Genomic DNA, 47,805 nt, shown 5'->3' on the forward strand with positions numbered 1-47,805 from the left:
TTCCATCTATAATACAATTGGCTTCATTGACACCTTGAAGTGTGAGTGTCTTATCTATTACCACTCTTTCATTATAGGTATATTCTGCACATTCTATCACATCATTGGCATTGGCAGCAGTAACCGCAGCCTGAATACTCAGGTAATAAGTATTCTGGGTTAGGTTATGAACCGGATAGAAAGTGGTGATAAACCCAAGGCATGAAGCATCCGGCGTATGGAAGAGCCCATTCTCCAGTGCTGTGCGTTGAGAGAAATTCATTGCTGATGGAAGCTGAAGGCCTGAACCAACGTCGAATTCGTTGTATTCAGCGTTGATATTGTTTGCCCAGCACACCATTGAAGTAGCGTTCGGATTGGCAGTACCAACACTGTTATCCAGGTGGATAAAAGTTCCTATACCAGTGTTGAAGATATTTTCATTCCCGGCTGAACCAAGGGTAAACGGACCAATTACAGGACTATCGTTATCCCAGTTATAGAATCCAATGGCCATGCCTCCGGGAGTTCCTGAACCGTTAAATGTATTATTAGTAATAACAGCATTGATCACAGGGTTATAATAACCGCTGGAAGAGCTGAAGTCTTTTGTATTGACAGTTATATGACGGTATGCAGCAGAACCAGCCAAAGGAGTAAAAGTGTTATTATCAACCGTGATGGCCTGATAATTCTCAAGACTTAAAGTTCCTCCTGCTCCGGCAATATTACCTACAAAACCGGTAAATGTATTTCCACTTACAACCGTTGTTCTTGCAGTGTAGTTATTCTTTAGTCTTAACGCATTAGAGTATGTATTGGCAAAAGTACCATCGAAGAAGTTTCCAGTGATACTGAGGGTACCGGTTCCGGCATTAAAATCCGCAAACTCCATACCTGCTCCATTTACATAGTTCCCACTAACAATTACATTTCCACTGGCTGCAAAACGGACGAGAATGTCAGAACTGATGGTTTTTAATATATTGCCACTAAAAGTTCCCTCACCTTCGTCAACTGAAACACCAGAGCGGAACATAGTTGGATAAGTGCCGGCATTTACAGTATTATCAGTAAAAGAAATATTATCAACACCACCTGTTGCAACACGATATCCAGCATAGTTGATGCTAAACGCATTTCTGTCACCATAAGTACCCGCCGGAGTTCCATATGGGTCAACCAGATTATTTTTGATGGTGATATTGTCAATTCCGGCTGCACTTGCAATAACAGCGCTTCTCAGCTTTGCCAGATCAACGTTGAAATGTATATTCTCTATTGTTACATTATTGGCACTGATATCAAACAAGGTTGGTTTTCCGGTAACAGTTCCGGTAAAGTCGATGGTTGGTTGTCCACCTGTTCCTTTGAGGGTAACTTCTTTGTTAACTAATACCTGTTGATCATAAGCAGCAACACGGTTTTCAATCTCAAGTACATCGCCAATAGCTGTGTTTGATGCATCAATCGCTTGTTGAATTGTGCAATAGCTTCCTTTAGTGCCGGTAATGTCGTGCACATAGCTTTCAATGGTCCATATGTAAACATTTTCAGCAGAGCATCCTCTTCCTTGTGAATCGGCTCTCTTGGCTTTTATCTGGATTGAAGGAATTTGGAAAAGAGTTGATGAAATATTGGAACCAAGTGTATATGCTGACCAAGATAATCCACCATCAACTGAATATTCATAAGAGTCACTACAATTATATCCATCTGTACCTGCAGAATAAAGTGTTGCATAAATATCAGGCCCTGCACAAATAGTACCTGCTGCTTGACTAAGAGTCAATACAGGAGCAACAGGTTGATTTAGAACACAAATATTAAATGATTGAAAGAAATCACCATCACGGTCATCCACAGTCCATATTGAATAAGAATTTTCAGTGGGAGAGACAGGAATATAGGTTATTGTACCACCACCTGAGGTTATTTCCTGAGAAGCAGGTCCACCTGATGGATTAGTTTGACGGAAACGATAGCGATGACCCGAAATAGTATTATTGACTGAAACAGTAACAGTTCCCCCTATACATATTGTAACATCACTACCAATGGGTGCAGGCACTATGGTAAGCGTTTCGTCAGTCATCGGCCCGTCATTCTCCGGGAACAGGTTTCCTTTTTCAGGGCTTTCAAAATTGCCGAAGGCGGCGAGTGACTGAACTTTAAACGAATAGGCCAGTGTATTTTCTCCGGTACCCATTACTGTAAGAATCATGGTCCCGGCAGCATTGACCGGGAAAGAAGGCACATTCAGTGTTCCCCCTGAAGAGGTTACCAGCAGGAAGCTGTTATCCACCGGGAACGTTCGTTGTACCCGAAAGACTTGCCCAGCCTGGGTGTTGGGAATTGAAATGCTGAGTTTTGCCCCTGCATTTATTGTGACTACATTATCAATCATTGCAGGGCTTGTATTGACAAGCGGTGCAAAGGACTGACCATAGGCCACTGTCAGCAATGCGATCATTAGGATCGTCAGTGTCAACTTAAATAACGGCTTCACAATGCGTGTAGCATTGAATGAACAATTGTAGAGATTCTCCATGACTCTGTTGTTTGGGTTTAATAAAAAAATCAAAATGTCAAAATTTTAAAAGCCAAAAATGAAAATAAGTGTACAAGCAGAAAATGTTTCATACGGCTAACCGTTGAACACAGTAAACAGGTATTCCAAACCCCGGGAAATTAAACGAGTAGAGGCAATAGTGTACTAGTTGTTAAAAGTCAATACAAAAAAAAGTGTACAAGCAAAATAGTGAATCAAAAAATCATCAATTATAAACGAGTCATTTAGTAAGTGGGCAATTCGAGTCGATTCTTAACCAAGTGTGTTTGTAATAGTAAGTAAAGTAAGTGGGTAATGGGTTAATGGTACTAATCTAATCATAACATAATCAAATACTTACAATCAGCAATTCTAAAATGGGACTAAAATAGTCTTCTCCTCCATCTTGTCAAAACTCTAAAAAAAACTTTAACATATTGTTATTCAACCTATTGGTTGTAACAATATGAACACTATCTAATAAAAATTGAGTCGTAACAAGTAAATTCCGATTATAATTGCCTCTAAAAAATCAATTAATATGCCATTTTTATTATAGCATTGCATTTCAAGATTATGATAACCTTATTTAGAATGACTATAAACGAAAATCTTCCAAATCAGGAAAAACCATTCCCAAAATCAGAGCGAATTAATATAATAGGATTATTTTTTTGACAATTACTATGCATATTTACATATTATATTGCAACAGAACTAAAAAATCCTAATTCTTATGCTTAATTGTAGTTTAGTTCAACTTTCACTCAAATAAAAAGTATTAACAAATCGTTAAGTGTTTTAAGTTTATCCATCCAACGTTTTATAAAGATACATTTTTATTTGGAAACTATCTTTCAGAAACTTACATGCTTTAATAGAATGCTGAATAACATCATTTTTAATATGTTCAAATAAATAGTGTAACCGATTGACTTTATGAAGAAAAGCATAACACTCAGACGAATTATTTTTTACACATTATCTTTTCTAATCCTGTTATTACTCTTAAGCATCCTGGTACCCAGATCCTACAATGTTCCCAAAGCTGTGCATGATAAAAGGGTTCAATTCTGGGATCTAAAAGGAGGTTCAAGGATTGCATTCATACATGTGAAACCAGAAACTGAAACCCAGCCATCTCCTGTAATCTACCTTCATGGAGGACCAGGTGGTGCGATAAAAGAGCAGAGTATTCAACTTCTTTCGAACCTGGCAAAGGATGGATTTACAGTGTATTTGTATGACCAGGTGGGAGGCGGGTATTCTGAACGGCTGGACGAGATCGGTGAGTATACGGTGGACAGGCACCTCAAGGATCTTGAAGAAATTGTTGATAAAATAGGGGCTGAAAAAGTGATCCTTATTGCACAATCTTGGGGGGCTATTTTAGCTACTCAATTCATTGCCTATCATCCACATAAAGTGGAAAAGCTAATCCTGACGGGACCTGGTCCGATACTTCCGATATCAAAGTCCTATCAGAAATTGAAATCACCCGATAGTCTTAACCTTAAGAAACCAGCGTCCACCAATGCTGACGCTAACCGAAAAGCATCGAACCTCAGGATGAAATTTGTTAAAGCCTGGGCAATAACAACCGGAAAAAAAATTGCTGATGATTCAGAAGTTGATGCCTGGCAGTCAATTCTAGGAGGAGAACTAAATAAGTCTATTGTCTGTGATATTGCAAAGGCGCCTAAAGCCTCAGCGGGAAGTGGATTTTATTGCCAGTTAATGACTATTAAAAGTTTCTCACAGGTCAAAGATCCGCGACCAGAATTGAAGCACTCCACTTGTAATGTTTTAATCATGAAAGGTCAATGTGATAATCAACCATGGGGGTTGCGGCAGAATACATGGATGTTTTTCCTAATCACCAACTGGAAGTAATTCCTGGAGCCGGGCATGCAATAGAAGTTGAGCAGCCTGATGTTTACATAAGATATATACGGGAGTTTCTAAGCGACCAAAGATAGTATGCAGCAAAACAGCATCTTTTTCATTACACCAGATTCCTGATTGGAACCATGCCAGGACCCGCAGATAGTGCACAAGATCGCAGAATTAGTCCGGGATCATGTCAGATTCTATAAAACCGTTGCTAATGTTTACCCTCATTCGGGATTTAAGGTTATAACACTGAAAATTGGGAAGAATTCCTCATTCCTTTAATGGTTGACTCCCTGGGAACTATAGAATGAAGACCGCTAATTTTAAAAAGAAATTAGATGTTTAATGATTAAAATATTAAATAAATCGTTATATTTGCGATTACAATCGTCATATCATGATAAAAAGAGCAATCACAACGAATATTTCAGGTAAACTGAATACAGGAAAAGTGATCCTGCTTTTCGGTCCCCGGCAAACCGGAAAAACAACTTTGCTGCACCAGCTTTTCGACGGGAAACCAGAAATCATGTGGTTCAACGGCGATGAAGCAGATGTGCAACAACTCTTTGAAAAAGGGTCTTCCTCACGATTGAAAGCTGTTTTCAGTGACAATAAAACCATTGTCATTGATGAGGCACAACGTATTCCAAACATAGGGCTTTCCCTAAAACTGATCAATGATGAATTGAAAGAGGTACAGGTGATTGTTACCGGATCCTCAGCGTTTGAACTTACCAACAGAACTCAAGAGCCGCTTACAGGAAGGAAATGGGAATATTTCCTTTATCCTCTCTCTTTCGGAGAAATGGTTGATCATCATGGCCTGCTTGAGGAAAAACGCATGATTTCTCACCGGCTTGTATATGGATGCTATCCTGAGATCATCAATAATCCTGGCAAGGAAAAAGAGATTTTGAAACTCCTCACTGACAGCTTTCTTTACAAAGACATCCTAATGATTGAAGGATTAAAGAAACCGGCAAAGATTGTTTCCCTGTTGCAGGCTCTGGCTTTTCAAACCGGGAATGAGGTATCGTATAGTGAACTAGGCCGGACTTTAGGGATTGATAATCAGACAGTAGAAAAATACATTGACTTATTGGAGAAGGCATTTGTGATCTTCCGTCTCGGTGCACTGAGCAGGAATCTGAGAAAAGAGCTGAAACGAGGACGGAAAATTTATTTTTATGATAATGGCGTAAGAAACGCACTCATTGCCCAGTTTGGCCCGATAGAACTTCGTCCCGACAGGGGTGCCTTATGGGAAAACTACCTGATGGCAGAACGACAAAAGTATATTGCTTACCAGGGTTTATGGGTGAATTCCTATTTTTGGCGTACCCAGGACCAGCAGGAGATCGATTATGTTGAAGAGCAGGATGGCGTTTTTCAGGCCTGGGAATTCAAGTGGAATGCCCGGGAAAAGGCCAGATTCTCAAAAACCTTCGCAAATGCTTACCCTCATTCGGGATTTAAGGTAATAACACCTGAAAATCTGGAAGAATTCCTCCTGCCCTATCTGGCAGCACCACCTGAGGATATAGCGAGAATATCACTGTAAGAGGAAACCGAATATCTAAAGTTTATTTCTAAATCTGGGTTGATTTACGTTATCTGCAGGCAGAAAAAGGTGTCCAGCAGTTTTCGCAGAACAGTTCCTAAATTAATCATGAAAAGTCGATCGACTTGATTAAACAAGACCTGTAGTTATATTTCTAATAGTTGTATTTTTTTTGCAGAAACAGTCTATCGATGCGGAGAAATCTTCAAAAGGTTATTGTTAGTTATCTTTTCAAAAGGAAAGGCTATACTCAATCCTGGGCACGACTAAGAAATATTAAATACTCCGAGTGGCTATCAGGGAATAAAAAAAGAGAGCAGAAAACTGCTCTCTTCTTGTGACCCCGCCAGGATTCAAACCTGGAACCTTCTGATCCGTAGTCAGATACTCTATTCAGTTGAGCTACAGGGCCGGTTTCGAGGGTGCAAATATAGGGATATTTTTTTCTTGTAAAATTGAAAGCCCTATTTTTACAAAAAAAACTACTAAATCACATACCGATGTCAGATTCATTTGACCATCTTGTTCCTGATTGGGCCAGGGAATTTCCTTATGCAATTACTGTTTGTGACACAGAGGCCATCATTCTATATATGAATGACCAATCAAGGCAAACGTTTAAGGATAGTGGTGGTGACAACTTGATTGGCAAAAGTCTATTTGATTGTCACTCAAAAGCATCCAAAGAAATTATACAAGAATTACTACAAACAGGGCGCAGTAATATCTATACGATTGAAAAACTGGGTAGAAAAAAGCTTATTTGTCAATCTCCATGGTACCATCAGGGGAATATTTCCGGATTGGTGGAAATTTCGATCCTTCTACCTGAAAATATGCCCCATTTTATTCGTCAATAATTTGTGAGGAATAATCGGATCCACGTGAATCCTTCTTGATGGAGTTCACCTTCTTTTCAAGGAGCCTTCGTTCTTTGGAACCTGCAGTCGGACGTGTTGCTATTCTCACTGCATCAACCTGGAAAGCCTTTATAATCAATCGTACAAATTTTTCCTGAACCAGTTTCTTATTCCCTAACTGGGTCCTGTCGGTAGAAGCATTTAGTTGTAATAGTCCCTCATTAGAAATCCTTGCCCTTAGTTTTTCCATCATCCAGTTTTTCTGCTCTTCACTAAGAACTTCTGAATTCAGGACATCAAAAACGAGGATAACTTTTGTCGCTACCTTATTTACATTCTGTCCGCCTTTCCCGCCACTTCTCACTGCCTGAAAGCTGCATTCAGCCAGTAATAAAGCAGTATCGGGTGAAGAAATCATGTGGTAAGGGATAAAATGTAATTAAGGGAATCTATGATTCAATAACAGACCGACAAATTAAAGCATTTATTCCTTAACAACCATATTTCCGGGGATGACTCCAGCTTGAATTGAATCAATGAGGGCTCCTGATTCAGCATCATAGCGAATCATCCAACCATTGGACTGAAAATCTTTTGGATCTGAGGTCATGAGATAATTTTTCCCATGGTCGATAGCCAGCGCGTATAGGTTTGAATGGCTAACCTTTGTAGGCACTGCCAGAGCCAAAGCCGTATTGTAACGGTAAATTCCATTGTCGAATAAGAAATAGAGTGTATTCCCGGATTTATTAATAACGAGTTTTTCCGGATGCATTGAAGAGTCATCAAAAGCAATATCTATATCATCTGTTTGAGTTTCCGGATCAATTCTGACAAGGTGGCCTTCAGTATCGTCAGCTGCAGGCCAGCCATTAAATCCTTTACCTGAGCAGAGCACCCAGATCTTACCTGACTCATCCTGAACAATTCCCGTAGGCCTTTTGGCTACCGTAAGGGTTTTTACTACCTGATCAGTACTGGAATTAATGATTGTAATGGTACTGTCGACTGAGAATCCTCCGGCATTCAGAACATACACAAATTCGCCGGCTTTCAGCATCATTTCCGGTCCTGTACCTGCAGGAATGCTACCGGTAACTGAGTTTTCAGTTAAATCAATGATCTGCACCACTCCAGCCCAATCACTTACATAGGCTTTCTTATCATTGATCACCTGCAGATACCGGGGTTGTGACAGACCAGTAATTGTTGCAACCGATTTAAAACTTGTGGCATTTACAACTTCAATTTTAGAAGCATTATTCACCACTATATAGGCGTTGTTGTTATACAATGTCATACTCTGGACAACATTTCCAAGTTCTCTTCCATTTTCCAGATTGAATATGTCCTGGGTAACCTTACCGGTAATTCCATCCACAAAAGTTATGGTTCCGGTACCTGTTTGAAAAGGACCTTCATTTGTGATAAAAATGCCTTTCTGATAATTTCCGGCTTCCTTATTATCATCCTCTTTGGTACATGAAAAAGTGATTACAGCCAGTAAAAAAAGTGAGGCCAGGATAAGTGAACTGATGAATTTCATTTGTTTGATTTTAAATGGTTATGTGAATGTTAGTCATGAAAGAAATACCCGGCTCTGGATAATATTTTACCACCTGGTACTGCGTATTTAACAAATTTCGGATTTCAAATTGCAGGTAAAAATTTGTATGATCAAGGATGATTTTTTTCTGCAGAGTCAGATTTAATAATGCATGAACGGGAAGTTCATCAGAGTTATCCATATTTACATATCGTTTCCCTGTAATGTTCAATGCAATGATTCCTGAATAGGATCTGAATGTGGTATTTGAGAGGAACACCAGGCGATTAACCGGGATATAGATAAGCTGATGGCCGGCATCCAATATGGTTGATGGTGAGTATGTATATGAAACACTTGTCGTGGAGCTGAATTCTTCCCGGCGAAGGAAATAGCTGATTTTTGTTTCAACTCCCCTACTCCACACTTTGTTCACATTTTTTGGTGTCCAAACAGTTGAATTCAAATTCACCCATTGAATAAGGTTGATAATCATCATATTATATGTATTGATTTCAGCCTTAATTACTGAAGTAGAGGAATTTGCAGGGTATAGATATACAAATCCCAGTTCCTGGTTCCAGCTTGATTCAGGGACAAGGTCCGGGTTTCCACCTGGTTCCCAAAACCGGTCATTCATAGTAGGAACCCTGAAATTCCTGGATACATTGAAACTGGCAGTGAGTGTCCTGAAAATTTTCCCCTCAATGCTGAGAGAAGGGCAGACCGGAACCACATAACCTTGTTCTAATTCCTTTCGTAAGTTGACAGCTGCTTTCCAGCCTGCTGTCTTCCAATTATAAAGGCCTGAAATAAACAGACCGGCACCTTTCTGATTTTCATCTTTTTCCTTGTAATAAGGCACAGAAGCCTTTTGAATACGGGTATTGACACCAAGGTTGATCGTTGCATTTCCAAAAATTCTCTTATAATCAGATTCCAGTGAGAAGGTGCGCAACTTGTACAATGCATCAATCAATGCCATTGGACTCATAAAATGAAGTGATTCACCAAAGAAGGCTGAACGAACCTGAAATTGGCTCAATGAAGTTATATAAGAGTATTGTAAAGTGCTTCTTAGTGATTGATCTTCCTGTAACTGGTCATTCGATTGCATCACCAGGGTGGCAGGAATTTCCCTGTTACTGGATTGCAGCCATAACCCGGCAGAGAGGTAGCTTTTAGGTGTCAGCAGAATATCCACCTGGTTGAGTACACCTTTTCCAATGCAAACTGCATGTTGAAGATCTTCGGTGTTCCCTGACAGGTTTTTATACTGAAATTTATTCCTATCGAAATAGCCATTCATGGATGAGGACCAGGATATATTCTTATTTCCTGCTGATACTTTGAAAGATGTATTTGCCTCTCCAAAACTGCCAATTCCCAAACTCAGGGTAGATTTTAATGGTTGATTGAAGGCTTTCGAATTAGATAGCTGAAGATTCCCCCCAATAAGTCCATTGCCTGCTACAGACCCGGATCCACCATATTGCACTTCCACATCATCAAAGCAGGAAACAGGGATCAGGGACAGATCAGCCATTCCCATATTAGGTTGATTGAGGTTGAAACCGTTCCAGAAAACGCCTGATTGCGTTGTTTGGGTTCCTCTCATCGAAAGAGTGGCGAGTCCACCAGTACCATAGGAACGGATCAATGCGCCACTATTTTCGGAAAGCAGAGCCGCAATAGATAAAGATTGTCGCATCTGAATCAGGGAGGAGTCGATCTTTTCAATTTTGAGTCCGGGGAGGAAAATATTGGTGCGGGTGGTCGTGATTTCTATTGCAGGCAGGAAGTGCGTAGAATCCGGACGATGGGATTGTCCGAATGCTATGGAAGCAATAAGAATAAGCAGACCTATAAACAGACCACGCATTGTGAATTGATTTAGCCAATATAAGCCCTGGAAAGGATGGAATATACCCTGTTATAGCAGTTCCATTCTCAGCCTTTAACCCGAAAGCTTTGAATAATATAGCAGTGGCAGGTCTTCTGACTTACTTCCCTTTCGGACGCCTTCCCACCCCGAATGCTCGGGACAGTGGCCATGAGGTTTTATCCTTAGGTTGATGCCGAAAAAATGGGATATTTCTATCCTTCTTTTACCGGCAGCACAATACCTGTTTTGATCAGATATTGTTTGAAGCTTACAGCAGCGGGACTGTCCGGGATTTTCACCCGATTCCCTTTTCAAGCATTTCCGGAGGCCCCGGTATGCTCACCATTGCGAAACAAAGGTAAAGAGTTTTGGAGGATAGGTTGAAATGTGAAGAAAAAGTTTTTGGGGAGTTATGAACTTAAGGGATGTTTAATGTCGGATGGCTAATGTATAATGTCTAATGTTTAATGTTTAATGTTTAATGTTTAATGTCGGATTGTGGATTGGGGATTGCGGATGTTTAATGTCGGATGTCTAATGTTGGATGTCTAATGTTGGATGTCTAATGTCGGATTGGGGATTTCGGATTGGGGATTGGGGTGTCGGATTCGGACGGCTAATGTGGATGTTTAATGTGGATCTCTAATGTCAGATGCCCAAGCCGGCCTGCACTGACGATTGCGGATTGGGGATTGCGGATGTTTAATGTCGGATGTCTAATGTTTAATGTCGGATTGTAGATTGCGGATTGGGGATTGGGGATTGGGGATTGGGGATGTAACCCTGAGCATGGTGAAGGGTCGGATGTAAGAATTCGCAATATGGCTCAGCACCCAGCACTCAGCACCCAGCACTCATTACCTGGCCCGGTAAATGGAACATAGAGCATTCAGATGCATTCTATCTTGCGAAAAAAAAATATCAAATAATCAACACTAAATACTAAATGAAAAAGTAATTATTAACTTATTGATTTAGAGTTTCGCGTTCAATATTCAATATTTGGGGCCTGCCAAATCCGCAATACACAATCCGAAATCCGAAATCAAACACTCAGAGCCAAGGGCTCCCCTTCGGGGCACTCAGCACTCAGCACTCAGCACTCAGCACTCAGCACCAGCACTCAGCACCCAGCACCCAGCACTCAGCACTTGAGCACCCTACTTAATAAATCCCTCAATTCCCGGATAATGCATTCGTTCGCGGGCGATATGTTCCGGCCAGGTGAAATAATGCATGAGGGCATCGGCGCAGAGTTGCTGATCACGATCAAAGAGTTCAACTTTTACCAGGGCTATATTCTTGTTCATTTCCTCAAGCCGCGCAACCAGCCGGAATGGGGCATGGTCCATCTGAGCTGTTTTCAAGAGTCTGACTTCCATTTTTGAAGTAACTCCGGCAGTTTTCAGTTTTACCATGACCAGCCAACTGGCAATCTCGTCCATCAATGTGGCCTGGATACCGCCGTGCAACACATTCATCCATCCCTGGTAGTGATTTCCGGGAGTCCAGTCTGAGGTTACAATGTCATCTTCTATTCTAAAATGCATTTGCAACCCAATTGGATTATCCGGTGAGCAGCCAAAGCAGTTATACCCTTTCTTACCCCGGAATGGATTATTGATCTGTTTACTCATCTCTACACTAACTATTAAAAGGTAAATCAGGTCGTTGATTATTTCTCAACACCCTTGACGAATTTACTGACCTTTGAAGGTTTTCCGTTGGCATCAAACTCTGTCCATTTTCCTTCTTTCTCACCATTTACATATATTCCTTCCACCTTCATTTTACCTTCTTCATCAAATTCAACATATTTCCCATCCATTGCCCCATTCTTATAAGTCGTTTCGATTTTCACCTTCCCTGATTCAAAATACTCTTTATAGAGACCAGACTCAGTATTATTGATATAGTTCTGTTCACTCATTAACTTTTTGCCAGCATAATAGGTCTTCTGTATACCTTCCAGTGAACCGTTCTTATAATTATATTCAGCGATAGGATCACCATTGACGGCATAAAAAACAGAAGATCCCTCCTTGATATCATTGATATAGTTGGATTCTTCTTTCAGTTTTCCGGCCGCGTTCTCATAATAATCCTTCTTTTTTCCATTCATTTTACCTTGTTTATAATCAATAACTGATGCCGGATTGGTACCATAAAAGAACTTTTTTGCTGTTCCTTCCAGCAGGTTATTCACATAATACATCTCACTAACGAGGTAGCCTCTTTGGTCGATTTCAACGAAGATACCATCACGGATACCTTTTGAGTATGACTCAATCCGGGTTAAGTTACCATTGGTTGCATGGGAAATCCAATTGCCATTCTTCTGATCATCAATATATTGACCACTAGAGATACCGGTCGCAATTTTTTCTTCCCAGGCCCCTTGTTTTAATCCTTTAGCGTCAGTTTTATTGATATTGGATTCCTGGGCAAAAACGAACAGCACTGAACAAACCATCAATGCAGCAGTAAACATAACTTTTTTCATTTTTTTCTTTTTTCTGTGTTATAACTAGGTCACAAAGAACATGTTGGACGGAGGGAATCAACTTAAAATAATTGAAAGTATTGACTACAAATCCCTCCCTGCAATGTTATATCCAGTATAAAAAATTAATTGATTATACTGGCATATAAGTCGAAATCATCGGCTCCAGTAATCATCACTGAACAAAATTCGCCAATTTTTAAATTCAAAGCATCTTTTATTAATACTTCATTATCAATTTCAGGGGAATCAAATTCAGTGCGGGCTACAAAGTATTCACCCTCTTGTCTGTCAACAAGGACTTTAAATTTTTTCCCGATTTTTGCCAAATTCAGTTCCCTGCTTATTTCAGCCTGGATCTCCATCAGGCGTGATGCCCGTTCCTGTTTTACTGAATCATTCACAGAATCTTCCAACGAAAATGCATGAGTATCTTCCTCATGAGAATAGGTAAATACTCCTACTCTATCAAATCGTTGCATTTTGACAAATTCTACCAACTCTTCAAATTCTTCATCGGTTTCACCAGGATATCCAACAATGAAGGCTGTGCGAATAGAAACTCCGGGCAATGATGACCTGAAATTTGCGATGAGATCATGAGTTTCAGCTGAATTTACCCCTCTTCGCATCCCTTTTAAAATCCTGTTATTAATATGTTGAAGTGGAATATCAATATAATTGCAAACATCAGGATGGGTGGCCATTACATTAAGCAATTGCTCCGGGAATGTTGAAGGGTACAGGTAATGAAGACGTATCCAATTGAAAAGTTTAAGGGCAGATAACTTCTCTACCAGTTCAGGTAGTTTCTGTTTGCCATAGATATCAACTCCATAGTAGGTTAAATCCTGTGATATCAGTAGGATTTCCTTTACTCCCTGGTCAGCAAGTTTCCTGGCTTCATCCAGGATATCTTCTATTTTACGGGAGATATGTTCACCCCTGATTCCGGGAATTGCGCAGAATGAGCAAGATCTGTTGCAGCCTTCAGCAATCTTTAGATATGCATAGTGAGATGGAGTAGTAAGCACCCTGTCACCAAGGAGATTCTGCCTGAATTCAGCCCCCATCCTTCTCACTACATTCCCCAGGTCATGCACGCCAAAATATTCATCAACTTCGGGAATTTCCTTCATTAAAGGTTCTTTGAAGCGTTCCGAAAGGCAGCCCATTACAAACACATCCTTGATGCGTCCCCTTCTTTTCTCCTCAATATAACCCAGGATGGTATCAATCGATTCTTCCTTGGCATCATTGATAAATCCGCAGGTATTGATCACGATAGTATCGGCATGGCCTTCCTCACCGTCGCGCAGCACCTTGATATGATTCAATTTAAGTTGTCCCATCAGGACTTCTGAATCCACTGTATTTTTTGCACATCCGAGGGTTACCACCCTTATAGATTGACGGGGTTTCATAGGCTCAGGACTATTGAATCTGCTACAAATGTTGAACTCATCGAGCTGTGATTTCTTTTTCTGCCAAGATAATAAATGAGTGTATATGAATGTGCACAATCCCACAGAAACCATTAAAGGTTCTTTCAAGAAAGGCCAAACGAGAAAAATCAGGAGAACAGGGAATCAACAAATTCATTCCTGTTGAATACCTGCAGGTCTTCCATTTTCTCCCCCAGACCGATATAGCGGACAGGGATTTTGAATTGGTCGGAGATTCCTATGACTACACCACCTTTCGCGGTGCCGTCTAATTTGGTAAGAGCCAGGGAGGTTACTTCAGTTACCGCAGTAAATTGCTTAGCCTGTTCAATGGCATTTTGCCCTGTAGAAGCATCCAAGACCAGTAAAACTTCCTGGGGTGCATCGGGCATGACTTTTTGCATGACTTTCCTGATTTTCCCCAGTTCATTCATAAGATTTGCCTTGTTATGGAGACGGCCGGCGGTGTCGATAATCACAACATCAGCTCCTTTGCTTACAGCAGATTTCACAGTATCATATGCAACAGCTGCAGGGTCTGAGCCCATTTCCTGCCTGATGATCTCCACTCCTGCCCGATCAGCCCAAATGCTCAACTGCTCAATAGCAGCAGCGCGGAAAGTATCGGCTGCTCCGAGTATTACTTTCTTTCCGGCTTTCCGGAAATTATAGGCTAATTTCCCAATGGTAGTGGTTTTGCCCACTCCATTTACACCTACAACCATGATGACATATGGGGTATCCCTTTTTGGAAAATCAAATTCCAGGAGATCCTCTGACTCATTTTCAGATAATAATGCGGCAATTTCCTCCCTTAAGATGCCATTCAGTTCAGATGTTCCGAGAAATTTATCCCTGGATACTCGTTGCTGAATTCTTTCGATAATTCTCAGGGTTGTTTCCACACCTACATCGGAGGTAACAAGTATCTCTTCGAGGTTGTCAAGCACCTCGTCATCGACTTTTGATTTTCCAATGATCGCTTTGGAAATTCTGGAAAAAACGCTGGTCCTGGTTTTCTCCAGGCCTTTGTCGAGGATTTCCTTTTTCTCTTTACTAAAGAATGAAAATATTCCCATGGAATGTCGGATTTATGATGTCGGATGTTTGATGTCGGATGTGGGATGTCGGATGTCGGATGTGGGATGTCGGATGTCGGATGTGGGATGTCGGATGTCGGATGTGGGATGTTGGATGTCGGATTGCGGATTTGGGATTTGGGATTGTGAATTTTTTCTCAGTTCTCAGCACTCAGCTCTTATATTTTGGATTTGAGATTTGGGATTTGGGATTTGGGATTTTTCTCAGCACTCAGCTCTCAGCACTCAGCTCTTATATGGATTTGGGATTTGGGATTTGGGATTTGGGATTTTTCTCAGCACCCAGCACCCAGCACTCAGCACTCATATTTTAGATTTTGGGTCTTGGTTCGCCAGCTGGCGAATGGGATTTGAGACTTGGGATTTGAGACTTGGGACTTTAGACTTAAGATTTGGGCGTCAGGACTTGCAGAAACAGAAAAAGCTTTTTCCCGTGAGAAAAAGCCTTTTCGATAACCACTGGATAGTTATTAGTTTTTAGCCAGGAAATCTTTTACCTGGTCATTGGGTACGATGGTTTCTTTAAAGGTATAGGCACCGGTTTTTGGCGACTTTACCATGCGGATAACCTTTGCGAAGTCTTTTCCAGCTTTTTGCAGGGTTGCAACTACTTTCTTTGCCATGGTATATCGTTATTTAATTTCGCGGTGAACAGTTACTTTCTTGAGAATGGGGTTGTATTTCTTCAGCTCGAGGCGTTCAGGGGTATTTTTCTTATTCTTCACGGTAACATAACGTGAAGTACCCGGCTTTCCGCTGGTTTTATGCTCAGTGCATTCCATGATAACCTGGACGCGAGCTTCTTTTGTTTTCTTTGCCATTTTCTAAAGCATTTTTATTTCAGGGGTGCAAAATTAGCAATATTCTTTTAATATTTCCAATAGGTACACAAATAAAATTTCAATTTACTAAAATCCTTGCATAGCCGGGTCCATTTCACTCCTCTAAAGCTATGGTTTTGCTAAGTCTGGCAAAAGTATACATATTCTATATAGAGGAGGTTATTTCATGAATTGACCAAAAAAAAGTGACAAGTAAAAGCTTAACTTTGCCGGTATGACATGGGAATCCTATCGCAGAGGGTTTGAAACTTACCTGAGGCTTGAAAAGTCTTTGTCAGGCAATTCTATTGTGGCCTACAGGAATGATCTGCAAAAATTCATATCATTCCTTGAAGAAGGACAAAGATCGCTTCAGCCTTCACAGGTAAATCTGCAGGACATGCAGGAATTTCTGAAATGGCTGAATAACAGCCAGTTGAATGCCCGGTCGCAAATGCGTATTATTTCAGGGATACGTGCCTTCTATCATTACCTTTTATTGGAGAATATGGTTCAGAATGATCCTACTGAACTATTGGAATCTCCAAGGATTGGAAGAAAATTGCCGGATGTACTTTCAGTAAATGATATTGAAAGACTTATTTTGGCTATTGATCTTTCGAAGCCTGAAGGAGAGCGAAATAAAGCCATAATTGAGACTCTCTATGGATGCGGGTTGAGGGTTTCAGAACTCATCGATCTAAAAATCAGCCAAATAAACTTCAAGGAAGAATATATCAAAGTGATGGGTAAAGGGAATAAGGAGCGATTAGTACCAATTGGCACTAAAGCCAGCCGGCAGATCCAGATTTATCTTCATGAAATAAGAAGCCATCTTCTGATCAAAAAAGGTCATGAAGATTTTGTTTTCCTGAACAGAAGAGGAAGTAAATTAACGCGTGTGATGATTTTCACCATTTTGAAGGACCTCTGCATTCTTGCCGGAATCCATAAAAGCATCAGTCCTCATACCCTTCGTCATTCTTTTGCCACCCACCTGGTAGAAGGAGGTGCAGATTTAAGGGCAGTACAAGAGATGCTTGGTCATCAGAGTATCACAACTACAGAAATATACACACATTTAAGCCGTGAATTTCTGAGGGATGCCGTGCTTTCTCATCATCCCATCTATGGGGATAATTGGGGAAAAGGTAAATAGTACAACGGGACTAGAAACAACTCCAGCTAACCAGGGTAAGGTCAGCATCAACAAAATAGAAATCGATCTGGGCATCATCAAATGTCAGCCTATGTTCACCCCAGGTTTCATCTTCTTCTTCGAATTCCTCAAAGCCTTCAGATTTCATAAGGTTAATAATATCCGACTTATTTAACTTGAAAACCTTTTTACCAAACAACTCTGTTTCGATATTATCGCTCTCAATTGTGCTTAAAACAGGCTCAATGGTAGTGGCATCAAAGAAGAAATTCAATCCGATTTCTTCATAATTCCACACAATGCTTTCGAGTGAACCATCGCATTGATTATCGAGTTCCTCAGTTTCTCCGGGTTCACCAAACATGGCCCTTACAGGTTCAGTGCTGCTTTTGAAGGGTAATCCGGCAATGCCTTCACGCAGCTTAATTTCCAATTTCATTCTTAGATAATGTGTTTAAAAGGTCTGCTGTTATTCGATCAACAGGTAAATATAGGTAATTTGATTTCCAAAAAGCAAGTAAAATTTCATTTAAATGGTGAATTCAATTCCTTCGCCATATGACGATAGGTTTGCCAATCGACCAGGCGGGGAAACCATTGTTTCAGGAAGACAGCTAATTTACCTTCGAAAAAGGTAAGGATTAATTGCCTTCTATGATTTTTTACGGCTTTATAAATTCTTCTTGCCACCCTTTCGGCACTCATCAATGATTTTTCATTCAGGGGTGTTTCTCCTTGTTCCATTCCATTGGCAGTAAGCGCTGTTTTCCTGATATTCGATGCAGTGAAACCAGGTGCTACAACTAAAACCCGCAAACCATTTCTCAGGTTTTCAACCCTCAGTGTATCAAGGAAACCTCTGACAGCAAATTTAGAAGCTGAATATCCTGTCCTACCTGGAAGGCCAATATGTCCGGCTACGGATATCACACCTACAACCGTGCCTTTCGATTTGAGCAGATGGGGTAAAGCATATTTGGTGCAATATACAGTCCCCCAGAAATTTGTATCCATCAACCGACGCATGACACTGAGGTCAAGGTCCCTGAATATGGCCCGCATACTAATCCCGGCATTATTGATCAGTATATCGATTCTCCCAAACTTATGAATGGTTTCATCAATGATTCTTTTGCAATCTGCTTCAATACTAACATCTGCCTGAACAATCAGGACTTCAGATCCATCAGCTTCAATTCCGGCGGCAACTGCTTTTAACTGTTCCAGGTTCCGGGCAGCCAATACCACTTTTGAACCCCTTGATCCATAGACCTGGGCAAGCGATTTCCCGATTCCGGAAGAGGCACCTGTAATGATCACTACTTTATCCTTCATAAACCCTGACAAGATATGATATCCGATAATGTATATGTTACGCAATAATAAGGATTATCCCTTCTGAAGGCAAGAAATTAAGAATTTTTAGCTTAAAGCCTTACCTTTGACCGTCAAATCTAAGCTTTCAATGTTAACTAACCGGCAACTCTTTCTTCAAAACCTTGCCCAGACCAGTGACTCACCAATTGGTCTTGAGATTGAACGTGCAGAAGGAATCTATCTTTATTCAACCACTGGAAAGCGATATGCGGACCTGATATCCGGGATTTCCGTCAGCAATACAGGACACAGGCATCCTAAGGTGATCGCTGCAATCAAAGAGCAACTCGACCATTATCTGCACCTGATGGTATATGGAGAGTATATTCAAGCCCCCCAGGTAAAATTAGCTTCCCGACTAGCAGGGTTATTACCCGCTTCACTCTCCTCTACTTACCTGGTGAACAGTGGAAGTGAGGCTGTAGAAGGGGCTTTGAAACTTGCAAAGCGATTTACAGGAAGAAGAGAAATCATTTCCTTTTATGGTGCGTATCATGGTGGAACTCACGGAAGCCTAAGTATCATGGGTGATGAAAGATTAAAAAAGCCATTTTACCCCTTACTTCCTGAAGTCCGGCACCTGACGATCAACTCTCCTGAAGACCTTAACCTGATCACCGAACATACAGCCTGTGTCATCATTGAACCTGTTCAAGGTGAAGCAGGCGTAATCAAAGCCAATCAAGAATTTCTGAAAGCTCTAAAAGACAGGTGTGTAAAGTGTGGGGCATTACTCATTTTCGATGAAATTCAGACAGGATTCGGACGGACCGGATCACTTTTTGCCTTTGAACAATTGGGGGTTATTCCGGATATCCTGCTGCTTGCTAAAGGTATGGGAGGTGGGCTGCCCATCGGAGCATTCATATCATCTGAAAAAATCATGGCTTCCTTAAGTCATGACCCTGCCCTGGGACATATAACTACTTTCGGTGGAAACCCGGTTTGTTGTGCTGCTGCATTGGCTAACCTTGAGGTAATCCTGGAAGAAGATCTTTTATCATTTGTCAGCAGCAAAGAATCCTTGTTCAGGGAATCACTTGAAGGATTGAAAGGTGTCATGGAGTATCGGTCAGCCGGGTTATTGATAGCTGTTGAAATGGAAAATTTTCAAAAAGTAAAGGGTGTGATAGATTACTGCCTGGAGCAAGGGGTCATCGTCGACTGGTTTTTATTTAATGACAGATCTATCCGCATTGCACCTCCACTGACTATTACCCTGGAGGAAATCAGGGAATCATGCATCATCCTGAAAGACGCTTTTAACAGAGCTGAATAAAAATCCCAGTTTTTCCCGATTAATCACAACTAAAGAATTATTCAATGCATCTCAGGAAATGGAAAATTGCTTTTTCCCTCCTATTTCTTCCTGTTTTATTGTTGCAGGGTCAGGAGGAATATACAGGTAACCCGGCTGTTACAGTCCCGGAAAACTGCAGCCCGGAGAGAGTTGCAGAAATTGCAGCCACTGTTACTCCTGCTTTGAGACAATTGAAATGGCAACAGATGGAATTGACTACATTCCTGCATTTTTCCCCCAATACCTATTATGATCAGGAATGGGGGAAAGGGAATGAAGATGCGGCCAGATTTAACCCCGCGCAATTTGATGCCAATCAATGGGTTAAGGTGTGCAAGGAAGCAGGATCAAAATGCATTATTATTACTGCAAAGCATCATGATGGATTTTGCTTATGGCCTTCAAAATATACCAGTCACAGTGTTGCTGCAAGTCCGTGGAAATCCGGAAAAGGTGATATCCTCAGGGAATTGTCGGATGCATGTCATAAAGCCGGGGTTGGATTTGGTGTTTATCTCTCACCCTGGGACCGTCATGAGCCAAGCTATGGAAGTGAAGCTTATAATACCTTTTTTCTGAACCAGTTAACAGAACTTCTTACTCAATATGGCAAGGTCACTGAGGTGTGGTTTGATGGTGCCTGTGGTGAAGGTCCCAATGGAAAGAAACAGGTTTATGACTGGGCAGCATATTATAGCCTGATCAGGAAATTACAACCTGAAGCAGTAATTGCGGTGATGGGTCCTGATGTGAGATGGGTTGGAACGGAGAGCGGGTATGGCAGAGAGACAGAATGGTCAGTAGTTCCCATGGACCTTTCCAACCAGGAAGACATTGCCGGTAACTCTCAACAATCAGCCAGCAGTGAAGGTTTTATCCCAAGCGGCGATATGACGAACCAGGATTTGGGAAGCCGGGAGATCATTGCTAAATCAAGAAACCTTATCTGGTATCCTTCAGAGGTGGATGTCTCAATTCGTCCAGGTTGGTTTTGGCATGAATCGGAAAATGAAAGAGTAAAAACAGCTGAGAAACTCCTGGATATCTATTTCAATTCTGTTGGAAAGAATTCTGTGTTGTTACTGAATATCCCCCCGGATCAAAGAGGACTTATCCATGAAAATGATATTGCCTCTTTGAATGGATGGAGGTATGCTATTGACAATACTTTTAAGATAAACCGGGCAGAGAAATCGCAGATTCATATCAGCGGTTCACCGGGAAATATCAACGGGAGTTATTTGTTTGACAGAAACGATGCGTCTGACATTTTACTTCCAACTGAAAAAGAATGTACCATCGATTTTGACCTTGGCGAAAGCCAAACCTTTGATGTGCTAATGCTACAGGAGAATATCCGTATTGGTCAAAGAATCGAAAAATTCAGATTTGACGCAAAGGTTGAAGGCAAATGGAAGAACCTATGCAGAGGAACAACTGTTGGTTACAAAAGATTGTTGCGATTTGAAGCTGTTACAGCACAAGAAGTAAGATTAATCATTGAGCAAAGCAGGTTAGCCCCGGCCTTATCAGAATTTGGATTGTTTATTCAGCCACCCTCTGTCCAGGCTCAACCAGCCACAGCCACCTTCAAGGATTCAGTGAGAGTTACTCTTTCTTCCCCCTTAAAAGGAGTAAACATCTATTATACAATTGATGGCTCTAACCCTGATATAAACGACATCCCTTATGAACAACCTATACTTCTTCAGAAAACCACTAAGCTTAAATTTGTAGCCATATCCAGTGAAGGCATCCAGGGTTTTTGCACTAGTGCTGATTATGGAAAATCCAGTTATAACATCAGGCTCGAGAATGCCGCAGATCCGAGATATGATGGAGGTGGCCCAATGGGATTGACAGACGGGATAAGAGGATCGATGGATCATGCAGATGGAAGATGGACTGGATTTCCCGGGAAAAATCTTGAAGCAACCATTGATCTTGGAATCAATAAACCAATAGAAAAAATTGGGATTTCCTTCCTGGAAGAAACTGCTTCATGGATTTTCAAACCGCAACAAGTTGCAATTCTTGTATCGGATGATGGTGTAGCATTCAAAGAAATTTATTCTATTTCCAATGACCCACCAACAAAAGACCAATCCACTCGTTTTAGTGTATCAACAAGTTATCATGGAGAAGCCCGTTATATTAAGATTATCGCAACTCCGCAAAACCCTGTTCCAAACTGGCATCCGGGAGCCGGAACCAGTGCCTGGATATTCGCTGATGAGATTTCAATTGAATAGAACGTATCTTACATATATTTTGATCATCATTTGTCTGAACACATTATTCGTTCAGAACCTGCAATCACAGCAACTGATAATGCCTGCTGAGTTTGAGAAGAATGAAGGCATCCTGGTCCGCTGGCCTTACCAGGCAGATATGGATTCTACTATCGCGGAATTGGTGAAACATATTTCATCGGAAGGAAAAACCTGGATATTATTCGATGCATCGAATGTGAGTTGTGATACCGTGTGCATTAAAAATTTTCTCGAAAACCAGGGTGCTTTATACGATAGCCTGTTTTTCCTGCAAATACCCTCTGAAACCGGGAGAATAAGGGATTATGGTCCTATCACAGGATATATGTATAATTCATCTGTGTATGAACGTTTCTTTTATGATCCCGGATATTCCCTATACTCTCAACCCTTAAATGATAGTGTACCCCAGTTATTATCAGATTTAACGGGTATTCCGGTTAATGATCTTTTCATGAATCTGGAAGGAGGAAATATTCAATTTGATGGCTTGAAAACAGGATTTGGATCCCTGCGACTTCTTGGACAGAATCCAACTTTCAATGAAACAACCTTGTGTAATCAATTAAAGAGTTATTTCCGGCTTAATGAGTTTATTTTGCTTCCAATCCCGGAAAATATTGGGGGAGCAGACTGGCATCGGACGGATATGTTTATGAAAGTGCTTGATACCGAAACCATACTTATCAGTGAATACCCGGATTGGGTTCCTGACTATGAGATCATTGAAGGTATCGCTGATAGCCTGGGATTATTAATGAATGGATTTGGAAAGCCTTACAATATCATCAGGATCCCCGCTCCAACTCTTGAAGATGGGACCTATGCCAATGAACCGACCGATGAGGTGAGATCCTATACCAATGCACTTATTATGAATAGGAAAGTCATTGTTCCCTCTTATGGCACTCTTTCTGACAGCATTGCAAAAGCCATTTACCAGGAAGCCATGCCAGGCTATGAAATCGTAATGGTTGATTCCAGGAGTCTTTCCGGGTCATATGGAGCCATTCATACATATACCTGCCAGCTTCCCCAATCGGAACTCCTTCGTTTTCAACACTACAGAATCAATGGAGAGCAGGAGTTTCAACCTGAGATGCCAATTTCATGTTACCCTCAAACCAATTCCATGATTGACAGCTTATTGGTACACTACAGGGTACATCCTTCTCAGGCTTTTTCCACTTCCCGTATGTTTCCTGCCTGCCCTGGATTTATCGGCACAATACCCGACTTATCCCCTGGCGATACCGTTTCCTATTATCTTTCAATGCACACGCCTGGCAATCAGGTTACAGAGCCTCTTCCGGCACCTGATGCAGTCTACACATTCTGGTTTCCGCAAATCCAGACAGAAATTCGCGAGAGTTTTGAAACAAATCAAACGATGAAATTGTATCCTAATCCCAATGATGGAAGTTTTATATGTGAATTGGCGACAAATCCTATCACAGGAAAAACTTTTGAACTCATTGATGTTTATGGAAATAAATGTCTGACAATCAACATTCAGGACAAAAAGACACTTATACAAGTGCCCTCTGAACTAAAAAATGGTGTATATTTAGGCAGGATTCTAACATCTGATGCACCATTAGTGAACAGGATTATCCTGCAACGATAGATTTTCAATGGCTATCCCAATTTCGAAGAAAGAGCTTAATTTCCCTGACCCAGATGAGGCCGATGATTCCGGATTGCTGGCGGTTGGCGGTGATCTGAGTATTGAAAGGCTCAAACTGGCTTATTCAAATGGTATTTTCCCCTGGTATGAAGAAGGGATGCCGATCCTTTGGTGGTCACCAGATCCCAGGATGGTATTGTTTCCAAAGAAGATGATCATATCTCATAGTCTTAAACAAGTTATAAAGAAAAACAGTTTTACCATCACTTTTGATCGGGAATTTGAAAAAGTGATCGATGAATGTTCTGTAACTCCTAGAAAAGAGCAGGAAGGCACCTGGATAACCAGGGAAATGAAATCGGCATATTTAAGACTTCATGAAGCCGGATTTGCCCATTCCGTTGAGGCATGGCTGGATAATAAGTTAGTCGGAGGTTTATATGGGGTATCCCTGGGAAGGGCATTTTTTGGAGAATCAATGTTTCATAAGGAAACGAATGCATCCAAAGTTGCGCTTTTTCACCTGGTTGAGCGACTCATGGAATGGGAATATGAGATCATCGATGCCCAGGTCTATACGAATCATCTTGAAAGCCTGGGAGGAGAATTGATACCCAGGGACCAGTATCTCAGGATGCTTGAAAAAGCTCTTGTAAAGCCTGGTAGAATTGGTCTTTGGGAATTCTGATTCCCAGTTTTTGAATCATATTAAGAAGTCGTTTTTTTTGAAAAATAAGATAAAATCCATCACACATATATTCATGGGAGAAGGTAATCAAAATCACAGGCAATTGGAATTCATGCGGTTAGCCATACAATTGGCCGGGGAAAATGCAGAGAAGGGAAATGGGGGACCATTCGGAGCGGTAGTAGTTAAGAATGGAGAAATTGTTTCTGCCTGTGCCAATCGGGTCACTTCAAGCAATGATCCAACAGCACATGCAGAAGTTGTTGCTATCAGGGAAGCTTGTACTAAACTGAACACATTCGATCTTTCAGAGTGTGAAATATATGCCAGTTGTGAGCCTTGTCCAATGTGTCTTGGAGCTATTATGTGGGCCAGGATTGAAAAGCTTTACTTCGCTGCCAGCAGAGAGGATGCAGCAAAAGCCGGGTTTGATGATGAGTTGTTTTATCGTGAACTCAGTCTTCCTGTAGAAAAGAGAAAGTTGCCGGTTTCGCAACTCATGCAGCAGGAAGCCATCCATGTATTTGACCAATGGAATGAAAATCCTTACAAAATTGAATATTAGGAACTAAGAATCGAATAAGTCAATTATTCAAACGGATGCCTGTTATTAAAATCCGGACGGTAATGTTCATTGCTCTCCAGGTCTTGTATCCATCCTTTATAGAATCCTAAAGATTCCATTTTCTCTATAACAGCCTCATATTCAACGGAAGTGAGTGTCCGGCCCAGGTCAGGCAGACCTTTAACTGAAGGTGTTGGCCAGTACTGTGCCATTAGTGACAGAGGCACCATAAAAGAGATTTCTTCTGCAATGAGCTGGAGAACTTTTTCACTATTCTCAATATGCCCGGGGAGAATAAGGTGGCGGATAATCAATCCATTTTCAGCCTGCCCCGTATCATCAACCCTCAGGGACGAGCCTTTCTGCCGGTACATTTCTTTGATAGCTGCCAACGCAACCTCTTTATAATTCCTGACCCTGGAAAACTTCCATGCTAACTCATTCTCCGCATATTTAAAATCCGGAAGGTATACATCTATATAACCTTCGAGGTCCCGAATTTCCGAAACATGGTCATATCCATTTGTATTATAGATAAATACAGGATTATAACCGGCATTGCGCAAAGCATCAATGATCACTTTCACATGTGGGATATAATGGGATGGCGAAACGAATCCCACTGATTTGCAGCCCTGATCCAGAATAGCAATAATCTTTTCAAGCACTTCACTGAGACTCATTGTCTTCTCTTCAACCTCTCCCCTATGGCAGCTTATCTGCCAGTTCTGACAATATTTACATACCAGATTGCAACGGCTGAAAAAGACATTGCAAATTCCAAGGGTTCCGCTTACAGGAGGTTCTTCTCCTTTATGAATACAAATCGAACTGACATTAAATCCTCCGTCTGCGCCGCAAAAGCCCAGAACCCCACTCAGCCTGTCCACACCACAGTTCCTGGGGCAAATTCTACATTCCCTCAGGGGGGAATTCCAATCAGATGAGATTTCCGGAAGCAATGACATATAAATAACTAATATGCCAAAAGTATTAAAATGCATCCAATAAAAAACCTGGCAGGTCTCCATCACCTGCCAGGCATCTGAATCGCCTGAACCGGAACTCTCCGGCATTTGTCCAAAAACGCTCCTATATGATTTATTCCAGGCTATTATAATATTCCACCATTTTCTTTAAATCATTCGGAGTTTTTACTTTGTTACCTGTTTTCATCATATACTCTTCCAGTTCAGCTTTCTTATCATCCATTGCAACTAAAGCTTGTTTTTTACTGCACATGATTTTACGGGCGGGTTGATTCGCGGACTTAATAAAATAACATTCACCTACCAGGTATTTATCTTCTTTTATCAGGCTATTTTCTCCTTCATCAGGCATTTGATATGTAATTGAACGTTTCAATAATAATTGTTTTCTGCCCGGAACCTCCAGCTCGAAGTAGCCTTTCAACAACATTCCGTTGCATTCATAGGGCTCGTAGACAAATGTCTTCCCGGAAAAAGAGATCGACGACAACTCCGAAGGAGAAGCAAACGCAAGCGTATCCTGGCCAGTAATAAACTGCATCTGATCTGAATAGATGTCATAACGAAACCGATAGTTTTCGATCATTTTCCCGCCTTTCAATACTAATTCACCTTCCGGCCATTCATCACCTATATAGATACTGCCAGCTTTCCCCTCCAAACCTGTGCCAATCATATCTAATCCAGTGCCAGCTGCAACCTCAACATTTGTGGAAGAAAAAGAAGAACCTGAAGTATTACTTTTCCTGTTAGCCTGAGGTTCTTTTTGTTGTGCAAGACTAAAATCAGACATTATAAAAAGAACCAAGAACATGACAATTGCTTTCATGATTCCAAGATTAGTATTGTTCACGTAAATATAATCAATTTTTACATCGAATACAAGTTCATATCTAATTAATATAAATATTATAAACAATCAAATTTGATACTCAAGCCTTACAAAGGTTGATAAAATTCGTTGTACTTTCGGGTAATAATCTTTGATAAATGATCCCTAAATTCCATTTGAAATCGCATTTTGTCCATCCTTTTTACAAAGAAAAACTGGGCATCCTCTTATTCCTGTTTGTCCTGGCTAACCACATGACATCGGCACAGAACAATATCAGTATTGGCTTCCTTGGAATTGAGCCCTTGCAGGAATGCACCGGTGAGCGTTTGGCAGCATTTCAATCCCTCAGGCAAAGTAGAAATTCTGAAGCGAACTATATCCAGATCAAGAATCTGAAGAAACAGATTCAACGTCACGATGTTTTGTGGTATCACCGACCTGATAGTCTGCCTCTTTCAAGCTCTGAAAGAAGTCCAAAATTTCTTGAGCCATTGAAGACATATATCCAGAACGGTGGAACACTGATACTTACCTTAGATGCTTTAAGGCTTCTGCCTTTATTAGGACTGGAAGTTGAGGAACCCGCTACAAAGAAGGTTTCTATCAGGGATGAAGGTTATGGCCGGAAAGCCGGATTGCATGCATACCGGGACCATCCCATATTTGATAGCCTTTTTGGAGGATCCTACATTTTTGCCCCTGATAAGGACATGGATACCCGGCAAATGGGATGGTTTGGGAATAATCTGCCTTCCGGAAAAACAATCGCAGTAGACTGGGCCTACATTAACCTTCGGGAAGATAGTAAACTTCTGGTTGAGTATACTTTAGGAGCTGGGAAAGTACTGGTGATTGGTGCTTATACCTGGTTCAAACAGGAGAATTTGAATCAGCGGCAGCTCAGATTATTTTTCAGGAACTGCATTCATTATCTCGTTGGCCCTTCAAAAAGCCCCGCCAATTTCTGGAATTATGAACCTGCTTCTGTAATCAAATTGCCCGGATTTCAGGACACTGCGCTCATATTCGATGCTGAAAGCTGGAAAGAAAATACCCATCTGATGACACTTCGGCGTAAGTATCCACAAAATCAGCCCTTTGAATTAGCAGGAGAATCTGTTCTGCTAATGGGCAAAGAAAATGGTGGAATCGATGAAATATGGGCACATCCATTTATGGCCCTCAGGGATTATGAAGCAGGAATCATGTTTGAAGGAAATGATAGTATACTATGGCTAAACTCTCAACAACCAGAAATAGAAGTCAGGCCAGAATCATACACCCGCACTTATCGGTTCAGAAGAAGCTATCTGAAAGAAATCATCAGTTGTCACCCTACAGAAGCAACCTCTGTAGTGCATTACGAGTTTCATTCCATTAATGCTGCAAGGATCGTTATTAAGATGAAGACAAATTTGCGATTCATGTGGCCATACTCCGAAAAGGTAAGTGGTTCATTATGTTATCAATGGCATCCTGGTTTAAAGGCTCTGTTAGTGAGAAACCAGAAAGATGAATTCGCCATAACTGTTGGTGCTAATCGCTCACCTATCCAACAATTAGCAGGGAGATTTGACGACTTTAATAAAGTTGTTTATCCTCCTGACCTTGACCGCATGATCAGGGCAGATTCCGTTTTTTTGGGCGTTCCGACAGAAAAGATGCAAGTAGCTTCACTCATGCTTTTCAATCTGCAGCCCAACGATCAGATGGACCTAGTTATCACAGCATCTGCAAAAGGACAAAAAGATGCCATTGACACCTATAGAAGAGCCATACCAAAGCCTCAATGGGTCCAGCTTTCTGCTTTGCGTTATACTTCAGGCCTTTTTGACAAGAAAACGATGTTAACCTCCCCTGATGATACATTCAACGAAGGGTATCGATGGGCAGTAGTCGGAACGGATCGTTTTTTTGTCAATACCCCCGGGATCGGGCGTTCAATGGTAGCAGGTTATTCTACCACTGATTATGGCTGGGATGGTGGACATGCCGTGAATGGCAGACCCGGATATGCATGGTATTTTGGACGGGATGGAGTTTGGAGCAGTTATGCGGCATTAGGTTATGGAGATTTTGAAAAAGTCAAAACAGTCCTGGAACTTTTTTCGAAATACCAGGATATCAGCGGAAAGATTTTTCATGAACTTACAACATCCGGAGTTGCCCATTACGATGCTGCAGATGCAACCCCTCTTTATATTTCACTGGCCGGAAAATACCTCCGCTATTCAGGTGATACTGCATTTATCCGCTCCGAGTGGAATCACATAAAAAAAGCGTTAGAATACTGCTATTCCACTGATACGGATAATGATGGACTTATAGAGAATACCCTGGTAGGACATGGCTGGGAAGAAGGGGGTGCACTATTTGGTTCGCATACAACCTTTTACCTGGCTTCATGCTGGGCGGAAGCACTGCACCAGGCAGCTTATATGGCCAGTATTTTGGGCAATACCAAAGATGCACTTCATTACACCAAAGACGAAGGCAAGGTTCTGCAGATGCTGGATACAGACTTTTGGAACCCGGAGAGGAATTTCTTCTTTCATGGCAAAAACATCGACGGAACCTATCATCCTGAACCAGCTATTATGGCTTGTGTGCCCTTACTTTTCGGACAAATCAGGGACTCTTCACATTTTACGCCGGTGCTGGAGACCATTGCCGGAAATGAGTTCAGCAGCGACTGGGGAACCCGGATTCTCAGTGAGAACAGTGCATATTATAAACCCGGAAGTTATCACCAGGGAAGTGTCTGGCCATTGTTCACCGGATGGGCAGCACTTGCAGAATTCAGGTATGGACGGTTTCAGCAGGGATATTCCCATCTTATGAATAACCTGCTGACTTATAAGTCATGGGCATTGGGGTTTGTACCGGAAGTTCTTCATGGACAGGAATATAAACCTTTTGGAGTATGTCCTCACCAATGCTGGAGTGAAACCATGGTATTGCAACCGGCTTTAGATGGATTGCTAGGTTATCAGCCAGATGCATCAGGAAATCGAATCATGCTTACTCCTCAGTTTCCTGCAGAATGGGATAGCCTAGCAGTGACTAACCTTCGCATGGGGAATGATTATTTCAGTTTCAATTTCCTTGCGTTTCAAGATCATGTGCAATGGAAATTTTTGAAATCAGGAAATAATGCTCTTTCAACCCAGGTTGTGCTCAGTCTGCCCGTTTATGGCGGAATGAAGATCCATCGGGTTCTGGTGGATGGAAAAGAAGTTGAACCTGAGCACTGGAATGGAAGTACCGTCATTAGGTTCCAACTGCAAAATAAAGTTACTATCGAAATATACAGAAAGGCAGCCACAGTAACTATTCCGCAAATTTCAACTCCCACAACAAACACATTTTCAAATGGATACAGATTGATATCCGAGGAGCTGAAGGAACAAAACTTTATAGTGAGATTAAACGGTAAAAGCGGGAATGATGCTATTTTGAAAATCAAATCGCCGGCATTGGAAATCCAACCTCCAATGGGTTGTCAACTGATTTCAGGGATAATGATATCTTCACTTACCGATTTATGTTTCCTGTTGCTGATAGTAAATATGTTACAATTCCATTGGTTTTCAAACTTCAATAGTCAATAATGATGAGTTTCATTCGGACAAAGCATATACTTTTCCTGCTGATAACAATTGCATTCGATTCCTTTGGCCAAAATCCGTTCAAAGGGATGGAATTCACCAACAGGGATGCAATTTTTACAACCTATGCAGCACCTTTAAGCAGGAGCAATTACAAGACTGACCAGGCATATGAACTGATGTGGATGGACCCTTCAAAGCCTTTGGGACTTCAATCAAAAGAAGGTGGTGAATTAGGAGTCATCTTTACAAAAGGGAAGCAAGTGGCTTCAAAACTCGGACAATATGCAAAAGAGCCTGTAATCACTCAATCTTACAACGATATCGTTTGCCTGAAATTTGAGCCCTTTTCAGGCCTGGAGGTTCAGGCCACTTTTTGTGTTTACTCTTCCAACGCAACCATCCTTGAATATATCCTAACGAACACTTCTGGTAAAGCTATATCAATCAATGTGTTACCTTTCTATTTCAGAAGTCAGGGTGTTGATTTTAATGCAAGTAAAGAGAATAAAATCAGTTTCGCTCATAGCATAAAAAGAGATGCATGGATGGTGGAGCATCAGATTCCGCTTGTGGAGAATCTCAGTGATGAACTGATATTCAGTGAAATACCGGAACATATCCTGATTGCTGATAGCTTACCAGGTGATCAGGAACTACTTTCAGGTATTCAAGGAAAATCCGCTACAAACGGAAAAAACCATGTACTCCTTTTTCAAAAACTGCTTGTATTAGAGCCTGGTGAGAAAAAGAAAATCAGCCTTATCCGCAACAGTTTCGAAGCCGGGACAAATAACTTCATTTCTGTACCTTCTAATTATAATGCTGCAAAGATTCTTGCAGAGAATGAAGTTTTATATGCAAAACTTCCTGCAATGAAATCAAGGAATGAGAAGGATGCTGAATACGTAAAGAATATGACAGGTCTTTACTACGGTGCTTTTTCATTGATGAGACAATGCATGATGCCTGCTGAAGGAAAATGTAAAAACAATTATTATGTATTCTCAAGGGAACCCAGGTGGGGATGGGGGTATGGTGGGCAGGTGTTTCATGAAAGCCTGGCGATGCTAGCCTATGTTTATATGGATCCTAAAAGTGCGATGAATTCTCAGCGTGTATTTATGGAAAGGCAGGAATCCGATGGTTACATTAATTACCGGACAGGCCCATACCTCGATGAGAAGATAGAGACCCGGGGCATGAAAACAAGCTCTGCACCTTGGTTTTCATATATAAATTACGAAATCTACAAGGTTACAAAAGATCAGAAATTTCTGCTTGAATCCTATGAGAGTGGCCGGAAACTCTATGACTGGTTCGTCAGAAACCGTGACAAGGATGAGGATGGACTTTATGAATGGGGTGCTGATGCCACCCTGGAATGTGTAAGAGATGGTTTGGTTGCCACCTGGGACAAGGTAAGCAAGCCAGAAAACCTGGAAGGCCCTGACCTGAACAGTATGATGGTGAAGGAGGCTATGTCACTGGCCCATATGGCTAAGGAGTTAAAAATGGATAGCGATTCCCGCCGGTATTTTGAATTAGCAAAGAAAACAGCACGTATGATCAACAAGCAACTCTGGGATCCGGAAACCGCCTTCTACTATAATACCCTTCTTTCTACCAATTCATTTACCTTCCTGGAGCCTGCAGATCTTAAAATAAAAGAAATCATTGGATTTTTACCCTTATGGGCCAATGTATGCAGCAAGGAACAGGCCGATCAGCTTTTGCGATCCTTATACAACCCTGAAGAATTCTGGCGTCCCTATGGTGTACCTACCCTTTCGGCTAAAGATGATTTTTATAACCCGATGGGATATTGGAACGGACCGGTATGGGTGCAATGGCAGTACCTGGTATACAGAGGATTAAAAGATTATGGTTACGAGCGATTAGCGGGTCAACTTGCGGATAAAGTGTTTGACCAGATGATCTGGCATCTGAAGAATGATCATACATTCTGGGAATTCTATTCACCTGATGACAGGCAGGCCGGTTGGAACAAAACTTATATCTGGGCTGGTCTTGTTGCGAGAATGATGATCGAATGAACAGTTTTGAAAATAAAATCAATGACAAACGAGAAAAATTACATTATCAGTACCGTGGGGTTACAATTTGCTTATCAAAAGCAAAAGGTACTAAATGGCATTGATTTGCAAGTGCCCGAAGGCAGCATTTTTGGGTTTTTAGGGCCCAATGGTGCAGGGAAATCCACAACGATTAAAGTCCTCCTGGGATTATTACAAGTGCCGGCAGGTAGTGTGTTTATGTTTAATCATGAACTCAATTCGGGCAAAATAGGAATCCTGCGACAAATTGGAGCAATGGTGGAATCGCCATCTCTGTATGAACACCTGAATGCTTTTAAAAACCTGGAGATTACCCAACGATTACGCCAGCTTCCGGAAAAAAGAATACTTGAAGTCCTGGAGATTGTGGGGCTTACAAAAGAAGCTCATCGTAAGGTACGACAGTATTCAACAGGAATGAAACAAAGACTCAGCCTGGCAATTGCCATGCTTGGAAATCCAAAGCTTCTCATTCTTGATGAACCCATCAACGGCCTCGACCCATCAGGAATAATAGAAATCAGGAACCTGCTGATCCATCTCAATAAGGAGCATGCATGTACTATATTTCTTTCTTCTCATATCCTGGATGAAATCGAGAAAATCTGCTCGGATGTTGCAGTTATCGACAAGGGGAAAGTCCTGTACCAGGGTGAAATGGGAGGATTGCTTCTACGTTATGGCGGACAGGAAAAAGTACTTATTGAATCCGATGATAATGAGGCCATTATTCCATTATTAAAACCTGGTACCTATCAACTGAAAGATTCGTGTATCAGTATTTCGGTGGAATCGAAACAAGAGACCTCTTTAATTGTCAAAAAAATAGTTGAATCAGGTATTGGCGTGTATTCAGTTGAACCGGACCGTTCTGATCTTGAACGTTCATTCCTGGAGATTTTGCGGGAAGGAGGCCAGTCATGAAAAATGCACTTAATGTGATTCTCATTGTTATCAAAACAGAATTGATCAAAGCCAGGAATACTGTGGCATTATGGCTGACTTTTCTATATCCTGCAGGCGCAGTGATGATGGCTTCTTTATTTCTCTTTTCAGGCCGGAACCAGGTAACCCCTGACCTAACGACATTCATCAATAATTTCAATGGATTGAGTGCATTTTTCCTGCCTTTTTATGCAGTACTAATGGTAAGTTTCTTCTGCCAGATGGAACACAGGAATGGAATGCTCAAGCATCTTTTTGCCCTTCCGGTGCCGCGATGGGGTTATTATTACGGTAAATTATTTGCAGCCATCAGCCTTTTGCTTTTCGCATGGCTTCTACTCATTGTTTTTACATACTTTTCACTTTTCATCCTGGGAATTATCTCACCAAAACTGAGGATCACCCATGCTTTTGAGCACGGATACTTATGGATGATTACTTTCAGAAGTTTCCTGTCGGCTTTTGCCATGCTGGTAATTCAATACATCCTGGCTATGAAGCTCAGAAATGTGGTCGCCTCTGTTTCTATTGGAATTTCGTTGATCATTCTCCCTGTTGCCGTTTTATTTGTTTTGGGTATCACAGGACTGATAACGAATCCAAATGTGTTGCGGTGGCTGCCTATTTATGATCCTTATGCTTTTCCGTATGGGTTTGTCTTCAATTTCTCCCAGGGAGGAGCGATCAGGCAGGAGTTCTTTTCAACGAGCCTGCTGGTTTGGATGGTGATTTCTACTGTGATTGCGGCTGTTGGATATTTTGAGCTTCGGAGAAGGGATATTAAGTAGGTTGGATGAATAAAATGAAAACGCAAAATGAAAAATACAAAATGAAAAATGCAAAATTTGCTATAAGGCAAAATGGAACGCGGACTGAAGCGGATTATTAGCCGGGATTAAAGGAATAATTTGAACGAGGGGGACCTAAGCACAAATTTTAATTCGGGCGTATAATTCGAAATTGTAATGGTAACTGAGCAATAAAAAAAATTCATTGAAGATGGTTCTCCATTTTACAACATTTCATAGCTTTACAGGGTAATTCAATATACCCGAATGAAATACCTTTCGCTTAAAGTCTTCCTGACAATTCTTGCATTTTCTTTTATTGCTCAGGCGTTTTCAACCTCTCTGACGGTTTCAGGGAATGTATCTGGGACCTGGTCGGTAGACACAGTGCTGGTTACGGATCATTTGATGATTCCCAATAATGAGACATTGATCATTGCTCCGGGAACCCGGATTGAGTTTCAGTCGTATTTCAGGCTGGAAGTACAGGGCTGTCTTATCGCAGCTGGATTTCAAGGGGATTCAATCCTCTTTACCATACGCGACACCTCCAATTTTTACAGCCAGACTTCAGGAAGAGGAGGTTGGTCAGGGATACGTTTTATTAATACCGCTCCTGAAAATGACTCTTCCTATTTTAGTTATTGCAGGTTTGAATTTGGAAAAGCAGCAGAGGATTCTTCAAATTGCTATGGTGGAGCCATCCAAATGAAAAACTTTGGAAAAGCCAGGATTGAACACTGCTATTTCTACCATAATTACAGCTTCTATTCAGGCGGGGCTGTTTACCTCCGGAATGCAAATGCTATCATACAGTATTGCAGGTTTAATGATAACTATTCAGGGAATACAGGTACTATTTATGGTTATGGCGGAGGGATTTGTGCGATCAATTCATCACCTGTGGTGAACAACAATGATTTCTATTCAAATTCGTCTACTGGTGTTGGAGGGGCAGCTTCTTTCGACAATTCTGATCCCCAGTTTAACCATAACCTGATGATGTATAATTTCAGTGGCCTCGGAGGTGCACTGGGAGTGCTCAGGTCCTCTCCTACGCATACCTTTAGCAACAACCTTGCAGCACAGAACGGTTGTCTCTTTTTCGGCGGGGGAATTTGTTGTATACGTTCTTTCCCTGTGTTTTCGAACCTTACCATTGCTGACAATAGTAGCGCATATGGCGGAGGATTTTATTGCAATGATTCTGCCGCCCCGAAAATGTATAATTCCATCATTTATAATAACCAGGGTTTCGGAAACAGTGTGTATATCTGGGATGTTTATTCTGCCCCTTCCTTTTACTATTGCAATATAGAAGGGGATTCAGCCGGTTTCGAGGGCAGTGGCGGACATGAGGGTTATCATGGCGAATACCTTAATAATCTGAATCTGCCCCCATCATTCTATGGTTCCGGGAATTACCCTTACCAATTAAATGCCAACTCTCCTTGTATCGATTCCGGTACCCCGGATGCTGGATTCCTGAATTTGCCGGAAACCGACCTCGAAGGCGCGGGAAGAATCTGGAATGGCAGGATAGATATGGGAGCCTATGAATTCAATGGAACTACTGATATTAAGCCATTTATTGTCAATGAAAACGGACACCTTGTAATTTATCCCTGTCCGGCAACTGATTATGCGGTCCTTAAACTCCATTCTCCGTTACTATGGCCTTCGCAATTAAAGATTATCTCTTTGAATGGTAATCTGATATGCCAATTCAATGTTGAAGCCGGGGAGTCAGAAATAAGGCTGGATCTTGACAATGCAATTAATTCTGGTATGAAGTCAGGGTTATATTTTGTGATATTCAGTAATGAAACACAGGCGATGACAGGTAAATTACTTATTACAGGAAGATAGATATAAAGGGTATTCTTTTTAACCGCAAGGACGCGAAGGATGCGCAAAGACGCAAAAGAGTTACTACATATGATAACTTTCTATATCCAAAAAATAATGGATAAAAAATGTCGTTAAAAACAGGTATACCGTTGCTGAATCATTTTGCGAAACTTTGACAACTGTGTGCACCGGCATAACTCAATCTGCAAGAATCTTGCTTTGCAAATTCTTTGCGATTGAGTATAAAGAAGAATCATCAGCTAAAATCAACAGTATTACCTTCAAATCATCCGGATTAAGCAATGAAATCGTTCCTTCCACTATTTCTCCTGGTTATTTCAATTCAAAGCTATTCTCAAGATTCCCTTTATTCCGGCAGAACCCGCGACTTTCCGGGCATTTCGGTCAGTTATCATAAAGGGGATGTCCTACAAACGACTGATTTTGTGAAAGGTGATAATCTTTCGCATAGGCCTATCACCCAACATCAATCCATTTCCTTAAAACTACTATGGCAGAATCCGGGTTATACCGAATGGCAAAAAATCTTTAAGGGGCCTTATTATGGTATTGGTTTTTATGCCGGCGACTTCTATAATGCCCGTGAAATCGGTTATCCGCTTTCAGCTTATGGAGTGTTGGGAATACCCATCATTCGGGGCAAAAAGCTGGAACTTTATACTGAATTCCAATACGGTGTTGCCTGGAACTGGGCACATTACGACTCCATTCACAATCCGAAAAACCTTGCGATCGGCGGTGGACTCACAGTACACCTTGACATTGGAGTGAATGCCTGGTATCCTTTGACAAAGTACCTGGATCTCGGTGCGGGTGTCAGTTTCACCCACTTTTCCAACGGAGGCTTTGAACGGCCAAACCGGGGAATGAACCTTTATGCCCCTTTTGCCGAACTTAAATATCATTTCAGGGGAAGGCCTGAAACGCGAACTATTGAGAAAGCTGGCAGGGCTGACCGACACCATGGATTTTATTTTATGATGGGATATGGCGATCATCAGCGCGTTGACTACGAACTCGATTCCAACTATTTTGCAGTGGGAGGCCTAAGTGCATTCTATCTTTATCAGTTCAGCAATGCATTCAGGGCTGGTATTGGTACGGATCTCAACTATTGGTGGGGGCTAAATGCCAATCCCGACGGGACGATTGGTCCTCGCACATTTGAAAATTTCACAGTATGATTCAGTGCACAACCCGAGGTGATCGTAGGAAAATTAACCTTATTAGGCGGTGTTGGCATCTACGCCAGGCATCTGAATTATGGCAATTTCAAGCAAACCTATCAAAGGCTGGGTGCAAGGTTCGAGATTTACAACCAGTGGTCGCTGGGTGTAAATGTCAGGGCCATCAACTTTATGTTGGCTGAATTCCTCGAATTCAACCTGGGATACCGGCTGTAGGTTTGAAGGATAATTCCTTTCTTTGCTGTCCGGTACCTCTGTTGAACTAAAGCACTCTCAAAAAGAAGTCTCATCTGTTCACTAATGTTTTGCTAATGATTGATTCGAATATCTTTAATCCAAAAAGTCCAAAGTTTCATATCAAAAAATACCTCGAAGGGATCAGGAATGAACTGGTTGGCAAATGTGTCATGGATATTCCTGCAGGGAATGGGGTGACCAGCGAACTACTGCTGGAAATGGGAGCGAACGTTGAAGCATTTGACCTATTTCCTGATTATTTCATGCTCAAGGAGGTTAAGTGCAATTTCGCGGATGTGATGCAAAGTATTCCTGTTGCAGATGACCATGCCGATATGATCATCTGCCAGGAAGGAATTGAACACTTCAGTGACCAGCTCAAAGTGTTCAAAGAATTCAACAGGGTTCTGAAAATGAATGGCCAACTACTGATTACCACTCCTTCCTATTCTAACATACGATCCAGGATCTCCTATCTTTTATTTGAAAGTGAGAACTTCCGGAAAATGCCTCCCAATGAAATTGATGATATCTGGATGTCGGATAAAAGCCTGCACCAGGAGATTTACCATGGACATATTTTCCTCATTGGGTTGCAGAAACTCAGAATACTTGCAACACTAGCCGGATTCAGAATCAGTGAGGTCCGTTATACCAGGATCAGCAAAGCTTCTGTTATACTATTCCCTTTTTTTTACCCATTTATTTTCCTTAGCTCAATCCTTCGGTATTATAGGTGCCTCAGGAAACATAAGAATTTAAACCCGGAAACTGTTAAAAGAATTTACAGTGAACAACTAAAGCTGAATATACATCCTGCTAACCTTTTAAATCATCATACCTTCATGATCTTTAAAAAGGAAAATGAATTGAAAGACCTGGATTTCCGGCAGGAGAGCCTGGTTAAGCCTTTCGGTGAGATCATGTAGCACAATTCCTGGCTAAAGTCTTTCTGAAATATTCCCTGCCTTGGCACAAATCCTTTGTGTGATGTGTTCTCTTCTGCAGGACACAAAGGCCTGGCAGCTAAGGCAGAGTTGCAGGAAAACTAATTCAACCACCTTTTGGCAAAAGTTACAATGCAGCTATTTTGCTCTTATTAATTGGCACAAAATAGATTAGTAGTATAGAAAATAGCTGCAATTCGTTAAAAATATTTCTAACAAAATGATAACTAAACCATTCATCTCTTAAACTCGACCAGTTGCTCGGTATAGTTGTTGGCGTCCATGTTAGAAATAAATCGTTTAAAGGTCTGTTGCCTTGAAAAGCAACAAAAGTGTTGCCTAAGAGGAAAAGGATTGCCGCTAAAATAAGAAAGCCTTTTATTTTGCTCTTTTCCATAAAAAAGAGAATGGTAAGTAATCCGTATAACGAAAGCATAATAGTGAACATTATTGGCCCTATACTTCTCATTAATAAATCTATTGGGCGGTGCATTTCAATAAATGTTGTCCCTGAAATCTTGTACCCAATTGGAAAAAAAATTAGATCGAAAACACCAGATGCACCCATTAATGCAGGCAAGGTTATAACAAAAAGCATTGCATTTTTTAACACATTGAAAAATGGGTGTAGAGGTTTTATACTAGTACTCTTTTTTGCAGGTACAAAGTAGGTTATCAGAAAAAACCAAACCTAAAATACCTGATAGACCGTAAAAACCTATATATTTTATCCAATCATCTTTTAAGCTTATCCAATTGGAAGGGATAGTATCGGGCGTCCAATCTACCATTTGGGCAGCAATCGGATAAGCATATTGTATCACAATAAATACCCCAACACAATTTGCCAACAATGAAAGAACCGCAAACAATCCTTTTATTTTCTGTTTGTCTTTAAAAAATAAAACGATTTGAACGATGAGAAAAACGGCTGGAATGAGGTCTAAAATAATAAGTCCTTTTGGGTGCACATAATGTTCTGTAATATTAAACCAATCTAAAAATGATGTAATAGATGTTGATCCTTTAAATATATCTTGGCCATTATATCCATTCGATGCAGATATCCCTACAAGAATAGTAGTAATGAATAGGAAAGTATTTTTGAACATAATATTTAATTTTAAAAATTGATAACTATTTTTGAATTCTTGGCACTAACAATTGTATTGACGAAATATATTGCCAGTTGTCAGTTTGCAGCATAGTCTTGAGTTTCCGTCCTGGACAAAAATCTTCAATCACTACTTTTTCAAAGTCAGGATTGTCTCTGTAAATAAAATCAACACGCTCTCCGTCAACAGTTATTTTGTCTGTCTCCTTGCAACCAACAATTGTTACAATCAATTGTTTGATATTTCGCCCTTCATTTTAAACTTCTTTGTCATACGAGTAATTGCCCACAGTCGGGTCGCGCAGGGGAGTTTCACCCCAGCGTTACCACGGAACCGTATCTCGTAGAAAAAACGGGACAGGTAGTGAAAGTCCCCCTTCCCAGTCAACCTTTACAGGGGCTCTTCCTGTTCAGTCACAATGGGAAAGAACCCATAAGATAAGAAGTAGAATATCTTTCAGAAACCTGGATGACCTATTGCACAACCAGCTTGGCTGATTGCAGCCAGCGTCCTGACTGATCGATCAAACGTATCACATAGACCCCGCCGGATAATCCATCCCTGTCGATCCGGACAATGGATTCCCTGACGTTTTCATAACGTTTGACCTCCCTGCCTGTGAGATCAAAAATTACCAGTGAATTCGATCCAGTGAGTTGATCCATTCTAACCGATACCTGGGTAAAGGAATTCATAGGGTTTGGGGAAAGGCTGATAACCGGGCGCTTACCAGCTTCGGGTATTTCAGGAACTTCCACATAAAAATTAGGTTCACCGGGTGTGCCATGCGGTGTATAGGAAGCTTTCCAGCTGCTGGCCAGCGCATTATCGAGCGTGGGATTAATCAGCTCCAGTGTAGGTCCATTGCCATCAGGCTCTATTGGCCATGGGTCAGTGTCGTTATAATTCACTGTATCGATCATCAGCACATCAGGATTATAAATCCGGATTAATTCCCCGTTTCCGCTTAAACCAAAACCTGTCGGACCTACTCTGTTTTCAACACCGGGAAATAATGCATCAAATGCTGTAACATCGGTACAGAGAACCAGGTATCCAAAAGCTGGCATCACAGTTCCTTGTGGAAGTGCATATGAATGTAAGTCATCTTCATCTTTAAAAACCCAACCTGAAACATCAACGGTATAGGATTGGGGATTATATATTTCTACTCAGTCCCCCGGATCAAAATCAGGACTTGAATTATAGTTTATCTCATTGATTACCAGCGTATCATTTTTTGTACGTGGGACAAACACCGCGGTAATGACATCATTGGTAAGCAGCTGGAGTTTGACTAAAGTAGCAGTATCTGAAGGCTGCAAAATATGATTATTCAACTCCCAATGGTCGAACTTATAGGTGGGGTCTACTTCGATGGATTTAAGCAGCACATCAATTCCACCATAATAGAAACCTTCCCAGGGATAGGATTCCGGAGTAATGGAATTCACCTGAATCTTTCCCTTCAGGGCAGGCTCCACATTTAGGGTAACAGGATATGGGCCTGTAAGGTTATAGCATTCAAGCAGACCATCTTTCACAACATTGTAGCGAGTGTTGATAAAATCCCTCACCTTTTGAACATTCTCCTGCCATTCATCCAGCGATCCTCCCCATCGGGTGCAATGTTTTGGAATTTCGGGCTCTATCATAGCGGCCATACTATCAAGCAGAGGGATCATGAACGAAGGTTTAAACCCGGTATTCATCAAATCGATATACCTGCTTACATAATACTGGTTGAAAGTAGGATTCATTCTAAGCCGGTTCAGGATATCAATATGACCCTCAGGATCTTGCGTGATACCCTCCTGGAAACAAGGTGTAGCTGTTGGCAATTGGGTTGGAACTCCTGTGTAATTAATGTAATGATTGAAAGTAGCATCTTCATCCCATAAGATATATCCCCACTTCTTGTGGGTACCTGTTGAATCCATTCCTCTCCACCATCCCACATTCCAGTTGATCCAATCACTACATACCACATAAGAATTGATGATCACATAATCGGCCAGACTGGTATAATCATACTGACTGGCTACATAATCAAACTTTTCAGGGGAAGCCATATTGTTATGCATGATGTAATAATACAGATCATGATAATCGTCGATGGCCTGCTGTCCGCCATACTCTGACCATGTACCACCCCAAAGCATACAGAATTGCAGGTTATACTTATCCTGCCCGTAATAATACTCACAATAATCGGCATCATCATCTCTTTCGCGAATAGCATATACGCCCCAGAATTGTCCGTTGGCATAAAGTACGCAGCGATGCGACCGGCGCCAGTCCAGGTGTTGACCCATAAGATCTGATGCTGTCATGATAAAATCGTCCCTCATCTGGATAGCAGAGTCTTTTGCAGGATAATTGTCATCACCGGAAGCCCTGAGGATCAGGCGCTGAAACTCTGTTCTGTCGCTGGTCTTGAAAAATTTATTCTGCAATGCAGAATTATACCCGCATTCATCCCTGCTAACCACATCAATACTTCGCTGAGGGTTGCCCCATGAATCCTGGCCATGTTTATTGATTTGTCCATACGAAGAGGTAGTCAATTGATCATCCGTCCCAAAATACTCATAGGATCCATAAGGGACAAGGGAAGCATCACCATCCAGAAGGTCAGTAAGGTTATCAGCAGCCACTGAAATAACCGGCAATGAATGGCTTATATTGAAGAAATAAGTTCTGAACTCAACAAGGCTGGGCAAAACCTGAGGATCGCTACTGAATGTCTTAGCTTTCATCACCCTGGTAGTGGCCATCGTAATGGGCCCGGTAACCGTTAAGGAAGTCGGTTTGGGCTCATAGCCATTTGTGGTATACCTGATAACAGCATTCAACTCATTGGTGGTGATTGTAAGGCTGAAGCTATTGGTATAAAAACCGGCATCAACACTCATAACAGGTTTTTCAGCATACCTGGTATATGGCGTTGCTGAATTATTTGAACTTCCGAATGTGGGAGCAGTAAATACTGACCACTCTGAAGATCCATCGGTAGTGCGGCCCCTGGAATGTCCTAATTGTGTGACTTCCAAAACCTTTTCCTCAAGCACAACACCAGTAGGGTCAGAGAGTACCAGTGACTCAGCCGGAATTTTGGTTTGAGTGAGTTTAAAATTGGTATGAACACCTGTTAATGAGGATTCATTTCTGCCGGAAAGCCAAATAATTTTATATCCATGCGAAGGAAGGTTAAAATTTACCGGGAACTTCCACTTATCAGGATTATCAGGGTTATCACTTAAACCGTAATCTTTTAAGTTAACTACTGAGCTACCAGCATTGTACAATTCAATCCAATCAGGAAATTCACCATAATTATCATCATGATGGTCAACATTGGTAACACAATATTCATTGATGACCACCTGCGATTTCAGGTAGGTACTAAATGAAAAAAAGAGAAAACAAGTTGCAAGGAGAAGGTATCGTTTCATCATATGCAGAGAGATTTTTTACTGTTGAGGATATCTTGTTAGAGGGTAAAATTAATGTTAATTTAATAATGCCCGTAACTTGCATCTAAAATCCTCTACTAACGCTTATTTTTTAACGAAAAACCTATATTTGTCAGGACAAGAAACAGGATGAAAAAATCATCCATAAATAAATTCTCCACACCCATGGTTTCAAGAAGAAAGTTTATTACAAACACCTCCGCCGGGATTGCTGGCTTAGCTGTATCAAATCATATCTTCGGTTCTGTTTTTCAACCCTTTGGTGAATTTACCAGTAACCGTCCGATGGTTGGAAAAAGAAATTTTGAAAGTAAGGCAGTAGATGCCATGATTGCCGAAGTAAAGGCAGCCATCAGCGATCCTGAACTGGCCTGGCTGTTTGAGAATTGCTTTCCCAACACCCTCGACACCACAGTGATTCCGGCCAACATACGCGGAAAGGCAGATACATTTGTCATTACAGGTGATATCCGGGCTATGTGGCTCAGGGATTCCACTGCACAGGTATGGCCTTACCTGCCCCTGCTTAACAAGGAACCTGAATTGAAAAGGCTTATTTCAGGGGTAGTAAACAGGCAGGTGCTATGCATAAAACTGGATCCTTACGCCAATGCCTTCATGTATGGTGAAGAGATCAGCCAGTGGAAGACCGACCTGACTGATATGAAACCAGGATTGCATGAGCGGAAGTGGGAAATCGACTCTCTCTGCTATCCGATCCGACTTGCACATGGTTACTGGAAAGAAACTGGTGACACTTCTATTTTCGATGATGAATGGCAGGCAGCCATGGAACTGGTGTATGCCACTTTTATTCAGCAACAACGCAAAGAAAACCGCGGCCCATATACCTTTAAGAGGGAAACAGCATGGCAGTCCGACACCGTTGCAGGGAACGGATATGGCAATCCAATCAACCCGGTAGGACTGATCTGTTCAACTTTCCGCCCCTCCGACGATGCCACAATTTTCCCTTTCCTGGTACCATCGAATTTCTTTGCCGTCCAATCATTGCGACAACTAGCCGATATTCAGCAGGAAGTAAGAGGCAATGCCGCTTTTGCCCTGAAATTAAGAGCCCTTGCCAATGAGGTTGAAAATGCATTGATGAAATATGCTGTTGCCAGTCACCTTGATTATGGCAAAATCATTGCTTATGAGGTGGATGGATTTGGAAACAAATTATTCATGGATGATGCCAATGTCCCGAGCCTGCTGTCGTTGCCCTACCTGGGCTGCATGGAACCCGGTAGCGAATTATATTCAAATACAAGAAGGTTCCTGCTCAGTAAGGATAATCCATGGTATTTTAGCGGCAAAGCAGCCAAAGGAATTGGCAGTCCGCATACGCTTATCGATAAAATTTGGCCTATCGCCCTAACCATGCAAGCCCTTACCAGCACGCAACCCGATGAAATCAAGGAATGTATTGTAACATTGAAAAACACGCATGCCGGAAAAGGATTTATGCATGAATCTTTCAACAAGGACAACCCATCCGACTATACCAGGAATTGGTTTGCGTGGGCTAACACCCTTTTTGGAGAGCTGATTATCAAGGTTTACAAAGAACATCCGCAGATACTTAAGAATATCTAGAAACTGTTTAAAATCATTAAAATGTAGTGCAAAAAGAATCCAGAATTCAGGAGTCAGGAGTCAGAATAGAAAAAATGGAACCTGTCTTGTCCTGAAATAGGTTTACAAAAAAAGGAGTAATCTTTTCAATTCACAGTCATGAGAATATTTTCGCTTTTACTGGCCCTGCTTATGATGGCAGGATACGAATCTGTTTCTGCCCAGAATGCAGATACCGTCTGGCTTTCATCGCTCGATTTGTCAAAAGCCTCTACTGGCTGGGGACAACTTGGAAAAGATGTTTCCTGCATGGGAAACCCCTTACGCCTGAACGGTGTTGAATACCAAAAGGGATTTGGCACTCATGCCAACAGTATGTTATATATCAGGCTGAATGGAGGTTCCAAACGTTTCAGTGCCATAGTTGGGGTTGATGATGAAGAAAAACTGACAACCGGGTCTGTAGTTTTCAGTATTTATGGTGCCGGGGCTATGCTCTGGAAAAGCCAGGTTCTGACTTCCGGAGGGATTTCTGAGAAATTTGACATAAACGTTACCGGCATCGATACTCTGATCCTTATTGCAGAAGGTGCCGGTGACGGTATCAATTATGACCATGCCGACTGGGCACAGGCATATTTCCTTGTTACAGGTACCATGCCCGAAACTGTGAACCGCATGAAGGAAGAAGCAATCATTTTAACCCCAAAACCCTCACCCAAACCCAGGATTAACGGGCCAAAGATCTATGGGGTAAGGCCAGGGCACGATTTTCTTTACCGAATCCCTGCTACCGGAAAAAAGCCTATATCTTATGCAGTAACAGGCTTGCCGGATGGATTAACCGTTGATAAAGCAAGCGGAATTATCACCGGAAAAGTGAAAACAACGGGTAAGTATGAAACGACCCTTGTTGCTAAAAATGAACTGGGTGCCGACAAAAGGAAATTCACCATTGTAGTGGGCGATCAGATAGCCCTCACTCCTCCCCTTGGATGGAACAGCTGGAATTGCTTTGCCTGTGCCATTGATCAGGATAAAGTGAAAGCAGCGGCTGATGCTATGATCCAATCAGGCCTTGCCGATTATGGCTGGAGTTATATCAATATCGATGATTGCTGGATGGTGAAACCTGATAGCGACGATCCCATTGTAGGCGGGAAAACCAGGGATGAACAGGGAAATTATGCTACCAATAAAAAATTCCCGGATATAAAGGGATTAACTGATTATGTTCATTCTCAGGGGTTAAAAGTCGGTATCTATTCTGGCCCGGGGCCCAAAACCTGTGCCGGCTATGAAGCCTGTTACCTCCACGAGGAGGCTGATGCCCTTCAGTTTGCAAGGTGGGGATTCGATTACCTGAAATACGACTGGTGCGATTATGAAAGAATTGCCAAGGACCATAGCCTTGCTGAACTCAAGAAACCCTATACTGTTATGCGTAATGCACTGGACAAGGCCGACAGGGATATTGTGTACAGTTTATGCCAGTATGGAATGGGAGATGTATGGGAATGGGGTGAAGAAGTGGGTGGCAACTGCTGGAGGACAACCGGTGATATTACCGATGACTGGTCGAGTATGGAAAGTATTGGCTTCGGACAGGCAGGGAAAGAGAAATATGCTGGACCTGGCCACTGGAATGATCCTGATATGCTGGTAGTTGGGATGGTAGGCTGGGGGCCCAGTCTTCATCCAACGCGACTTTCACCCAACGAACAATACACCCATATCTCATTATGGTCGTTGCTGGCCTCTCCCCTGCTTATTGGCTGTGATATGACCCAGATGGATGATTTTACTTTAAACTTGCTTACCAACAGTGAAGTATTGGACATCAACCAGGATCCCCTGGGCCGGCAGGCCAGCCGGGTACTGCAGCTCAATAACCTTGAAATATGGAAAAAGGAGCTGGAAGATGGTTCGGTTGCAGTAGGTTTATTTAACCGTGGACTATTCAATGAGAAAATCGTGATGAAATGGAGTGATCTCGGTTTAGAAGGAAAACAAATGCTGAGAGATGTCTGGAAACAGGAAAACATTGGTGTTTTTGATCAGCGGTTTGAAACCAGTCTGCCCTCTCATGGAGTTCTTTTATTGAAGGTGAGCAGGAAGTAGGGGTGGCTCAATTCAGATTCTGGATTACCAATAACCAATTAGGAATTGGCGACTAAAACGAGTTGTAATAAAAAAAAATTAAAACCGCAAAGACGCGAAGGAAGCGCTAAGACGCTATTGATAAGGCCCTAATTGAACATCTTCAGGAATTGCTCAGCCGTCATCACCGGCAATTTGGATTTGGCAAAATCTTTCAGGTTCCGGCTTACAATCATCTCAATATCATTTTCAAGTGCTGAAAAATATTGAATGGCATCCTCAAAATCTTCAAAATCATCATCATTCAGTGACAATTCCAGTACTTTATCTGTAAGGTCCAATACATGTACCATCACCTTTAATTTTCTCAATACCAGTTTCGCCTGGTCCGGCTTTAACTGCCTGGATAAGATAAAGTGAGTGTTGGCAAAAGATAGCGCCGATGTATATAATTCAACCGATTTTTTATCTGCAAGAGAGAAAAGACTTGCTGCTTCATTGTACCATGGTTCTCTTTTTGCGAGCAGGTCAATAATAATATTGGTATCGAGCAGGAGTCGCTTCATTTGTATTTTTCATTTAGAAAAGCAGAATACCCTTCCTTGTAATCCAGATCATTTGTATTTTGAATAACCCCGCTCAAACTCTCTACCAAAGGTGTTATTTCTGGCAAACCCTTCTTTGAGACTGTTATGGATTGAAAGTAGGTTTCTACCATCCTGGAAAGGCTGATATTATGACTAAGTGCATATTCTTTAGCCTTTTCAATCACTGTTTTATTAAGTCTTAATGTTAGTTTCGTTTCCATACAGTATCATTTACGTACAAAAATAATACATTTATACGTCAAACCCAAATTCTTTCGTCTTTTATGATTAACCTCACAAGTTTTATTCACCGAATTCATCTCACCA

40 protein-coding genes, 1 tRNA gene and 1 riboswitch are annotated in these 47,805 nt (G+C 41.5%); of the genes, 20 read left to right on the forward strand and 21 right to left on the reverse strand.

Annotated features, from left to right (window positions below):
- On the reverse strand, positions 1 to 2,530 hold a 2,530-nt coding region (locus IPH84_20510), incomplete at its 3' end, for a hypothetical protein (GenBank protein ID MBK7175540.1).
- A gap of 939 nt (positions 2,531 to 3,469) precedes the next feature.
- Between IPH84_20510 and IPH84_20515 the strand changes: the two genes are divergently transcribed.
- Both IPH84_20515 and IPH84_20520 read left to right on the forward strand, forming a co-directional pair.
- Positions 3,470 to 4,423, forward strand: a complete 954-nt coding sequence (locus tag IPH84_20515; protein ID MBK7175541.1) for an alpha/beta hydrolase — start codon at positions 3,470 to 3,472, stop codon at positions 4,421 to 4,423.
- Positions 4,424 to 4,820: 397 nt separating this feature from the next.
- Positions 4,821 to 5,987, forward strand: coding sequence for an ATP-binding protein (locus tag IPH84_20520; GenBank protein MBK7175542.1), 1,167 nt, complete (start codon positions 4,821 to 4,823; stop codon positions 5,985 to 5,987).
- Positions 5,988 to 6,325: 338 nt separating this feature from the next.
- Here the strand turns inward: IPH84_20520 and IPH84_20525 are convergent.
- Positions 6,326 to 6,399, reverse strand: a tRNA-Arg gene (locus tag IPH84_20525).
- Positions 6,400 to 6,487: 88 nt separating this feature from the next.
- On the opposite strand from IPH84_20525, the gene IPH84_20530 reads away from it, so the two are divergent.
- On the forward strand, positions 6,488 to 6,847 hold the full coding sequence (locus IPH84_20530) for a PAS sensor protein (GenBank protein ID MBK7175543.1): 360 nt from the start codon (positions 6,488 to 6,490) through the stop codon (positions 6,845 to 6,847).
- Here IPH84_20530 and arfB read toward each other — a convergent pair.
- The 7 genes from arfB to ftsY form a co-directional block, all read right to left on the reverse strand.
- Entirely contained in the window at positions 6,834 to 7,265 is a 432-nt protein-coding gene (gene arfB / locus IPH84_20535; GenBank protein ID MBK7175544.1) for an aminoacyl-tRNA hydrolase, read from the reverse strand. The two genes, IPH84_20530 and arfB, sit on opposite strands and share 14 nt — an antisense overlap.
- A 66-nt stretch (positions 7,266 to 7,331) precedes the next feature.
- The gene (locus tag IPH84_20540) at positions 7,332 to 8,393 is read right to left on the reverse strand and encodes a hypothetical protein (protein ID MBK7175545.1); all 1,062 of its coding nucleotides are present in this window, start codon (positions 8,391 to 8,393) and stop codon (positions 7,332 to 7,334) included.
- A 10-nt stretch (positions 8,394 to 8,403) separates the two neighbouring features.
- A complete protein-coding gene (locus IPH84_20545; protein ID MBK7175546.1) occupies positions 8,404 to 10,275 on the reverse strand; it encodes a TonB-dependent receptor in 1,872 nt (623 codons plus the stop codon).
- A gap of 88 nt (positions 10,276 to 10,363) precedes the next feature.
- A riboswitch (cobalamin riboswitch) is annotated at positions 10,364 to 10,640 on the reverse strand.
- A 798-nt stretch (positions 10,641 to 11,438) separates the two neighbouring features.
- Entirely contained in the window at positions 11,439 to 11,915 is a 477-nt protein-coding gene (locus IPH84_20550; protein MBK7175547.1) for a PaaI family thioesterase, read from the reverse strand.
- Between the two features lie 38 nt (positions 11,916 to 11,953).
- Positions 11,954 to 12,781 (reverse strand): toxin-antitoxin system YwqK family antitoxin, encoded by an 828-nt coding sequence (locus IPH84_20555; GenBank protein MBK7175548.1) that lies wholly within the window; start codon positions 12,779 to 12,781, stop codon positions 11,954 to 11,956.
- Positions 12,782 to 12,906: 125 nt separating this feature from the next.
- Positions 12,907 to 14,205 (reverse strand): 30S ribosomal protein S12 methylthiotransferase RimO, encoded by a 1,299-nt coding sequence (gene rimO / locus IPH84_20560; GenBank protein ID MBK7175549.1) that lies wholly within the window; start codon positions 14,203 to 14,205, stop codon positions 12,907 to 12,909.
- A gap of 149 nt (positions 14,206 to 14,354) precedes the next feature.
- The gene (ftsY, locus tag IPH84_20565) at positions 14,355 to 15,305 is read right to left on the reverse strand and encodes a signal recognition particle-docking protein FtsY (GenBank protein MBK7175550.1); all 951 of its coding nucleotides are present in this window, start codon (positions 15,303 to 15,305) and stop codon (positions 14,355 to 14,357) included.
- A gap of 24 nt (positions 15,306 to 15,329) precedes the next feature.
- Here ftsY and IPH84_20570 point away from each other — a divergent pair, with 24 nt between their 5' ends.
- The gene (locus IPH84_20570) at positions 15,330 to 15,455 is read left to right on the forward strand and encodes a phosphotransferase (protein ID MBK7175551.1); all 126 of its coding nucleotides are present in this window, start codon (positions 15,330 to 15,332) and stop codon (positions 15,453 to 15,455) included.
- A 341-nt stretch (positions 15,456 to 15,796) separates the two neighbouring features.
- On the opposite strand, the gene IPH84_20575 is transcribed toward IPH84_20570, so the two are convergent.
- Together IPH84_20575 and rpmG are read right to left on the reverse strand one after the other, a co-directional pair.
- A complete protein-coding gene (locus IPH84_20575; GenBank protein MBK7175552.1) occupies positions 15,797 to 15,949 on the reverse strand; it encodes a DUF4295 domain-containing protein in 153 nt (50 codons plus the stop codon).
- Between the two features lie 9 nt (positions 15,950 to 15,958).
- On the reverse strand, positions 15,959 to 16,147 hold the full coding sequence (gene rpmG, locus IPH84_20580; protein MBK7175553.1) for a 50S ribosomal protein L33: 189 nt from the start codon (positions 16,145 to 16,147) through the stop codon (positions 15,959 to 15,961).
- A gap of 235 nt (positions 16,148 to 16,382) precedes the next feature.
- Between rpmG and xerD the strand changes: the two genes are divergently transcribed.
- Complete coding sequence (xerD, locus tag IPH84_20585) at positions 16,383 to 17,306, forward strand: site-specific tyrosine recombinase XerD (protein MBK7175554.1); 924 nt, start codon at positions 16,383 to 16,385, stop codon at positions 17,304 to 17,306.
- 10 nt (positions 17,307 to 17,316) lie between these two features.
- On the opposite strand, the gene IPH84_20590 is transcribed toward xerD, so the two are convergent.
- Positions 17,317 to 17,745: a hypothetical protein gene (locus IPH84_20590; GenBank protein ID MBK7175555.1), complete on the reverse strand. Its 429-nt coding sequence runs from the start codon at positions 17,743 to 17,745 to the stop codon at positions 17,317 to 17,319.
- A gap of 86 nt (positions 17,746 to 17,831) precedes the next feature.
- Complete coding sequence (locus IPH84_20595; GenBank protein ID MBK7175556.1) at positions 17,832 to 18,641, reverse strand: SDR family oxidoreductase; 810 nt, start codon at positions 18,639 to 18,641, stop codon at positions 17,832 to 17,834.
- A 130-nt stretch (positions 18,642 to 18,771) separates the two neighbouring features.
- Between IPH84_20595 and IPH84_20600 the strand changes: the two genes are divergently transcribed.
- The 5 genes from IPH84_20600 to IPH84_20620 all read left to right on the forward strand — a co-directional run bounded on the left by IPH84_20600 (position 18,772) and on the right by IPH84_20620 (position 25,136).
- Positions 18,772 to 19,962: an aspartate aminotransferase family protein gene (locus tag IPH84_20600; GenBank protein MBK7175557.1), complete on the forward strand. Its 1,191-nt coding sequence runs from the start codon at positions 18,772 to 18,774 to the stop codon at positions 19,960 to 19,962.
- A gap of 44 nt (positions 19,963 to 20,006) precedes the next feature.
- A complete protein-coding gene (locus tag IPH84_20605; GenBank protein ID MBK7175558.1) occupies positions 20,007 to 22,235 on the forward strand; it encodes an alpha-L-fucosidase in 2,229 nt (742 codons plus the stop codon).
- On the forward strand, positions 22,216 to 23,883 hold the full coding sequence (locus IPH84_20610) for an agmatine deiminase family protein (protein ID MBK7175559.1): 1,668 nt from the start codon (positions 22,216 to 22,218) through the stop codon (positions 23,881 to 23,883). The genes IPH84_20605 and IPH84_20610 overlap by 20 nt, the downstream gene beginning before the upstream one ends.
- Before the next feature lie 7 nt (positions 23,884 to 23,890).
- A complete protein-coding gene (locus tag IPH84_20615; GenBank protein MBK7175560.1) occupies positions 23,891 to 24,571 on the forward strand; it encodes a leucyl/phenylalanyl-tRNA--protein transferase in 681 nt (226 codons plus the stop codon).
- 112 nt (positions 24,572 to 24,683) lie between these two features.
- Entirely contained in the window at positions 24,684 to 25,136 is a 453-nt protein-coding gene (locus IPH84_20620; protein ID MBK7175561.1) for a nucleoside deaminase, read from the forward strand.
- A gap of 23 nt (positions 25,137 to 25,159) precedes the next feature.
- On the opposite strand, the gene IPH84_20625 is transcribed toward IPH84_20620, so the two are convergent.
- Together IPH84_20625 and IPH84_20630 are read right to left on the reverse strand one after the other, a co-directional pair.
- The gene (locus IPH84_20625) at positions 25,160 to 26,104 is read right to left on the reverse strand and encodes a radical SAM protein (protein MBK7175562.1); all 945 of its coding nucleotides are present in this window, start codon (positions 26,102 to 26,104) and stop codon (positions 25,160 to 25,162) included.
- 133 nt (positions 26,105 to 26,237) lie between these two features.
- The gene (locus tag IPH84_20630) at positions 26,238 to 26,954 is read right to left on the reverse strand and encodes a hypothetical protein (GenBank protein MBK7175563.1); all 717 of its coding nucleotides are present in this window, start codon (positions 26,952 to 26,954) and stop codon (positions 26,238 to 26,240) included.
- A 161-nt stretch (positions 26,955 to 27,115) separates the two neighbouring features.
- On the opposite strand from IPH84_20630, the gene IPH84_20635 reads away from it, so the two are divergent.
- The 8 genes from IPH84_20635 (at position 27,116) to IPH84_20670 (ending at position 38,604) form a co-directional block, all read left to right on the forward strand.
- Positions 27,116 to 30,571 (forward strand): hypothetical protein, encoded by a 3,456-nt coding sequence (locus IPH84_20635; GenBank protein MBK7175564.1) that lies wholly within the window; start codon positions 27,116 to 27,118, stop codon positions 30,569 to 30,571.
- 2 nt (positions 30,572 to 30,573) lie between these two features.
- Complete coding sequence (locus IPH84_20640) at positions 30,574 to 32,625, forward strand: hypothetical protein (protein ID MBK7175565.1); 2,052 nt, start codon at positions 30,574 to 30,576, stop codon at positions 32,623 to 32,625.
- A 21-nt stretch (positions 32,626 to 32,646) separates the two neighbouring features.
- Complete coding sequence (locus IPH84_20645) at positions 32,647 to 33,570, forward strand: ABC transporter ATP-binding protein (GenBank protein ID MBK7175566.1); 924 nt, start codon at positions 32,647 to 32,649, stop codon at positions 33,568 to 33,570.
- The gene (locus tag IPH84_20650) at positions 33,567 to 34,379 is read left to right on the forward strand and encodes an ABC transporter permease (protein MBK7175567.1); all 813 of its coding nucleotides are present in this window, start codon (positions 33,567 to 33,569) and stop codon (positions 34,377 to 34,379) included. The genes IPH84_20645 and IPH84_20650 overlap by 4 nt, the downstream gene beginning before the upstream one ends.
- 267 nt (positions 34,380 to 34,646) lie before the next feature.
- On the forward strand, positions 34,647 to 36,248 hold the full coding sequence (locus IPH84_20655) for a right-handed parallel beta-helix repeat-containing protein (GenBank protein MBK7175568.1): 1,602 nt from the start codon (positions 34,647 to 34,649) through the stop codon (positions 36,246 to 36,248).
- Between the two features lie 284 nt (positions 36,249 to 36,532).
- Complete coding sequence (locus IPH84_20660) at positions 36,533 to 37,435, forward strand: acyloxyacyl hydrolase (protein ID MBK7175569.1); 903 nt, start codon at positions 36,533 to 36,535, stop codon at positions 37,433 to 37,435.
- 18 nt (positions 37,436 to 37,453) lie between these two features.
- A complete protein-coding gene (locus IPH84_20665; protein ID MBK7175570.1) occupies positions 37,454 to 37,654 on the forward strand; it encodes a hypothetical protein in 201 nt (66 codons plus the stop codon).
- A gap of 95 nt (positions 37,655 to 37,749) precedes the next feature.
- A complete protein-coding gene (locus IPH84_20670; protein ID MBK7175571.1) occupies positions 37,750 to 38,604 on the forward strand; it encodes a class I SAM-dependent methyltransferase in 855 nt (284 codons plus the stop codon).
- 145 nt (positions 38,605 to 38,749) lie between these two features.
- On the opposite strand, the gene IPH84_20675 is transcribed toward IPH84_20670, so the two are convergent.
- From IPH84_20675 to IPH84_20690, 4 genes are all read right to left on the reverse strand, one after another.
- Positions 38,750 to 39,235 carry a hypothetical protein gene (locus tag IPH84_20675; GenBank protein MBK7175572.1) on the reverse strand — a complete coding sequence of 162 codons (486 nt, stop codon included), beginning with the start codon at positions 39,233 to 39,235 and terminating at the stop codon, positions 38,750 to 38,752.
- Positions 39,236 to 39,263: 28 nt separating this feature from the next.
- A complete protein-coding gene (locus IPH84_20680; GenBank protein MBK7175573.1) occupies positions 39,264 to 39,734 on the reverse strand; it encodes a hypothetical protein in 471 nt (156 codons plus the stop codon).
- Between the two features lie 476 nt (positions 39,735 to 40,210).
- The gene (locus IPH84_20685) at positions 40,211 to 40,807 is read right to left on the reverse strand and encodes a T9SS type A sorting domain-containing protein (protein MBK7175574.1); all 597 of its coding nucleotides are present in this window, start codon (positions 40,805 to 40,807) and stop codon (positions 40,211 to 40,213) included.
- Between the two features lie 102 nt (positions 40,808 to 40,909).
- Positions 40,910 to 43,192 carry a CotH kinase family protein gene (locus tag IPH84_20690; protein ID MBK7175575.1) on the reverse strand — a complete coding sequence of 761 codons (2,283 nt, stop codon included), beginning with the start codon at positions 43,190 to 43,192 and terminating at the stop codon, positions 40,910 to 40,912.
- Between the two features lie 186 nt (positions 43,193 to 43,378).
- Here IPH84_20690 and IPH84_20695 point away from each other — a divergent pair, with 186 nt between their 5' ends.
- Both IPH84_20695 and IPH84_20700 read left to right on the forward strand, forming a co-directional pair.
- Positions 43,379 to 44,812, forward strand: a complete 1,434-nt coding sequence (locus IPH84_20695; protein ID MBK7175576.1) for a glycoside hydrolase family 125 protein — start codon at positions 43,379 to 43,381, stop codon at positions 44,810 to 44,812.
- A 138-nt stretch (positions 44,813 to 44,950) separates the two neighbouring features.
- Positions 44,951 to 46,912, forward strand: a complete 1,962-nt coding sequence (locus IPH84_20700) for an NPCBM/NEW2 domain-containing protein (protein ID MBK7175577.1) — start codon at positions 44,951 to 44,953, stop codon at positions 46,910 to 46,912.
- Positions 46,913 to 47,040: 128 nt separating this feature from the next.
- Here IPH84_20700 and IPH84_20705 read toward each other — a convergent pair whose 3' ends face one another.
- Positions 47,041 to 47,457, reverse strand: a complete 417-nt coding sequence (locus IPH84_20705) for a PIN domain-containing protein (GenBank protein MBK7175578.1) — start codon at positions 47,455 to 47,457, stop codon at positions 47,041 to 47,043.
- Positions 47,454 to 47,699, reverse strand: a complete 246-nt coding sequence (locus IPH84_20710) for a hypothetical protein (protein ID MBK7175579.1) — start codon at positions 47,697 to 47,699, stop codon at positions 47,454 to 47,456. Before IPH84_20710 ends, IPH84_20705 begins: the two co-directional genes overlap by 4 nt.
- Positions 47,700 to 47,805 lie beyond the last annotated feature (106 nt).

The organism is Bacteroidales bacterium (assembly GCA_016707785.1).
Lineage (GTDB): Bacteria > Bacteroidota > Bacteroidia > Bacteroidales > UBA4417 > UBA4417.

Bases quoted from the DNA above. Each gene is read 5' to 3' on its own strand.
- IPH84_20610 (MBK7175559.1), top strand. From the start codon at position 22,216: ATGAGATTTCAATTGAATAGAACGTATCTTACATATATTTTGATCATC.
- rimO (MBK7175549.1), bottom strand. From the start codon at position 14,205: ATGAAACCCCGTCAATCTATAAGGGTGGTAACCCTCGGATGTGCAAAA.
- IPH84_20620 (MBK7175561.1), top strand. From the start codon at position 24,684: ATGCGGTTAGCCATACAATTGGCCGGGGAAAATGCAGAGAAGGGAAAT.
- arfB (MBK7175544.1), bottom strand. From the start codon at position 7,265: ATGATTTCTTCACCCGATACTGCTTTATTACTGGCTGAATGCAGCTTT.
- IPH84_20650 (MBK7175567.1), top strand. From the start codon at position 33,567: ATGAAAAATGCACTTAATGTGATTCTCATTGTTATCAAAACAGAATTG.
- IPH84_20710 (MBK7175579.1), bottom strand. From the start codon at position 47,699: ATGGAAACGAAACTAACATTAAGACTTAATAAAACAGTGATTGAAAAG.
- rpmG (MBK7175553.1), bottom strand. From the start codon at position 16,147: ATGGCAAAGAAAACAAAAGAAGCTCGCGTCCAGGTTATCATGGAATGC.
- IPH84_20625 (MBK7175562.1), bottom strand. From the start codon at position 26,104: ATGTCATTGCTTCCGGAAATCTCATCTGATTGGAATTCCCCCCTGAGG.
- IPH84_20660 (MBK7175569.1), top strand. From the start codon at position 36,533: ATGAAATCGTTCCTTCCACTATTTCTCCTGGTTATTTCAATTCAAAGC.
- IPH84_20600 (MBK7175557.1), top strand. From the start codon at position 18,772: ATGTTAACTAACCGGCAACTCTTTCTTCAAAACCTTGCCCAGACCAGT.
- IPH84_20590 (MBK7175555.1), bottom strand. From the start codon at position 17,745: ATGAAATTGGAAATTAAGCTGCGTGAAGGCATTGCCGGATTACCCTTC.
- IPH84_20540 (MBK7175545.1), bottom strand. From the start codon at position 8,393: ATGAAATTCATCAGTTCACTTATCCTGGCCTCACTTTTTTTACTGGCT.
- IPH84_20640 (MBK7175565.1), top strand. From the start codon at position 30,574: ATGAGTTTCATTCGGACAAAGCATATACTTTTCCTGCTGATAACAATT.
- IPH84_20670 (MBK7175571.1), top strand. From the start codon at position 37,750: ATGATTGATTCGAATATCTTTAATCCAAAAAGTCCAAAGTTTCATATC.
- IPH84_20595 (MBK7175556.1), bottom strand. From the start codon at position 18,641: ATGAAGGATAAAGTAGTGATCATTACAGGTGCCTCTTCCGGAATCGGG.
- IPH84_20570 (MBK7175551.1), top strand. From the start codon at position 15,330: ATGTTTGATGTCGGATGTGGGATGTCGGATGTCGGATGTGGGATGTCG.
- IPH84_20695 (MBK7175576.1), top strand. From the start codon at position 43,379: ATGGTTTCAAGAAGAAAGTTTATTACAAACACCTCCGCCGGGATTGCT.
- IPH84_20700 (MBK7175577.1), top strand. From the start codon at position 44,951: ATGAGAATATTTTCGCTTTTACTGGCCCTGCTTATGATGGCAGGATAC.
- IPH84_20520 (MBK7175542.1), top strand. From the start codon at position 4,821: ATGATAAAAAGAGCAATCACAACGAATATTTCAGGTAAACTGAATACA.
- IPH84_20680 (MBK7175573.1), bottom strand. From the start codon at position 39,734: ATGTTCAAAAATACTTTCCTATTCATTACTACTATTCTTGTAGGGATA.
- IPH84_20530 (MBK7175543.1), top strand. From the start codon at position 6,488: ATGTCAGATTCATTTGACCATCTTGTTCCTGATTGGGCCAGGGAATTT.
- IPH84_20655 (MBK7175568.1), top strand. From the start codon at position 34,647: ATGAAATACCTTTCGCTTAAAGTCTTCCTGACAATTCTTGCATTTTCT.
- IPH84_20645 (MBK7175566.1), top strand. From the start codon at position 32,647: ATGACAAACGAGAAAAATTACATTATCAGTACCGTGGGGTTACAATTT.
- xerD (MBK7175554.1), top strand. From the start codon at position 16,383: ATGACATGGGAATCCTATCGCAGAGGGTTTGAAACTTACCTGAGGCTT.
- IPH84_20605 (MBK7175558.1), top strand. From the start codon at position 20,007: ATGCATCTCAGGAAATGGAAAATTGCTTTTTCCCTCCTATTTCTTCCT.
- IPH84_20545 (MBK7175546.1), bottom strand. From the start codon at position 10,275: ATGCGTGGTCTGTTTATAGGTCTGCTTATTCTTATTGCTTCCATAGCA.
- IPH84_20555 (MBK7175548.1), bottom strand. From the start codon at position 12,781: ATGAAAAAAGTTATGTTTACTGCTGCATTGATGGTTTGTTCAGTGCTG.
- IPH84_20575 (MBK7175552.1), bottom strand. From the start codon at position 15,949: ATGGCAAAGAAAGTAGTTGCAACCCTGCAAAAAGCTGGAAAAGACTTC.
- ftsY (MBK7175550.1), bottom strand. From the start codon at position 15,305: ATGGGAATATTTTCATTCTTTAGTAAAGAGAAAAAGGAAATCCTCGAC.
- IPH84_20690 (MBK7175575.1), bottom strand. From the start codon at position 43,192: ATGAAACGATACCTTCTCCTTGCAACTTGTTTTCTCTTTTTTTCATTT.
- IPH84_20550 (MBK7175547.1), bottom strand. From the start codon at position 11,915: ATGAGTAAACAGATCAATAATCCATTCCGGGGTAAGAAAGGGTATAAC.
- IPH84_20705 (MBK7175578.1), bottom strand. From the start codon at position 47,457: ATGAAGCGACTCCTGCTCGATACCAATATTATTATTGACCTGCTCGCA.
- IPH84_20615 (MBK7175560.1), top strand. From the start codon at position 23,891: ATGGCTATCCCAATTTCGAAGAAAGAGCTTAATTTCCCTGACCCAGAT.
- IPH84_20515 (MBK7175541.1), top strand. From the start codon at position 3,470: ATGAAGAAAAGCATAACACTCAGACGAATTATTTTTTACACATTATCT.
- IPH84_20630 (MBK7175563.1), bottom strand. From the start codon at position 26,954: ATGAAAGCAATTGTCATGTTCTTGGTTCTTTTTATAATGTCTGATTTT.
- IPH84_20635 (MBK7175564.1), top strand. From the start codon at position 27,116: ATGATCCCTAAATTCCATTTGAAATCGCATTTTGTCCATCCTTTTTAC.
- IPH84_20685 (MBK7175574.1), bottom strand. From the start codon at position 40,807: ATGCCAGCTTTTGGATACCTGGTTCTCTGTACCGATGTTACAGCATTT.